Source organism: Sphingomonas sp. SP6 (assembly GCF_058313435.1).
In genome coordinates this window covers 1,000,932-1,057,453 of record NZ_JBZFLG010000001.1, presented here as the reverse complement: position 1 = coordinate 1,057,453, position 56,522 = coordinate 1,000,932, and the positions used below count along the sequence as shown (strand labels likewise).

Sequence of the window (56,522 nt, the reverse complement as noted above, 5' to 3'; positions counted from 1 at the left end):
CCGGCAAGCCGCCGCTGATCCGCGATGACCGACGACCGCCTCATCACCCCCGCGCGCCGCGTCGAGGACGTCGACGCGGCGTTGCGCCCCAAGCGGCTCGACGAGTTCGTCGGCCAGGCGGCCGCGCGCGAGAACCTGCGCGTGTTCATCGAGGCCGCGCGGGGCCGGGGCGAGGCGCTCGACCATGTCCTCTTCTTCGGCCCCCCCGGCCTCGGCAAGACCACGCTTGCGCAGATCGTCGCGCGCGAGATGGGGGTGGGGTTCCGCGCCACCTCCGGCCCGGTCATCGCCAAGTCGGGCGATCTCGCCGCGCTGCTGACCAACCTTGAGGACGGCGACGTGCTGTTCATCGACGAGATCCACCGTCTCCAGCCCGCGGTTGAGGAGGTGCTCTACCCGGCGATGGAGGACCGGGCGCTCGATCTGATGATCGGCGAGGGGCCGTCGGCGCGGAGTGTCCGGATCGACCTGCCGCGCTTCACCCTGATCGGTGCGACGACCCGGCAGGGGCTGCTGACGACGCCGCTGCGCGACCGGTTCGGCATCCCGATCCGCCTTCAATTCTACACGGTCGAGGAGCTGACCCGCGTCGTCACCCGCGCAGCCGGGCTGCTCGATCTCGCCGTTACGCCCGATGGAGCGGTCGAGATCGCCCGTCGCGCACGCGGGACTCCCCGGATCGCCGGCCGCCTGCTCCGCCGGGTACGCGATTTCGCCAGCGTCGCCGGAACGCCCGAGGTCGACCGCGCCGCCGCCGATCGCGCGCTGACCCGGCTGGAGGTCGACGCGCTCGGGCTCGACGCGATGGACCGGCGCTACCTGACGATGATCGCCGACATCTATCGCGGCGGTCCCGTCGGCGTGGAGACGCTCGCAGCCGGCCTCAGCGAGCCGCGCGACACGATCGAGGAGGTGATCGAGCCTTACCTGATCCAGCTCGGTCTGGTCGCGCGGACGGCGCGGGGCCGTTGCCTCAACGCCGGCGGCTGGAAGCACCTGGGGCTGAATCCGCCGCCCGGATCGCAGGACGGGCTGTTCGACACCTAACGGCAGAACCCCGCGCGGTCGTCCTCCAGGTGAAGGTGGTTGCGGTGCGCGGCGTTGTAGTCGGGCGACAGCACCGTCCCGAACCGCTTGCAGGCGGATGCGCGGATCGTCTGGAGGAACGCTCGCGTCTGCGCGTCTGGCGAGGTCCAGTCGCTCAGGATCGAGACCCGCCGCCCGTCCTTGAGCACGAACGCGGCCACGTCGATGGCGTTGGCGATCGCATGCCCCGATCGCCGCGCCGTGCCCGCCACGTTGCGGCACGAATAGCTGCCCATGCTCTCGATCTTCGCGAGCTCGCTGCCGAGCATCTGGTACGCCGCCGGAGCGACGGCATTGCGCGCCCACTGCGCATAGGTCCGCGCCTCGCCGCAGCGGACCGCACCGAGATTGGTGGTGGGGACGCCGACATCGAGCAGCTTCACCGTGCCGACGATGGCGCAGCCGGGGCCGAACTGGCGATCGGGCAGGGGTTCGAAATCGACCCCGAACGCGCGCAGGTCCGCCTCGCACATCGCGGTCTCGCGCCTGGACGGGCCCACGACCGGCATGGCGGACGATCGCGAATCGGAGCGCGCAGGTCGCTCCGCTCGCCCGCAGGCCGCGAGCGAGAGCGCCAGCGACACGATCAGGACGACCCTCACCTTACACCCCGTTTCGCGCCGAGGTTGCCGCAGCGCGGCTCGGCTTGTTGCCGTTGGAATCAAGGAAGAAAAGAGGCGCCTCGCGGTTCCCGGGCCGAACGGACACCGCTTTGCGCCTAACCGATCCCGTCCAAAGTCCTTGGTTGCTCCCTCCTGCAACGCCCGCTAGGGGCCGGGACGGGCCACGCGGTCCCAACGCCGCGCGTGCTCTCTGCGAGGAGAGACTGACATGACCGATACTCTGGCGCCCGCCACCGCGGCGGCCGCGAAGCCTGCCGTCAAGCCGGCTCGCCCCCACTTCTCCTCCGGTCCCTGCGCCAAGCCTCCGGGCTGGGACGCGGCGAAGATCGCGACCGCCTCGCTCGGCCGCTCGCATCGCTCGAAGCTCGGCAAGCAGCGGCTGCAATATTGCATCGATCTGATGCGCGAGCTGCTGAAGCTCCCCGACACCCACCGCATCGGCATCGTCCCCGGCTCCGACACCGGCGCGTTCGAGATGGCCATGTGGACGATGCTCGGCGCACGTCCCGTCACCGCGCTCGCCTGGGAGAGTTTCGGCGAGGGCTGGGTGACCGATGCGGTCAAGCAGCTCAAGATCGAGCCGACCGTGCTGCGCGCCGACTACGGACAGCTGCCCGACCTGACGCAGGTTGATTGGTCGAACGACGTGCTGTTCACCTGGAACGGCACCACCTCGGGCGTCCGCGTCCCGAACGGCGACTGGATCGCGGACGGCCGCGAGGGCCTGAGCTTCGCCGACGCGACCTCGGGCGTGTTCGCCTACGACCTGCCGTGGGACAAGATCGATGTCGCCACCTTCTCCTGGCAGAAGGTGCTGGGCGGCGAGGGCGCGCACGGGGTCCTCATCCTCGGCCCGCGCGCGGTCGAGCGGCTGGAGAGCTACACCCCCGCCTGGCCGCTGCCCAAGGTCTTCCGGCTCGTGTCCAAGGGCAAGCTCACCGAGGGCGTGTTCAAGGGCGAGACGATCAACACGCCGTCGATGCTCGCGGTCGAGGATGCGATCTGGTGCCTCGAATGGGCGAAATCGCTGGGCGAGGAGGGGCTGATCGCGCGCTCCGACGCCAACGCCGCTGCGCTCGACCGGATCGTCGCCGAGCGCGACTGGCTCGGCCACCTCGCGGCGGACGAGGCCAGCCGTTCGAAGACCAGCGTCTGCCTGACCGTCGACGCGGACGAAGCGACCATCAAGACGATGGTGTCGCTGCTCGAGAAGGAAGGCGCGGCCCTCGACATCGGCGGCTACCGCGACGCCCCGCCGGGTCTGCGCATCTGGTGCGGCGCGACCGTCGACACCGCGGACATCGAGGCGCTCGGTCCCTGGCTCGACTGGGCCTACGCGGCGGCGAAAGGCTGACGGACCTTCCCTCTCCCCTTCAGGGGAGAGGGTGGCCGAGCCGAAGGCGAGGTCGGGAGAGGGGCAGTCCGCTCCACCGATCCCGCTGCACTTCCCCTCTCCCCGACCCTCTCCCCCTGAAGGGGAGAGGGAGAAGAAGGTCAAACCATGCCCAAAGTCCTCATCTCCGACAAAATGGACCCGCTCGCCGCCCAGATCTTCCGCGAACGCGGGGTCGAGGTCGACGAGATCACCGGCAAGACGCCGGACGAGCTCAAGCGCATCATCGGCCAGTACGACGGCCTCGCCATCCGCAGCTCGACCAAGGTCACGAAGGACATCCTCGAGGCCGCCACCAAGCTGAAGGTCGTCGGCCGCGCCGGGATCGGCGTCGACAACGTCGACATCCCCGCGGCGTCCGCGAAGGGCGTGGTCGTGATGAACACGCCGTTCGGCAACAGCATCACCACCGCCGAACACGCCATCGCGCTGATGTTCGCGCTCGCCCGCCAGCTGCCCGAGGCGGACGCTTCGACCCAGGCGGGGAAGTGGGAGAAGAACCGCTTCATGGGGGTGGAGCTGACCGCAAAGACGCTCGGCCTGATCGGCGCCGGCAACATCGGCTCGATCGTCGCCGACCGTGCGCTCGGCCTCAAGATGAAGGTCGTCGCCTACGATCCGTTCCTGACCGAGGAGCGCGCCGTCGAACTCGGCGTGACCAAGGTGACGCTCGACGAGCTGCTCTCGCGCGCCGATTTCATCACCCTCCACACCCCGCTGACCGATCAGACCCGCAACATCCTCTCCGCCGAGAATCTGGCGAAGACCAAGAAGGGCGTGCGGATCATCAACTGCGCGCGCGGCGGACTGATCGACGAGGCGGCGCTCAAGGCCGGACTCGACAGCGGCCATATCGGCGGGGCGGCGCTCGACGTCTTCGTGAGCGAACCGGCGAAAGAAAGCCCGCTGTTCGGCACCCCGAACTTCGTCTCGACCCCGCACCTCGGCGCGTCGACGACCGAGGCGCAGGTCAACGTCGCGATCCAGGTCGCCGAGCAGATGGCCGATTACCTCATGACCGGCGGCGTCACCAACGCGCTCAACGTGCCGTCGCTCTCTGCGGAGGAAGCGCCCAAGCTCAAGCCGTACATGGCGCTCGCCGAGAAGCTCGGCAGTCTCGTCGGCCAGCTCGCGCACGGCGCGATCCCGCGCATCTCGATCCATGCCGAAGGCGCGGCCGCCGAGCTCAACCCGAAGCCGATCGTCTCGGCGGTGCTCGCGGGCTTCCTCCGCACCCAGACCGCGACGGTCAACATGGTCAACGCTCCCTTCCTGGCGAAGGAGCGCGGTATGGAGGTGCGCGAGATCCGCACCGAGCGGGAAGGGGATTACCACACGCTCGTCCGCGTCGCCGTCAAGACCGACGACGGCGAACGGTCGGTCGCCGGCACTTTGTTCGGCGATCAGGCGCCGCGCCTCGTCGAGCTGTTCGGGATCAAGGTCGAAGCGGACCTCGCCGGCGACATGCTCTACGTCGTCAACGAGGACCGGCCGGGCTTCATCGGCCGCATCGGCACGTTGCTGGGCGAAGCCGGGGTCAACATCGGCACCTTCCATCTCGGCCGCCGCGATGCGGGCGGCGAGGCGGTGCTGCTGCTTTCGGTCGACGAGCCGGTGACGGGCGAACTGCTCGCGAAGGTGCGGGCGCTGCCGGGCGTGAAGACCGCCATGGGGCTGGGGTTCTGAGGGAAGCGATACCATGATCTCCCTCTCCCCGCTTGCGGGGAGAGGGTCGGGGAGAGGGGCAGTGTCGAAGAAGGACCCAACACTCGTGGCGCGCGCCAGACAGATGCGCAGCGAGCCCACCCCCGCGGAGGCGCGTCTCTGGTACCACCTCCGAGCTAAGCGGCTGAACGGGATCAAGTTCGTCCGCCAATCGGTGCGCCGACCATTCATCGCCGACTTCGTGGCGCGAACGCACAAGCTGATCATCGAAACCGACGGCGATACTCATGCGTCCGCACTCGACTATGACGAGCGCCGGTCCGAGCTACTCCGTCGACAAGGCTTCACGATCCTCCGCTTTACAAGGGCCGACGTGATGACGAACGAAACTGCCGTCCTCGAAGCGATCCTCGCCGCGTTGCCCACTGCCCCTCTCCCCGACCCTCTCCCCGCAAGCGGGGAGAGGGAGATTGGTGACCCATGACCCCCCTCCTTCCCTCCGGCTTTGCCGACCGCCTGCCGCCGCATGCCGACATCGCCGCGGCGCTTGAGGCTCGCGTCCTCGCCGCCGCCGCCCTCCACGGCTACGAACGGGTCGATCCGCCGCTCGCCGAATATGCCGATGCGCTCGAGACCCGGCTGAAAGCCGGAGGCCTCCACAACGCCGTCCGCTTCGTCGATCCGGTCAGCCAGCGGACGCTGGCAATTCGGCCCGATCTGACGGCGCAGGTCGCGCGCATCGCGGCGACCCGCATGGCGCATCACCCGCGTCCGGTCCGGCTCAGCTACGCCGGCGCCGTCCTGAAGCTGCGCGCCTCCGAGCTCGCCCCCGCCCGCGAGACGCGGCAGATCGGGTGCGAGCTGATCGGGCTGGACTCGGTCGCAGCCGCGCGCGAGATCGTCACCGTCGCGATCGAGGCGCTGGCGGCGGCGGGGGCGAACGGGGTGTCGATCGACTTCACGCTTCCAGACCTCGTCGACACGCTCGCCGCGGGTGCGCTCCCGGTCGGCGACGTGGCGGGCTTGCGCGACCGGCTCGACGCCAAGGACGCGGGCGCGGTCGCCGCGCTCGCACCCGATTACCTGCCGCTGATCGAGGCGGCAGGGCCCTTCGATCAGTCGGTCGCCCGCTTGCGCGCGTTTGACACCGCTGGCGCGCTCGCGTCGCGGCTCGACGGGCTCGCGACGATCGCCGAGACCCTGGGCGACCGCGTCTCGCTGACCCTCGACCCGACCGAGCGCCACGGCTTCGAATACCAGAGCTGGCTCGGCTTCTCGCTCTTCGCCCGTGGCACGACGCGCGAGGTCGGGCGGGGCGGAACCTATACGATCCTGCACGAGGACGGGCGCGAGGAGCCGGCGACCGGCTTCTCGCTGTTCGCCGATGCATTCGGCGTCGATGCCGCGCGCGAACGCCGCCGCGTGTTCCTGCCCTATGGCGTGTCGCCGGCGCAGGGATCGTCGCTGCGCGGTGAGGGCTGGGTCACGGTCGCCGCGCTCGATCCCGGCGACACGCCGGAGGCCCAGCTCTGCACGGACGTGTGGCGGGACGGTCGAGTGACCGCCGCCTGAGCGGCGTCAGGTCGAGGTGCTCGATGCGCCATCGCGTCCGCTGAAACGCCGAGCAGGTTGACCGCGAACCGGCGCGCCGTAGAACCCGCGGTCTCCTCCTCGGCTCGAAGGACGCGCCGCGCCGTGACCGATCCCGAGCCGCCGCCGGCGACGACCTTCACCGCCTCCGAGGGTCTCGCCTCCTGGATGCGCGCGCGCGATCTCAGCATCGCCTTCACGTCCTATCAGTTCGGCGAGCTCGTGATGGCAGGCGTCGCGCCCGCGGGAGACGTGGTGTTCAGCCGCCAGCAATTCGGCCGTGCGGCGGGCCTGAGCTACCGGGCCGGGCGGCTCCACCTGGGCGGGATCTTCCAGCTTTGGCGGCTGGAGAATGCGTTGCGCCCCGGCGAGACCAAGGGCATCCACGACGCGGTGTTCGTGCCGCGCAATGCGTCGATCACCGGCGACATCGCCGTCCACGAGATCGGCGTCACCGCGGACGGCAAGCCGCTGATGGTCAACACCAACTACAATTGCCTCTGCACGCTCGATCCGGTTCACAGCTTCCGCCCGACCTGGACACCGCCGTTCATCTCCGCGGTCGTCGGTGAGGACCGCTGCCACCTGAACGGGCTGGCCATGGACAAGAGCCGCCCACGCTATGTCACGATGCTGAGCGACGACGACACGAAGGACGGCTGGCGCAAGCGGCCCCGCGGGGGCGTGCTGATGGACGTCGAGACGCAGAAGGTCGTCGTGGCCGAAAGGGCGATGCCGCACAGCCCGCGCGTCGCCGGCGGCGCGCTCTACCTCCTCGAGAGCGGGCGCGGGATGATCCTGCGGGTCGATCCGAGGAGCGGCGTGGCAACCGAGCTTGCCTTCTGCCCCGGCTTCCTGCGCGGCCTGACGATCGTCGGCGACCATGCGCTCGTGACGATCTCCCGGCCGTCGCGCGCGAGCTTCTGGCCTCATGCGATCGAAGACGCGCTGACCGCGCGCGGCGTCGCGCCATGGAGCGGCGTGCTGGTCGTGGATCTCAACGCCGGCGACATCCTCCACTGGATTCGGGTCGAGGGAGTCACGACCCAGCTGTTCGACGTCGTCGCGCTGCCCGGCATCGCCTGTCCGACGATGGTCGGCCCGCAGGACATGCGGACCGAGATCAGCTTCGACCCGACCGCCTTGTCCGCGAAGCGCCGGCGGCCGCTTCGTTGAAGATGAGCGACATCGGGCGAGCGGGCGGCCCTGACCGCCTTGCCCCGCGCGCGCCCAGCCGCCAAAGCGCGCGCGAACCAGGAGCATCTGAATGGCCAATGTCGCGGTGATCGGCGCCCAGTGGGGCGACGAGGGGAAGGGCAAGATCGTCGATTGGCTGGCCGAACGCGCCGACTTGGTCGTGCGCTTCCAGGGCGGCCATAACGCCGGTCATACGCTCGTCGTCGGCGACAAGACCTACAAATTGTCGCTGCTTCCCTCGGGGATCGTCCGAGGCACCTCCTCGGTGATCGGCAACGGCGTCGTCCTCGACCCTTGGGCGCTCCGCGACGAGATCGCCCGGCTGGGCGAACAGGGCGTCGTCGCGACCCCCGACGTGCTGCGCATCGCCGACACCTGCGCGCTGATCCTGCCCTTCCACCGCGACCTCGACGGGCTGCGCGAGGACGCGAGCGGCGCGGGCAAGATCGGCACGACGCGGCGCGGGATCGGCCCGGCCTACGAAGACAAGGTCGGCCGTCGCGCGATCCGCGTCTGCGACCTGGCTCATCTCGACGCGCTGGGGCCGCAGCTCGATCGGCTCACCGCGCATCACGACGCGCTGCGCGCCGGCTTCGGCGAGCCGCCGATCGACCGCGAGCGGCTCCTGGCCGATCTGCGCGAGATCGCCGATTTCGTCCTTCCCTTCGCCAAGCCCGTCTGGCGCGACCTCAACGAGGCGAAGGCGCGCGGACGGCGCATCCTGTTCGAGGGCGCGCAGGGCGTGCTGCTAGACATCGATCACGGCACCTATCCGTTCGTCACCTCGTCGAACACGATCGCGGGGACCGCGGCGGGCGGTTCGGGGCTCGGCCCGGCGGCGGTCGGCTTCGTGCTCGGGATCGCCAAGGCTTATACGACGCGGGTCGGCTCCGGGCCGTTCCCGACCGAACTCGACGACGAGATCGGCGAGCGGCTGGGTGTGCGCGGGCACGAATTCGGCACCGTCACCGGGCGCAAGCGGCGCTGTGGCTGGTTCGATGCGGTGCTGCTGCGGCAGTCGGTTGCGGTCGGTGGGGTCACCGGCATCGCGCTGACGAAGATCGACGTGCTCGACGGCTTCGACGAGGTGAAGGTCTGCATCGGTTACCGCCTGAACGGTGTCGACCTGGACTACTTCCCCGCGCACGCCGCCGATCAGGCGGCGGTGGAGCCGATCTACGAAACCATCCCCGGCTGGTCGCAATCGACCGCCGGGGCGCGGAGCTGGGCGGAGCTGCCGGCGGCCGCCATCAAATATATCCGCCGCGTCGAGGAGCTGATCCGCTGCCCCGTGACATTGGTCTCGACCAGCCCGGAACGCGACGACACCATCCTGGTGCGCGACCCGTTCGCGGACTGATCGAGGATCACATCAGCGCGGCGGCATCGTCGAGTTCGGCGTCATCGTCCCGTTCGGCATCGACATGTCGTTCATCATGCCTTCGTCCGAGGTGTTCATCGGCGTCGAGGGATCGTTGGACGGGGTCGTGTTCGTCGCCGCCATGTTGTTCATCGTCGTCGAGGACGAATGGGTCGTCTTCGCGATCGCGGCGGTGGAAATCGCCATCAGGGCGACGCAGCCGAGGGTCTTGAGCTTCATGAGTGTTCTCCCGAAGTGAGCCGGCGACGCCGGCGAGGTTGAGGCGCGGTTCAGGACCGCGGCGGGGCGGTCGCGGGCGTCACCGGAGATCCGGTCTCCTGCGTCGCGGTGAAACCGTCAGTGGTGTCGGTCATGGTCGAATTGGGGATCGGCCCCGTCTTCGACGCGGCGGTGCGCTCGGCCGCGGACGCCGCCCGGCGGTCCGCGTCCGCGGCGCGGCGCGCGTCGGCATTGCGCTGATCGGTCGACGTATTGGCGCGGTCGATGGGATTGGGGGGCAGCAGGACGCTGCGGCCCGCGGATTGCGCCTGCGCCAGAGAGGGCAGGGCGAGCAACACGGCGGCGGAAACGAGACGCATGGGACCCTCCTACAACGCGAAGGAGACTCCGGGCCGAAGGGAAAGGTTCCGGTTACCGTGCCCGATCAGCCGCACTGTGCCCGGTGCAGGAGGAACTGATCGGCCAGCACCAGCGCGACCATCGCCTCGACGACGGGGACGCCGCGGATGCCGACGCAGGGATCGTGGCGGCCCCTGGTGGCGATCTCGGTGGCCTCGCCGTCGCGGGTGATCGTCTCGACCGGAGTCAGGATCGAGCTGGTCGGCTTGAACGCGACCCGCACCCGGATCGGCTGTCCGGTCGCGATCCCGCCCGCGATCCCGCCGGCGTGGTTGGCCAGGAACTGCGGCCCGGCCGCGCCGGGGCGCATCGGATCCGCATTCGCTTCGCCCGACAGCGCCGCCGCCGCGAAGCCATCGCCGATCTCGATGCCTTTCACCGCATTGATCCCCATGCAGGCGGCCGCAAGCTCGGCGTCGAGCTTGGCGTAGAGTGGGGCGCCCCAGCCGGCGGGAACCCCGGTCGCCTCGCACGCGACCAGCGCGCCGAGCGACGACCCGGCCTTGCGCGCGGCGTCGACCTTCGCCTCCCACCGTTCTGCGGCAACCGGATCGGGGCAGAAGAAGGGGTTGGCGTCGATCACGGCATCGTCGAACCTGTCAGGGTCGATCGCATCGCCCCCGATCGCCTCGACCCAGGCGCGGATGCGGACCTGCGGGATCACGAGCCGCGCCACCGCCCCGGCGGCGACCCGCGCCGCGGTCTCGCGGGCGGACGAGCGTCCGCCGCCGCGATAGTCGCGGACGCCGTATTTGGCGTCATAGGCGTAGTCGGCGTGCCCCGGGCGATAGGCGGAGGCGACGTCGGAATAATCTTTCGACCGCTGGTCGACATTCTCGATCATCAGGCTGATCGGGGTGCCGGTCGTCCGCCCCTCGAACACGCCGGAGAGGATGCGGACCTGGTCGGGCTCGCGCCGCTGCGTGGTGAAGCGCGAGGTGCCGGGCCGTCGCCGATCGAGCCACGGCTGGATGTCCGCGTCCGAGAGGGCGATCCCCGGCGGGCAGCCGTCCACCACCGCGCCGAGCGCAGGTCCGTGCGATTCGCCCCAAGTGGTGAAGCGGAAGGCGTGTCCGAAGGTGTTCCAGGACATCAGGCCAGCGCGATGTCCGGCGCGTCCTCCGCCTTCATGCCGATGACGTTGTAGCCGGCGTCGACGTGGTGGACCTCGCCGGTCACCCCGCTCGCCAGGTCGCTCAGCAGGTAGAGGCCGGCACCACCGACGTCCTCGATCGTGACGTTGCGCTTGAGCGGCGAGTTCAGTTCGTTCCACTTCAGAATTAGCCGGAAATCGCCGATCCCGCTCGCCGCGAGCGTCTTGATCGGCCCGGCCGAGATCGCGTTGACGCGGATATTGTCGCGGCCCAGATCGACCGCGAGATACTGGACGCTCGTCTCGAGCGCCGCCTTCGCCACGCCCATGACGTTGTAGTGCGGGATCACCTTCTCGGCGCCGTAATAGCTGAGCGTCAGCAGCGAACCGCCCTCGGGCATCATCCTGGCGGCGCGCTGGCACACCGCGACGAACGAATAGACGCTGATGTTCATGGTCATCAGGAAATTGTCGAGGCTGGTGTCGACATACTTCCCGCGAAGCTCGTTCTTGTCGGAGAAGCCGATCGCGTGGACGACGAAATCGATCGTCGGCCACTCCGCCGTCAGGGCCGCAAACGTCGCGTCGAGCGCCGCCATGTCCGACACGTCGCACTCGAACAGCCGCGCGACGCCCAGCTGCTCGGCGAGCGGGCGGACCCGCTTCTCCATCATCTCGCCCTGGTAGCTGAACGCGAGCTCGGCCCCGGCCTCCGACAGATGCTTGGCGATGCCCCAGGCCAGCGACTTGTCGTTGGCGAGCCCCATGATCAGCCCGCGCTTGCCTGCCATTAGAGCCTTCACGCCGCCGTCGCCTCCTTCTTCGTCCCGGGCGCATGCTCTTGCCCCAGCTCGGGCGGTTCCGCCAGCGCCGCGTTCAGATGCGCGCCGAAGACCATCCCCAGACCGATCAGATAGAAGAACAGCAGCATCACAACCACACCCGCCAGGCTGCCATAGGTCAGATCATATCCACCCAATTGCGACAGGACCAGCGGGAGCCCCGCCGTCATCCCGACCCACCAGAGCGCGGTGAACAGCGCGCCCGGCCATTTGCGCGCGGTCGAATAGCGGTATTTCGACGGCGTGACGAAGTAGAACAAGGCGTAGAGCGCGGCGAACATGATCGCACCCGGGATCAGGCGCGAAAGGCCGATCCAGCCGGCGAGCCCTTGGGCCCAGGGCAGCAGGCGATAGACGAACTGCTCCGCGGCCACGAGCACGCCCTGGATCAGGAACGAGATCAGCGCGAGGATCACGGACGTGACGATCGCCAGGCTGAGGCCGAGGCGGGCCCGCCACATCGGCGTCTTGCTCTTGGTGCCATAGGCGCGGCGGAAGATGTCGCGGATCGTCTCAACGAAGCTGCCGACCGTCCACAGCCCGACCAGCGCGCCCAGCCACAGCAGCGACCCGGTGCGGGCATGGAGCACATCGGCGAGCGGTTTGCGCAGCAGGTCGGCGACGTTGGGCGGCAGGACATGGAGGAAGGCGACCACCGCGCGCTGGGTCTCGGTGGTCTGCCCAAGGATCGACAGCGTCGCCGCGGCGACGATGAAGAACGGAAACACCGTCATCAGCGCCAGATAGGCGAGGTTGCCGGCGTGGATGAAACCGTCGTTGTAGACGCCCAGACCGGCACGCTTGAACACCTCGAACAGGAAGCTGCCTGGCCTGACCTTGGCGAGCTGGCGGTCGAGCCGAATGCGGCCGCGTGCCAGATGGTGCGCGCGGTCTTCCGGTGTCAGCGCCAGCTCGGCGTCGGTCATGCTCGTTCCCCTGCGGGACGTCAGACGCCCATCGCCGCGCGGGGGTTCCCGTCAACCGGTTGCCACCCCTCGACAAAATCGCGCAGCGCCGCATCTTCGGGCGGAATGGCGATCATCAGCGTCACGAGCTGATCGCCCCGACCGCCACCCTTGGCGTGAAAGCCCTTGCCCTTCAGACGGAGGACCTTGCCGGAGGAGGAGCCGGGCGGGACGGTCAGCATCACCGGCTTCTCGACGGTCGGGACCTTGACCGCGCCGCCCTTCACGGCCTCCGTGAGCGAGATCGGCAGATCGACACGGACGTCATCGCCGTCGCGCGTGAAGAAGCGGTGGCCGTCCACCTCGATCGTCACGATCGCGTCGCCGGCGCCGCCCGGCCCGGGCTCGCCCTTGCCGGCGAGCTTCATCTGGGTGCCGCTGTCCACTCCGGCGGGCAGCTTGAGGTCGATCGTCTTGCCGTCGGCCAACGTCACCCGCTGCGGCGCGAGGGTCGCGGCGTCGACGAACGGGACGCGCAGGCTGTAGGCGACGTTCGCGCCCTTCGCCGGCGGGCCGCGGCGGCCGAACCCGCCCGAGAAGCCGCCGCCGCCGCGCCGCGCGGCGCCGCCGAGCAGATCCTCGAAGATGTCGGAGATGTCGGCGCCTTCACCACCGAACCCGAACTCCTGCGCGCGGAAGCCGCCGCCGCCGTTGCGCGGGCGAGCACCGCCGCCGCCGAACCCCGCCCCGAACGGCGCGGCCGGGTTGCCGTCGCCGTCGATCTCGCCGCGGTCGAAGCGCGCGCGCTTGTCGGCGTCGGAAAGCAGGTCGTAGGCGTTCGTCACCTGGCTGAACCGCTCGGACGCCTTCGGATTGTCCTTGTTGCGATCGGGATGCAGCTCCTTGGCGAGCTTGCGATACGCCTTCTTGATGTCCGCCTCGGTCGCGGTGCGCGCGACGCCGAGCGTGGAGTAAGGATCAGCGGCCATCGAATCCCCAAGTCGAGTGTGTTAGTCGGATAGATGGGGCGGGAGCAGGGCGAACGCAATCGCCTCGACCCTCAGCCCGGCTCCACGGGCGCGACGTCGACGCTGACGCTCATCTCCTGCGCGCCGGCGCCGAGCACGACGCCGTCGACCGGCGCGATCTCCCCGTAATCGCGGCCGACCGCGATGACGATGTGGTCGCCCGCCATCCAGATGCCGTTGGTCGGATCGACGCCGACCCAGCCGCGCTCGACGCCGCACCACAGAAGCACCCAGGCATGGGTCGCGTCCGCGCCGACCAGCCGCTCCTGGCCGGGCGGCGGAATGGTGCGGATATAGCCGGAGGCGTAGGCGGCGGGCAGCCCGGCGGCGCGCAGCCCCGTCAGCATGATCTGCGCGAAATCCTGGCAGACGCCGCGGCGCTTGGCGAACGCCTCGTGCGGGGGGGTGTCGACCAGGGTCGCCGTCCCGTCGAATTCGAACTCGTGCTGGATCCGCCAGGCCAGGGCGATCGCGGCTTCGAGCGCGCCGCGATCCGGATCGAGATCGGGCGCGCACCAATCGGCGATGTCGCGGTCGAGCGGGATCAGCGGCGAGGGGTAGAGGTAGGCCGCGGGACACGCGGGCGACAGCTCGCGGCTCGCCCGCGCCTGCTCGGCGATGCTGGCGAGCGTCGGGTCGCTCGGGTCGGGGACGGGGACGAGCCGGTCGACGACGACGCGGCTGCGGCTGTCGATCGTCAGCGAGCGTACCGGCTCGTCCACCACCAGCCGGGTGACGTGCGCCAGTCCCGCCTCGGCATGGGCGGGCTGGCACCGGCCGGCGGGTGATACGGCGAGCGAATAGTCCTCGACCCGCTGCCCCGGCCAGTCGATCGGCTGGAGCCGCAGGTTGCAGCGCGCGAAGCGGACCTGGGTGCCATAATCGAAGCGGGTGACGTGCCGGATGTCGTAGATCATGCCCCCACCCTCACGCGAGCGTCAGCCCGCCGGCGCGCAGCGGCTCCGCGCCCTGGAGGAAATACCGCCGCGCGATCGCGTTCGAGAGCGTGCCGAGCCCCGCCTCGATCTCCCACAGGCGCGCGGCGTCGAGGGTCGTCGCTGTCGCGGTCGCGAGCATCGCCGCCAGCGCCGCGCCGAGCGCCTGCTGGTCCTCCGCCATGCCATCGTCGGCGAGCACGGGCAGCGCCGCGAGATGCGCGTTGATCGTCTCCACCGCGCTTGCGACCGAGCGCGGGTTGCCGGGATCCAGCGCGATCAGGTCGACAACGGGCACGCGCGCCAGCCCCGTCAGATAGCGCTGGCGATAGCTGATCTGGCTGTCGGCCAGATCGAGCAGGGTGGACAGGTCGTCGAGCGTCGCGTCGGCCATTCCGAATTGCGCCGCCGCGCGGACGATCGCCAGCGCGCGTTCGACCCGCCGGCCGAGGTCGAGGAAGCGCCACGAAGCGGTGCGCGTCATATGCTCCGCCGACAGCCCCGCGAGCGCGGCGTACCGGCGCTGGAGCGAGCCGGCGCGGTCGAGCATCCCGCGCGTGGTGGGGAAGGGCGCGTCGAGCAGCCGGATCATGTCCGCCGACAGCCGGTCGCGCGAACCCTCGCCGATCCGCCGCGCATGGCGGTTGATCGCGGCGACCGACTGCCACTCGGGCGATTCCATCGCGGTCCGCGCGAGCTGGAGGAGGTCGACGCGCCGGGCGGAGGGCGGGGCGGGCGCCGCGCCCTGCGCGACGACCAGGCCGACGAGGCGAGCGACGGTGGTCGCCGACAGCGCCGCGCCGCCGTCGGCGTCGATCGAATTGCCGAGCATGACCCGCAGGATCGCCAGCAGCGCCTCGCCGCGCTCCAGATAGCGGCCGAGCCAGAAGAAATTGTCGGCGACGCGGCTGGGCAGGGTTCCCGGATTGCGGCGGACCTGGACGCTGTCGACCCGCGGCAGCAGCGAGACCGGCGCGACCGCCTGCGCGCCGTGGATGCAGACGTCCGCGGACCACGCGCCCTCGCCCATCACCGCGGCCCGCGGATCGGGGTCCTCGCCGATTCGCGCGAAACCGCCGGGGAGGACCGTCCACGTACCGTCGGGTGAACGTGCCGCGAACACGCGCAGGGTGAAGGGGCGCGGCTCCAGCCGGTCGCCGATCACCACCGGCATCGTCGACAGGCGGACGATCTCCTGCCCGACATAGTCCTGCGGGCGGCGCGCGAGATCGGCGAGGAGCGCCGCGCGGCGATCGGGCGTGAGGTCGAGGCCCGCGACAGGCCTGCCCTCGGGCAATCCGAGCGGCGTCTCGCCGAAGGCCGGACCGACGAGCAGCGAATCCAGTTCCGCGATCACCTGGTCGCGCGGACCCGGCTGCGCGCACCACCAGGTCGCGATGTTGGGCAGGATCAGCCCCTCGCCGGTGAGGCGGACGCAGAGCCGCGGCAGGAACGCGGACCAGGCGGTCGCCTCGAGCACGCCGGCCCCGGGCGAATTCGAGAGGACGACGTTGCCCGCGGCATAAGCGTCGATCAGCCCCGGCACCCCGATCTGCGAGTGCGAATCGAACGCCAGCGGGTCGAGCAGCCGCGGATCGACCCGCCGCCACAAGGCATCGATCCGCTTCAGCCCGGCGATGGTGCGGACGTATAATTTGTCGTCGAGCGCGGCGAGATCCGCCCCCTCGACCAGCAGGAACCCGAGATAGCGCGCGAGATGCGCCTGTTCGGCGTAGCTGGGGTTCCAGCGCCCCGGCGTCAGCAGCCCGATCCGCGGCTCCGCGCGCTTGCACACCGCGGCGAGGCCGTCGCGGAAGGCGGCGAAGAACGGCGCGTGGCGATGGACGTTGAGCCGGTCCTGCAACCCGCCGAGCGCGCGCGCGAGCGCCAGCCGGTTCTCCAGCGCATAGCCCGCGCCGGTCGGGGCGCGGAGGTGGTCCGCGAGCACGCGCCATTCGCCGTCCGGACCGCGGCCCAGGTCGAACGCGACGAAGTGGAGGTGACACCCTCCCGGCGGCTGGATCCGCGTCATCGGCCGCAGGAACAGCGGGCTGCCGGTCACCAGCGCCGCGGGGACCAGGCCGCGCTCGACGAGGTGGCCAGGGCCGTAGAGATCGTCCAGGATCAGTTCGAGCAGCCGCGCGCGCTGGACCGCGCCGCGCGCGATCCGCTCCCACTCGCGCTCCGCCAGCAGCAGCGGGACGGGGGAGAGCGGCCATGGCCGCTCCTCCGCCTCGCCGATGACGCGAAAGCCCGTGCCGATGTCGATCGCCTGCCGTCCGACCCGCTCGCGCGCATGGGCGAGATCGTCGCCGGTCGCCAGCGCGAGCTCCTCGAACATCGCCTCCCAAGCGGGATCCTGCGCCTCGGCAAGCACGTCGCCGCGGACGCCGCGTGCGCGGTAATCGGCGATCCAGCGCCGTGCGTGGCTGAGCGGATCGAGAAGGGGCGCGGTCGCCATCGCTGTGCTCGTGTCCCCCGCCCCCACCGCGCGTAGCTTCACGCTTCGTCGCCGCGATGCAACACAATTCAGAGGTCGGGCAACACCTGATCGGCCACGCCCCAGCCGGCGAGCGCGCGGCTCGACGCGCGCGCGAGCAACTCCTCCGCGTCGGTCACATGCCAGCGCGCGGCGGTGTCGATCTCGCGCAGCTCGGTCCACGAGACCGGGGCGGCGACCGGCGCGCCGGCGCGGGCGCGAGCGGAATAGGGAAGGACCGCGGTCGCGCCGCGCTGATTGCGGAGATAGTCGATGAAGATCCGGCCCTTGCGCTTCACCTTGGCCATGTTGGCGACGAAGCGCTCGGGCTCGGCGACGCTGAGCGCCTCGGCGAAGCGGTGGGCGAAATCCTTGACCGCCGGCCATTCCGCCTGCGGCGTCAGCGGCACGACGACATGGACGCCCTTGCCCCCCGAGAGCATCGGGACGCTCGCCAGGCCGAGGTCGGCGAGCCGGTCCCGGAGGAACTCGGCGGCGCGCTTGGTGTCGGCGAAATCGAGCCCCTCGTCGGGGTCGAGATCGAACACCATCCGATCGGGCTTCTCCAGCGTCGCGATCGACGAGCCCCAGCCGTGGAACTCGATCGTCCCCATCTGGACGCACGCGACGATGCCGTCGGCGTCCTCTACGTAGAGGTAATCCTCGGTCGACCCGTCCTTTTCCCGGATCGGCACCTTGTGGACGTATTCGCCGAAGCTGCCCGCATCGTGCTTCTGGAAGAAGCATTTCTTGCCGCGGCCCTGCGGGCATCGCACCAGGCTGATCGGCCGGTTGGCGGTCCAGGGCAGCATCGCGGGCGCGATCTGCGCGCAATAATCGGCGAGGTCGCCCTTCGTCACGTCGCTGTCGGGGAAGATCAGCCGGTCGCGGCTGGACACCTTGACGTGGACCGCCGGCGCGGCGGGCGCGGGCTGGGGCGTCTCGACCACGACGTCCTTGGCCGCCTTGTCGCCGCGCAGGCCGACAAAACTCGAATGACGCAGCACCCCGTCGGGCGTCACCTCGGCGAAGGCGATCTCGGCGACGAGCTTGGGGGTGACCCACTGCGCGCCGCGCACGGCGGCCCTGGGAGCCTCCACCGTCGGGGTCTTGCGCGCGAGCGCGCCGAGCTTCTCGAGCAGCTCGTTCATGACCGCCTGGGTGAACCCGGTGCCGACCTTGCCGGCGTAGCGCAGCTTGCCATCCTCATGGACGCCGAGGAGGAGCGAGCGGAAGCCGCGCGTCTTCTCGCTCTTCGTCCAGCCGACGATCACGAACTCCTGGCGCTGGATGCACTTGGTCTTGAGCCACGCCTGCGTTCGTGCGCCGCGGTACGGCGCGTCCGCCTTCTTCGAGACCACCCCTTCATAGCCTTCGCGGCACATCGTCGCGAACAGCTGCTCGCCGCTGCCCAGGATATGATCGGCGAAGCGGATGCGGTCCGATTCGGTCAGGATCGCGCGCAGCCGCTCCTTGCGCGCGACGTTGGGGAGGGCGGTCAGGTCCTCGCCGTCGAGGGCCAGCAGGTCGAACGCGAACAGCGTCATGTCGCCGGCGTTCGAGATCGCATCCTTGAGCGTCGAGAAGTCGGGCCGCCCGTCCTTGAACGCGACGATCTCGCCGTCGATCAGCGCCGAGCCGACGTCGAACTTGGCGGCGGCGTCCGCGATGGCCTGGAACTTGTCCGTCCAGTCGAGTCCGCTGCGGGTGTAGACCTTGGCCTTGCCCCCACCGACCGCGACCAGCGCGCGGTAGCCGTCGTACTTGACCTCGTGGAGCCAGGCCGAGCCGGTCGGCACTGAGTCGACCAGGGTGCAGAGCTGGGGTTCGGCGAAGGGGGGCATCTTCGCTACTCCCCGCTTGCGGGGAGGTGCCGAGCGAAGCGAGGCGGAGGGGGCTCTCCGCGAGCGACTCGCATGCGGCCCGCCCCCTCCACCGGCTGCGCCGGTCCCCCTCCCCGCGAGCGGGGAGGATTTGCCCTCGCTGATCTCCTCCATCGTCCGCCCGGTCGCAACGCTCGTCAGCCCGGTCTCGACCAGCACGTCGGTCCCGCCCGCGTCGGCGTCGTCGATCTTGCGCAGGAGCCAGTTCTCGCCCTTTTCCTTGCCGCGCGGCTTCAGCCGGATCATCAGCCATTCGCCCTTCATCCGCTCGCCGTCGAGCACGAAGTGGAGGTGGCCTTCGGCGAGCGTCTTGACCGGATCCTTGCCCTTGATCGACGCCCAGGTGCCCCGGTCCCACAGCATCACCGTGCCGCCGCCATACTCGCCCTTGGGGATGGTGCCTTCGAAGGTCGCGTAGGACAAAGGGTGGTCTTCGGTACGGACCGCGAGCCGCTTCTCGTCGGGGTCGAGGCTGGGGCCGCGGGTGACCGCCCAGCTCTTCAGCACCCCGTCCAGCTCGAGCCGGAAATCCCAGTGGAGCCGGGTCGCGTCGTGCTTCTGGACGATGAAGCTGTTGCCCTGGCCGGGGGCGAGGGCCCCTGCGGGCTCGGCGGTCTTCGCGAAGTCGCGCTTGGCGTTGTAGCGGGCAAGGGGATCGTCGGCCATCGCGGGGTCAGGCGCGTTTCTTGTCGGGAGCCGCGGGCTTCGCCTCGCCGGCGGTCTTCGCTGGTTTCTTCGCGGGCGCCTTCTTGGAGACCGTCGCGGTCTTCGCCGCCTTGGTCGCGGGCGCCGGCTTGGCGTCGGGGGCGCCCATCGACTTCTTGAGCGCCGCCATCAGGTCGACGACGTTCGACGCGCCGCGGCCGCCGCCGTCGTCCTTGTCCTCGATGATCTTCTTGCCGCCCGCCTTGCGCTTGCGCTCGATCAGGTCCTTGAGCGCATCGACGTAGCGATCGTGGAACTCCTTCATGTCGAACGCGCCCGACTTCTTCTCGATCAGCGCCTCGGCGAGGTCGAGCAGGTCGTCGTCGGGCTTGGTGTCGGGAATCTCGCGGAAATAGCCCTGCGCGCGGTTGACCTCGTCGGCGTAGCGCAGCGTTTCCAGCACCATCCCGCGCCCGCACGGCTTCAAGCTGACGACATATTCGCGGCCGCGCATCGCCAATTGGCCGAGCCCGACCTTCTTGGTCCGCCGGAGCGCCTCGCGCAGGACCACGAAGGCCTCTTCGGCGAGATCGTCGGCGGGGACGACGAAATACGGCTTCTCGTAGTAGAGCACGTCGATCTCGTGCGCGTCGACGAACTGGGTCAGCTCCAGCGTCTTCTTCGACTCGAGCTTGACGGCGTCGATCTCGTCCTGCTCGAGCAGGACATATTCGCCCTTCTCGACCTCATAGCCCTTGACGATCTCGTCGACGTCGACCGGGCCCACCCCTGGGACGACCTTCTCGTACTTGATACGCTGGCCGCTCGGCTCGTGGATCTGGTGAAAACTGATCTGCGCGCCCGATTTCGTGGCGGAGTAGATCTCGACCGGGATCGAGACGAGCGCGAGGCGGATCTGCCCCTGCCAATAGGCGCGTGCCGCCATGAAAACCGCCCCTTCGTTGCGAAGCCGATTCAATGTGCGGCGAGGGGAGTCGTTCCGTCGCCGAGTTATGCTAGGGGCGACGCCATGACCGACCCTCTCGCCCTGTTCGACGCTTGGTTCGCCGAGGCGCAGGCGTCCGAGCCCAACGACCCCAACGCCGTCGCGCTCGCGACCGCCGACGCGCGGGGCCGCCCCGCGGTGCGGATGGTGCTGCTCAAGGGCCATGACGCGCGCGGCTTCGTGATCTACACCAATCGCGAGAGCCGCAAGGCGGGCGAGCTCGACGCGAACCCGCACGCCGCCTTGCTCTTCCACTGGAAGTCGCTGCGTCGCCAGATCCGCATCGAGGGCGCCGTCGAACGCGCATCCGATGCCGAGAGCGACGCCTATTTCGCCAGCCGCAGCCGCGATTCGCAGCTCGGCGCCTGGGCCTCGGAACAGTCGCGCCCGCTCGATTCGCGCGAGACGTTCGAGCGGCGGTTCGAGGACATGCGCGAGCGCTTCGCCGACGGCGAGCCGCCACGGCCGCCGTTCTGGGGTGGGTACCGGGTGGTTCCAGAGTCGTTCGAGTTCTGGCAGGATCGCGCGCATCGGTTGCACGAGCGCCGCGTCTTCGCGCGCTCGGGCGACGTTTGGACCGAAGGCCTGCTCTACCCGTGACCCAGGACGAACGCCGCCGGATCATCCCCGTCGCGATGCGCGCCGCGCTGGCGAGCGTGGCGATGGCGCTGTCGCTCCTCGTCATCAAGGCCTATGCCGCGTGGCACACCGGGTCGGTCGCGATGCTCGGCTCGCTCGCCGACACCGGGCTCGATCTGCTGGCGAGCCTCGTCACCCTCTACGGGGTCAAGCTCGCCGCCGAGCCGGCGGACTCCGATCACCGGTTCGGACACGGCAAGGCGGAGGCGCTGGCGGCGCTGTTCCAGGTCGTGCTGATCACCGTGTCGGCCATCGGCATCGCGTGGCGCGCCGTGCAGCGCTTCTCCTCGCCGCAGGTCAACGAGGACGCCTCGCTCGGGATCGGCGTGTCGGTGCTGGCGATCGCCGCGACCGCGGTGCTGCTCGCCTATCAGCGCAGCGTCATCCGCAAGACCGGGTCGGTCGCGATCCTGGCCGACAACGTCCACTACCAGTCCGACGTGCTGCTGAACGTGGCGGTGATCGCAGCCCTGGTGCTCGACCAATATCTGGGGGTCGCGGGCGCGGACCCGGTGTTCGGCATCGCCATCGCCGCCTGGCTGGTCTGGGGCGCGTTCAAGGCGTCGAGCCAGGCGATCGACATGCTGATGGACAAGGAATGGTCCGAAGATCAGCGGGCCGCCTTCGTCGAGGTCGCGGCGCGCCAGCCGGGCATCCGCGGCATCCACGATTTCCGCACCCGGCGTTCCGGCAGCCACGATTTCGCGCAGTTCCACATGGAGGTCGACCCGAAGCTGACCGTCGCCGCCGCGCACGAGATCGTCGAGCGGGTCGAGCGTGCGCTCCACGACGTCTTCCCGCGGGTCGAGACGCTGATCCATCTCGATCCGGAGGGGCATGTCGACACCGACAACGAGCTGGTCGAAGCGGACGTGACCCCGCATTGGTTCTCGAAGCGGGTGTGATGCGGCTGCCGTTCACCCAGGTCGACGCCTTCGCCGACGCGCCGTTCACCGGCAATCCGGCGGCGGTGATGCCGCTCGACGCATGGCTCGACGATGCGACGCTCCAGGCGATCGCGGCCGAGCACAACCTCGCCGAGACCGCCTTCCTCGTGCCCGAGGCGGGCGGCGACGCCGACTATGAGCTGCGCTGGTTCACCCCGACGGTCGAAGTCGTGCTGTGCGGCCATGCGACCCTGGCGAGCGGGCACGTCGCGTTGAGCGCCGCCGCCGACATGGACCGCGTCCGCTTCCGCACGCGCCGCGCCGGGATGCTGGAGGTGTCGCGCGCCGCCGCCGGCTATGCGCTGTCGCTTCCGGCGTGGGGCGCAGATCCGCGTCCACTCCCCGAGGTGGTGGCGGCGCTCGAGATCGACACGCCGGTCGAGACCTTCTGGCACCCCAACGGCTATGCGCTGCTGATCCTGGAACGTGCCGACCAGGTCCTGGCGACGCGGCCGGACTTCCGCCGCCTCGCCGAACTGGGCGACGTGCTGACGATCGTCTCCGCCGCGGGCGCGCGAACGGACGTGATCAGCCGCTGCTTCGCGCCGGGGGCGGGGATCGACGAGGACCCGGTCACGGGCTCCGCACATGCCGTGCTCGCGCCTTACTGGGCGAGGCGGCTCGGTCGCGCCGCCTTCACCGCCTATCAGGCGAGCGCACGCGGCGGCCATGTGGGCTGCGAGTTCGCGGGCGAGCGGGTGATCCTGACCGGCGGCTGCGTGACGGTCATCGAAGGGACGTTCCTGCTTCCCTAGCGACGGCGGGACCGGCCCGTGGTCATCGGATCGGGCTTGCGCGGCTTGACCCAGTCGGCGGGAGTGGCGGGCCGGGGCCTGCTGCTGCCGAGCCCCATCGCGCCGGGCTGTTGCCGGGCGAGGGCGGCGGCGTCCTCGCCCGGATCGCGGCCGGTCTGGCGCGCGAGGGCGAGCCGATCCCGCAGTCTCGACGCCGCTTCGAAATCGAGCGCGGCGGCGGCGGCGTCCATCGCCTCCTGCAACTCCCCGGTCGTCATGCCGCGGCGAGCGCCGGCTCGGTCGCGGCGATCCACCCGCCGCCCAGCACCCGCTCGCCGTCGTAGAGCACCGCGGCCTGGCCCGGTGACACGCCGTATTCGGGCGAGTCGAAGGCGAGCCGATCGCCCGCGAGCCGCCCCGGCGCCGGGCGTGCCATCGACCGGACCTTGACCGTCAGCGCGCGGTCCTCCGCGGCGCCGAGCAGGTTCGCTCCCTCGAGCCGCACCGCCGCCACGGCCAGCGCCGCGCGCGGGCCGACGACGACGCGCCGGGCCGCCGCATCGAGTCGGACGACGTAGAGCGGCTCGGCCTGGCCGCCGATCTCCAGCCCCCGGCGCTGACCGACGGTGAAGTTCACGATCCCGCGGTGTTCGCCCAATGTCCTGCCCGCGAGATCGACGATCTCGCCCCGGGCGTCCGCCTCGGGGCGCAGCTTGCGGACGAGCCCGGCGTAGTCGCCGTCGGGGACGAAGCAGATGTCCTGGCTGTCGGGCTTGGCCGCGACCGCCAGCCCCAGCTCCGCGGCGATCTCGCGCACCCGCGCCTTGGGCAATCCGCCCAGCGGGAAGCGGAGGAAGTCGAGCTGCGGGCGTGTCGTCGCGAACAGGAAATAGCTCTGATCGCGCGCCGGATCGGCCCCGCGGTGGAGCTCGGGCCCGTCCGGACCTTCGACTCGGCGCACGTAATGCCCGGTCGCGAGGCAATCCGCGCCGAGATCGCGCGCGAGGGTCAGCAGGTCGGTGAACTTGGGTCCCGTGTTGCACTGGACGCACGGAATGGGGGTGCGACCGGCGAGATATTCGTCGGCGAACCGGTCGACCACCTGCTCGCGGAAGCGCGACTCGTGGTCGAACACGTAATGCGCGATCCCCAGCCGGTCGCAGACCGCGCGTGCGTCGCGGATGTCGCGCCCCGCGCAGCACGCGCCCGCGCGCTGCGTCGCCTCGCCGTGATCGTAGAGCTGGAGGGTGACCCCGATCGTCTCCGCGCCGCTGGCGTGCGCCAGCGCCGCGACGACCGAGCTGTCGACCCCGCCCGACATCGCCACCACGATCCGGCGCGCCGCGATCGGGGAGGGCAGCTGGAAATCCGCGTTATCCATAGCCGTTTAGATAATCGATCGAGGCGGTTCGGTAACCTCCCTCAACGAAGCGTTTCGCCCCGCTTTACCGGCCCTTCAGATCGGGCGGGTACCAGCGTGGCATGGGAAGCGGGGAGGCTCACCGGATTGGACCAGTATTTTCCCCGCTTCGACAAGGCGGTGGAGCTCACCGAGCTGCCGGAGGAGCTGGCGGTGCTGATGGTCGGCATCGCCGCCCGTCAGGCGGCAAGCCCGACGGCGGCGAAGTGGGTCAGGCTCGGGCGCGGCGCGCCCGCGCAGACGCTGCTCGCCCCCGCCGACGGCGCCTTCAACGGCGGCGTGGCCGACGCGCTGGCGACCTGGAGGCAGGAGTGAAGAGAACGTTAACCGTCAGGCTTCAAGGGATGTTCAAAGCGCCCGCTTACCATCCGGCGGGCTGGAGAGGGGGCCCCCCGCCCCGAACCGAGGTTCAGGAATGATCGAGAATCAACGAGTCCGTCCTGCCAAGGTCATCGGTCCGCTGGGCGAGCCGCTGACGCTGGACACGCTGCCGCCGCCCTCGACGACGCGCTGGGTCGTGCGGCGCAAGGCGGAGGTGGTCGCCGCGGTGAACGGCGGACTGCTGACCGTGGACGAGGTCTGCGAACGCTACGGGCTGACGGTCGAGGAGTTCGCCGGCTGGCAGCGCGCGATCGACCGTTCGGGGATGCCGGGGCTGCGCGTCACCCGTATCCAACACTACAAGTCGCTTTACGAGCGCCAGCAGCGCTACTGATCGGGGTTACGCCCCCGGAACAATCGCCGGAGACAAGAGTATTTTCCCCGCAGCCCGGACACGGTCGGGCGATTTCGCAGGGGAGTTAAGTTCATGGGTATCATTCTCTGGCTCATCGTCGGCGGTGTCATCGGTTGGCTCGCCAGCATCATCATGCGGACGGACGCTCAGCAGGGCATCTTCCTCAACATCATCGTCGGCATCGTCGGCGCCTTCATCGGCGGCCTGGTCCTGTCGGGCGGGTCGATCAACAACCAGCCGCTGACCGTCACTTCGTTCCTGGTGTCGCTGCTCGGCGCGGTGATCCTGCTCGCGATCGTCAACCTGGTCCGTCGCGGCAGCGTGCGCTGAACGCACTTCCAGCTTGAACGACAGACGGCCGCCGGGGAGCCCCGGCGGCCGTTCTCGTTCGTAGCCGTCCCGCCGACGGAGAGCGCCGGCCTACTTCAGCAGGAAACGGACCGACACCGTTGCAGTCACGTCCGTCTCGCCTGGCGAGAGTTCGGTCGCCGGCGCATCCGCCTTCGCCCGCGTCATGTACATGACCGGCATCGGCGGACGGCCGCCCGCCTCCTCCCCGTTCTCCGCGATCGCCACGATCCGCTCGACTCGCAGCCCAGCCGCCTGCGCGTAGAGCGCCGCGCGCGCCCGCGCGCGGGCCACCGCATCGGCGCGCGCCGCGTCCAGCGCCTCGTCGGGCCTGTCGATCGAGAGCGAGGGTACGTCGATCTGGTTCGCGCCCGCCCGCACCAGTGCGTCGAGCCCCGCGCCGCTTTTCGCGATGTCGCGGAAGCGGACCGACACCGTGTTGCTCGCTTGATAACCCGTGATCGCGGGCGGCTGGCCGTCGGTGTACTTGTACTGCGGCTGGAGCGAGACCGTGCTGGTCGCGATGTCGCGCGCCGCGATTCCCGCTGCGCGCAGCGTCGCCAGCACGCGGGCCATCCGCTCGGCATTGCTCGCGAGCGCCGATGCCGCCGTCGCCTGCTGGGTGACGACGCCGGCGCGGATCGTCGCCACGTCGGGAACGCGCGTGACGCGGCCGGTGGCGCTGACGTCGAGCACGGTCGCGTCGGGCAGGATCGGCGTCTCGGCTGCGACGGCGATCGGGGCGGTGAGGGCGGCGAAGGTCAGAAGAAGGCGCATGCAGGAAACTCCCGGTCAGTGTTCCCCGGGGAGTGACTCGGCGCGCCCAAACGCAGGCTGAACGCGGCGGAGCGCTTGTGTCTCGCCCTGCGCGCAGGCAAAGACGCGCAGTCTGCCGGGCCTTGAGCCGGGTGATTTATTCGTCTAATACAGCCTTGGAGGGGCGATCCGCCGGATCGCGACGGGACGAAGAGCCGCATGGACTATCGAACGGGCGATCTCGAGCAGGACACGCTGGCGCTTCCGGGGCCGGAGGTGAACCGCCGCCGTCGTCGCTGGATCATCGTCGCGGGTGTGCTGCTGATCGCGCTCGTCGTCGGGGGTTACCTCTACAAGCGCTCGCGCTCCGCCGCGGCCGCGGACAAGGGGGCTCCGGCGCAGCAGGTGCCGAGCGTCACCGTGGTCGTCCCCGGCCGGCATCCCGTCGACCGCACCATTTCCGCCACCGGGACGCTCGCCGCCCGGCGCGAGATGCCGGTGGGCGTCGCCGGCGAGGGTGGGATGGTCACTCGCGTGCTGGTCGAGCCCGGTCAGTGGGTCGGCAAGGGGCAGGTCCTGGCGACCGTCGACCGGTCGGTCCAGGTCCAGACCGCCGAGAGCCTGGCCGCGCAGATCAACGTCGCGCGCGCGGATCTCGTCCTGGCCGAGGCCGAGCTCAAGCGCGCGCAGCAGCTCGTCGGGCGCGGCTTCATCAGCCAGGCCGACGTCCAGCGCCGCATCGCCACCCGCGATGGCGCCGCGGCGAAGCTCAAGGTGGCGCAGGCGACGCTGAGCGAACAGCGCGCGCGCAACGGCCGGCTGGACATCCGGGCGCCCGAAGCCGGGCTGGTGCTGACGCGCCAGATCGAGGCTGGGCAGATCGTCAGCTCGGGCTCGGGCGTCCTCTTCCGGATGGCGGAGAAGGGCCAGATGGAGATGCGCGCGCAACTCGCCGAGAGCGATCTCCAGCAGATCCACGTCGGCTCGCCCGCCAAGGTGACCCCGGTCGGCGACGTGCGACAGTTCGCCGGCACCGTCTGGCAGGTGTCGCCGGTCATCGACCAGCAGACCCGCCAGGGGACCGCGCGGATCCAGCTCGCCTTCGATCGGTCGCTGCGGCCGGGCGGGTTCGCCTCGGCGCAGATCGTCGGCGGAGTGGGCGATCAGCCGCAGCTGCCGCAGTCGGCGATCCTGTCCGACGATCAGGGCAATTACGTGTACATCGTCGACGCCGGCAACATCGTCCGGCGCCGGAACGTCCGGCTCGGCACGGTGACGGAGGACGATGTGGCGATCGCCGACGGGCTCGCCGGCGACGAGCGGGTGGTCTATTCCGCCGGCGCCTTCCTCAATCCCGGGCAGAAGATCGCGCCGACCCTTCGCAGGGCCGCGGCGGGGAGCGCAACGCCATGAACTTCCGCAACATCTCCGCCTGGTCGATCCGGAATCCGGTGCCGTCGATCGTCCTGTTCCTGATGCTGACGGTCGCGGGGATCGTCAGCTTCATCCGCATGGACATCAACAACGATCCCGACATCGACTTCCCGGCGGTCGCGATTGAGATCACCCAGCCCGGTGCCGCGCCCAGCGAGCTGGAGACCCAGGTCACCCAGCGGGTGGAGGCGGCGGTCCGCTCGCTCGAGGGGATCGACCAGATCCAGTCCTTCGTAAGCGAGGGCGATTCGACGACGATCGTCCAGCTGACGATCGGCACGCCGATCGACCGGGCCGTCAACGAGGTCCGTGATTCGATCGTCCAAATCCGCTCGAACCTGCCTGAGGGAATTCTCGAGCCGCAGGTCAGCCGGGTCAAGATCAACGACAACGATCTCGGCAGCTACACCGCGTCGGCGCGCGACATGACGATCGAGCAGCTGAGCTGGTATATCGACAATACGGTGGCAAAGGAGCTGCTGAGCGTCCCCGGCATGGGCTCGGTCGAGCGCAACGGCGGCGTCGACCGCGAGATCCGCGTCATCCTCGATCCCGCGAAGCTGGCGAGCTACGGGCTGACCGCGACCCAGATCAACCAGCAGTTGCGCCAGGTGAACCTCAACGCGCCGGGCGGTCGCGCCGAGATCGCCGGCTCCGAACAGTCGCTCCGCGTGCTGGGCAACGCGCGCAACGCTTACGAGCTGGGGCAGACCCAGATCACGGTCGGCGACGGGCGCACGATCAAGCTCGGCGACATCGCGACCGTGCGCGATCTCTATGCCGAGCAGCGCTCCGCGGCCGAGGTCGACGGGCTGCCGGTGCTGTCGTTCGACTTCAAGCGCGCGAAGGGCTTCTCCGACGTCACCGTCTTCAAGGAGGCGGTGAAGAAACTCGCCGACCTCGAGAAACGCAATCCGCGCGTCCATTTCAAGCTGCGCATCGACGGTTCGAAATACGCCCTCGAACAATATAAGAGCGCGATCCACGCGATGATCGAGGGCGCCGTGCTGGCGGTGTTCATCGTGTTCCTGTTCCTGCGCGACGTCCGCGCGACCATGATCTCGGCGCTCGCGATCCCGCTCTCGGCAATCCCCGCCTTCTGGTTCATGGACCTGATGGGGTTCACGCTGAACAGCATGACGCTGCTGGCGCTGAGCCTCGTGGCGGGCGTGCTGGTGGACGACGCGATCGTCGAGATCGAGAACATCGTCCGGCACATGCGGATGGGCAAGACCGCCTACCAGGCCTCGATCGACGCCGCCGACGAGATCGGGCTGGCGGTGCTCGGCACCACCTTCGCGATCGTCGCGGTGTTCCTGCCGGTCGGGCTGATGCCCGGCGTCTCGGGGCAGTTCTTCAAGAACTTCGGCCTGACCGTCGTCGTCGCGGTGCTGATGAGCCTTGCGGTGGCGCGCCTGATCACGCCGATGATCGCCGCTTATTTCCTGCGCGCCTTCGGTCATGCCGAGCACGGCGGCGGGCGGGCGATGGACGCCTATCTCAAGGTCCTCCACTGGACGCTCGATCCGGGCCGCTCGCTCGCGATCCGCGCCCGCGGCGGCTATCACCGCATTACCGGCTATCTGCGCGATCACCGCATCTGGGTGATGGGGATCGGGGCCGTCGCCTTCGCGGCGACCGTCGTCGGCTTCTCGATGCTGCCGATGCAGTTCCAGCCCTCGACCGATCAGGAGCGTTCCACCGTCACCATCACGATGGCGCCGGGCACCACGCTCCAGCAGACCCAGGCGACGGTGCGCCGCGTCTACGACCTGCTCAAGACCCAGCCGGAGGTCGAATCGCTCTACACCCGGTCGTTCGTCGGCAACGGCCGCGTCACCGCCGAGCTCAAGAAGCACCGCGACAAGACTTCGACCGAGTTCGAGCGTTCGCTCGCGCCGGCGCTGGCGAAGATCCCGGACGCGCGAGTGAACTTCCAGTCGCAGTTCGGCTGGGGCGACAACAACCGCGACGTCTCGATCACCTTCGGGGGCGACGACCCCGCGGTGCTGCGCCAGACCGCCGACCGGCTGGTACGCGAGATGGCGACGGTCCCCGGTCTGATCGCGCCGCGGATCGCGGGCGACCTCAACCGACCCGAGCTCATCATCCGGCCCCGGCTCGACCTCGCCGCGAGCCTGGGGGTGACGACGAGCGCGCTTTCCAACGCGATCCGGATCGCGACCCTGGGCGACATCGACCAGAACAGCGCCAAGTTCTCGCTTTCGGATCGCCAGATCCCGATTCGCGTCGCGCTCGAGCAATCCTCCCGGTCGAAGCTGGCGACGATCGAGACGCTGCCCGTCCAGACGCAGACCGGCGGTTCGGTGCCGCTGTCGGTGGTGGCGGAGATCGGCTTCGGCTCCGGCCCGACCAAGATCAATCGGCTGAACCAGCAGCGCCAGCTGACGATCGGCGCCGATCTGGGCGTCAATCCGAAGACCGGGCGGTCCTACGTCCTCACCGACGCCATGGCGAAGGTCAACGTGCTGCCGACGATGAAGAGCCTTCCGGTCGGCGTCGAGCGGCTGAGCGTCGGCCAGGCAAAGTGGCAGATGGAGATGCTCATCAACTTCGTGATCGCGGTGATCGCAGGCGTGTTCCTCGTCTTCTCGGTGCTCGTCCTGCTCTATCGCCGGCTGCTGCCGCCCATGGTCAACATGGGCTCGCTGGTGCTCGCGCCGCTCGGGGGCGTGCTCGCGCTGCTGATCACGGGGACGCCGCTTTCCATGCCGGTGTTCATCGGACTGCTGATGCTGCTCGGGATCGTCGCCAAGAACTCGATCCTGCTGATCGATTTCGCGCTGGAGGAGATGGGCAAGGGCGTCCCGATCTACGAGGCGATCGTCGATTCGGGGCACAAGCGCGCACAGCCGATCGTTATGACGACGGTGGCCATGGTCGCGGGCATGGTGCCGACCGCGCTGTCGCTCTCCGGCGACGGCGCGTGGCGAGCGCCGATGGGGATCGTCGTGATCGGCGGGCTGATCGTGTCGACGCTCCTGACGCTCTTGATCGTCCCCGCCTCGTTCAGCCTTGCGATCGGGATCGAGCGGCGGATCGGCCCGTGGCTCGGCAAGCGGTTGCTCACCTACAAGCCCGGCGACGACGGGATGCCGGCGATCGAGCACGTCGGCGTCGGCGGCGCGATCGCCGCCCCGCGCGGGCGGATCGGCTATGAGGGCGAGCAGCCGGCGGAGTGAGCGGCCGCGGCTCTTGAACAATCCGGCGACTGGCGGCTTGTTGCGCCCATGACCTCTTCGTTCCGCCGGCCCGTGCGCGAGGCGCCCGCTCCGGCGGGCCTGGTCCGCATGAAGCGGGTGGCGACGGGGCTGCTCGTCGCGATGGCCGCAGTGTTCCTCGCCGCGCGCGCATTCCAGCCGCAGCATCCGTGGCTCGGCTTCGTCCGCGCCTTCGCGGAGGCCGCGATGGTCGGCGGGCTCGCCGACTGGTTCGCGGTGACGGCGCTGTTCCGCCACCCGCTCGCGCTGCCGATTCCGCATACGGCGATCATCCCGCGCAACAAGGATCGGATCGGCGAGCAGCTCGCCGCCTTCCTGCGCGCAAACTTCCTCATCCCCCATGTCGTCGCGCGGCGGATGCAGCGGATCGACGTCGCCGGTGTCGCGGGCCGCTGGCTGACCCAGCCGACCGGGGCGTCGCGCCGCTTGACCCGCGGCATCTCGCGCATGGCGACCGAGGTGCTCCAGGCGCTCGATCAGGAGCGCCTGGGCGGCATGGTCCGCGCGGCGATGGTTGCGCGGGTCCGCGACATCGACCTGGCGCCGCTGCTCGGCCGCGCACTGGCGGCCGCGATCGCCGAGGACCGTCACCTGCCGGTGCTGGACGCGATCGTCCGCTGGGCGGGCAAGGTGCTGAGCGCCAACGAGCATCTGATCCGCCAGATGATCCACGAGCGCGCGGGGACGATCCTGCGCTGGACCGGTCTCGACGAGACGCTCGCGAACAAGATCATCGACGGACTCAACCGCATGTTCGTCGAAATGGCGGAAAACAGGGAGCATCCCATGCGCGCGCGCGCCGAGGAGGCGTTGGCGAAACTCGCGGTCGACCTCGAGGAGAGCGAGGTCATGCGCGCGCGCGTCGACGCGCTCAAGATCGCACTGCTCCAGAACCCCGCGATGCAGGACTGGATCAACGGGCTGTGGGAGCAGGCGAGGGGCGCGATGCTGCGCGCCGCGCGCGATCCCGAGAAGCTGCTCGCTGGCCCGATGGGCGATGCGCTGCGGCAATTGGGGGAGACGCTGCAGAAGGACCCCAGGCTCGGGCGCCTGATCAATCGATTCGTCCGACGCGCGGCGGTGGGCGCGGCGGCCGATTATGGCGACACGATCGTCCGCCTCGTCTCGGAGACGGTCCGCGGCTGGGACGCGCGGACGATCAGCACCCGGCTGGAACATGCGGTCGGCAAGGATCTGCAATATATCCGGATCAACGGCACCCTGGTCGGCGGGCTCGTCGGCCTGGGCCTTCACGCCGTCGACCTGCTGCTGTGACCACCAGCGGCCTTGCCGCCGCCACCATTTGTCGACAAGGGCGGCGGTGATGAGCGAGCGCGCCGACTTTGCCGACGACTCCGGAACCCTTCGCTTCAGCGGCCCGCTGACGCTCTCACGGCTGGGCGACCTTCCCCAGCGGCTCCAGGCGGTGTCGGGCGGTGTCTCCAGCGTCGACCTGTCCGGGGTCGAGCGCATCGATACCGTCGGGGCCTGGGTCGTCCATCGGTTCGCGCGCGAGAAGGGCGCGAGCGTCGCGGGCCTGAGCGGCGACAGCGCGCACCTGTTCGCACAGGTCGAGGAGGCGGACATCGCCGCGTCGACCCGCCCCGCCGCGGTCGGATCCTATGCCCGGGTGTCGGGAGAGATCGGCGACGCGGTCGTGACCGCGTTCAAGACGCTTTATGGGCTGCTTGGCTTCTTGGGCGCGACCGCGCTCGCCTTCCTGACCGTCATCCGCCACCCGAGCCGCTTCCGGTTCAACGCGACCGTCCACCATTTCGAGGTCGTCGGCGTGTCGGCGCTCGGCATCGTCGGGCTGATGAGCTTCCTGATCGGCATCGTCATCGCGCAGCAGGGCGCGGTCCAGCTGCGCCAGTTCGGCGCCGAGGTTTTCACGATCAACCTCATCGGGCGGATCACGCTGCGCGAACTCGGCGTGCTGATGACCGCGATCATGGTCGCGGGGCGGTCCGGCTCGGCGTTCGCCGCTCAGATCGGGACGATGAAGCTGACCGAGGAGATAGACGCGATGCGGACGATCGGCGTGTCGCCGATGGAGTCGCTCGTGCTGCCGCGGACGCTCGCGGCGATCGTGCTGATGCCGCTCCTCGGCTTCTACGCCTCGATGATCGCGATCCTCGGCGGCGGCCTGCTGTGCTGGGCCAGCCTCGACATCCCGTTCGTGACCTACGTCCAGCGCATCCGCGAAGTCGTGCCGATCACCGATCTGTACGTGGGTCTGGTCAAGGCGCCGGTGTTCGGCGCCATCATCGCGATCGCCGGCTGTTTCCAGGGCATGCTGGTCGAAGGCGACGCCGAACAGGTCGGCACCCGGACGACCTCCGCGGTCGTGCAGGGCATCTTCCTGGTGATCGTGCTCGACGCCTTCTTCGCGATGTTCTTCACCTGGATCGGTTGGATCTGATGGCGTCCGATCGATCCAGCAACGATGCGCCGGTGATCCGGGTGCGGGGGCTGTGCAACAGCTTCGGCGATCAGCGTGTCCATGACGGGCTCGACCTGGATGTCCGCCGGGGGGAGATCCTGGGCGTGGTCGGTGGATCGGGCACCGGCAAATCGGTGCTGATGCGATCGATCATCGGCCTCCAGACGCCCGACGCGGGCGAGATCACCGTCTTCGGCCAGCCCACGATCGGCGTCGAGGAGACCGACGGCGTCGACGTCCGCAAGCGCTGGGGCGTGCTGTTCCAGGGCGGAGCGCTGTTTTCGACACTGACCGTCGCCGAGAACGTCCAGGTCCCCTTGCGCGAGTTCTATCCCGAGCTGCCGCTGCCCCTGCTGGACGAGATCGCCTCGTACAAGGTGGTGATGTCGGGATTGCCGGCCGACGCCGGACCGAAATATCCCGCCGAGCTGTCGGGGGGCATGAAGAAGCGCGCCGGCCTCGCCCGGGCGCTTGCGCTCGATCCCGAGCTGCTGTTCCTCGACGAGCCCACCGCCGGGCTCGACCCGATCGGCGCCGCCGCGTTCGACGAGCTGACCCGCTCGCTCCAGCGGACGTTGGGGCTGACGGTGTTCCTGATCACCCACGATCTCGACACGCTCTACGCGATCTGCGACCGCGTCGCGGTGCTCGCGGACAAGAAGGTGGAGGCGGTGGGCACGATCGACGAGCTGCTCGCGACCGACCACCCCTGGATCCAGGACTATTTCCGCGGCCCCCGCGGGCGCGCCGCGCTGGCGTCGCGCGAGACGCTCTCGGCCGAACTCGGCGGCGATGCGGCTCCGGTCGGGTCCGACGCGATCGGTCAGCGGTCGCAGGGCGGGATCGCCGACAACACCGCACGGCGCGCGGGACAGGACGCGCCAGCCGCGAGTAGGGCAAGCTGAATGGAAACCCGGTCGAATCACGTCCTCGTCGGCACGGTGGTGCTGATCCTGCTCGCGGTGCTGGCGCTCTTCACCGTGTGGATCGCCCGCCTCGGCAGCACGCACGAGAAGGAATACGACATCTTCTTCAAGCAGGCCGTCGACGGTCTGGCGAAGGGGTCGGCGGTCACCTATTCGGGCGTCCCGGTCGGGCAGGTCAAGCAGATCACGATCTGGAAGCCCGACCCCCAGTTCGTCCGCGTGCGCGTGACCGTCAACGACGATACGCCCATTCTCGAGGGAACGTCGGCCACCGTGCAGGGCAGCTTCACCGGCACGTCGACCGTCGGTCTCGACGGCGGCAAGAAGGGCGCGGCCGAACTGGCCTGTCCGGAGAACGACACCGCCAACGAATGCCCGTTCGGCGTGCCCGTCATCCCGACGCGGACCGGCGGCTTCGGCGCGATCCTGAACTCCGCGCCGCAGCTGCTCGAACGGCTGTCGACGTTGACCGAACGGCTGACCGGGCTGCTCACCGACAAGAACCAGGCGTCGATCGCCGGCATCCTCGACAACACCAACAAGCTGAGCGCCGCCCTCGCGGATCGCGGGCCGGAGATCGCCGCCACGCTGGCGCAGACCCGGATCGCCATCCAGCAGGCGGGCGACGCGGCGCAATCAGTCGGCAAGCTCGCCGACACGACCAACGGCGTGCTCGCCCAGGATGTGAAGCCCGCGATGGCGAACCTCAACCTCGCGATCCAGTCGGCGCGGCAGTCCGCCGATACGCTCAACGGCGCGATCGCGGATGCGCGCCCGGGTTTGCAGACCTTCTCCAGGCAGACCATTCCGGAGGTGGGCCAGCTGGTCCACGATCTCCGTCAGACCGCGCAGGCGTTATCGTCGGTCGCCGAGAAGGTCGATCAGCAGGGCGCGGCGTCGATCCTGTCGCAACCCAAGCTGCCGGATTACAAGGGAGGGCGCCGCAAGTGAGGCACGCGATCATCAGGACCGTCCCGGCGCTCGCGGCGCTCGGGCTCGTCGCCGGCTGCGTCAGCTTCGGCGCCAAGCCGCCGCCCGCGCTCCTGACCCTCACCCCGGCCGCGCAGCCGCCGGTCGGCGAGATCCAGCGGGTGGCGATCAGCTCGCCCGGCGCGGCGGTGGCGCTGAGCGCGGGAGGACGGACCACCACAGTGTCGGCGGCGGTCGCGCCCACGGCGGGCGCGGCCTCGCTGACGATCGACTCGTTCAGCGTTCCCCAGCAGATCGCGACGACCCGCGTTCCCGTCGAGAGCGGCGGCGAGGTCACCTACATCAAGGGCGCATTGTGGGTGGAGCCGCCCGCGCGGCTGTTCGCTCGGCTGGTCGGGGACATGGTGACGGCGCGAACCGGGCGCGTCGTCCTGTCGACCGCGCAATCCTATGCCACGGGCAGCGCTCAGCTGACCGGCGAACTCCGCCGCTTCGGGATCGACGAGGCCGGGAGTGCCGCGGTCGTCACCTTCGACGCTACCCTCATCCGGTCGCGGGAGGGCGGAACCGTCGAGAAGCAGCGGTTCGAAGCGCGGGTTCCCGTGTCCGTGATCGACCCGGCCGGCGCGGGCGCGGGTCTGAATACCGCCGCCAATCAGGTGGCGGCGCAGGTCGCGGACTGGGTGGGACGATAGCCCAGAGAAAAGGGCGCCCGGACCTCATCGGCCCGGACGCCCCGCGACGCCTGAAAAGGGAGCAACAGGCGTCGATCGTATCGGCCGTCACGCGGCCTTGGCTTCATCCTCGGGCTTCGCTTCGACGGCGGCGAGCGGCGCGCCGGTCTTGATCGCGATGCTCTTCGGCTTCACCGCCTCGGGCACCTCGCGGACCAGATCGACCACGAGCAGGCCGTCGTTGAGCCGCGCGTCCTCGACGAAGACGTAATCGGCCAGCTCGAACCGGCGCTCGAAGCTGCGGGTCGCGATGCCCATGTGCAGGAACTGGGCGTTGTCCTGGGTCTCCGCCTTCTTGCCCGCGACGAGCAGGAGGTTCTGCTGCGCGGTGATCTCGATCTCGTCGCGGCTGAACCCGGCCACCGCCAGCGTGATGCGGTAGCGGTCGTCGGCGACGCGCTCGAGGTTGAAGGGCGGATAATTGTCGGCAGTCGAGCGCGCGCTGGTCTCGAGCAGGTCGAACAGCCGGTCGAAGCCGATGGTGGAACGGCGATAGGGAGTCAGATCGAGTCGCATGGGAATCCTCCTGTGAGCGATTGTTGCGAAGCGGGCCCGGCATGCCGCGGCGCCGCCTGCACGACCCGAAACGGCATCGTGCAGCGCGAACATGGGAGAGCCTGCGGCCGGTTCAAGAGCCGGACATGGCCGGATCGGCCAAAAAAAATGCTTCAAGCCGCGACGAACCGGTTGTCCGATCCGGTAAGTAGAGTATTGATTCGCCTAGCGCATTGATGGACATGGGGCCCAATCACTAGGGGGTTTCACATGTCGATCACGCTCGCCCTGCTTCTGGCCCAGGTCGCTACTTCGCCGACGCCGCCGGATCAGACCAATGGACCGCAGAACCTGCCCTCGGCGCCGAGCCAGGTCGAGCCGACCCCGGTCCAGACCAGCCCGCTTGCCAACCCGGATGCGGCCGAGAACGTGGAGCCGCTCGGCCTGCAGCAGGGCGGCGACGTCGTCGTCACCGCGCGGCGCCGCGCCGAGTCGGTGCAGGACGTGCCGATCGCGATGTCGGTGATCGGCGGCACGACGCTGGCGGAAACCGGCGTCTACAACGTCGGCCGGCTGACCCAGATCCAGCCGTCGCTCCAGTTCTATTCGACTAATCCGCGCAACTCGGCGGCGAACATCCGCGGCCTCGGCGCGCCGTTCGGCCTAACCAACGACGGCATCGAGCAGGGCGTCGGCATCTACGTCGACCAGGTCTATTACAGCCGCATCGCCTCGGCGACGTTCGACTTCACCGATACCGAGCGGATCGAGGTGCTGCGCGGGCCGCAGGGCACGCTCTACGGCAAGAACACCACCGCCGGCGCGATCAACATCACGACCAAGAAGCCGAGCTTCGAGCCCGAGGCACGGGTCGAACTGACCGGCGGCAATTACGATTTCTTCCAGGGCAAGGCCTCGGTCTCCGGTCCCCTGGTGGCGGACAAGCTCGCGATCCGGCTGTCGGCCTCGGTCACCACGCGCCGCGGCACGATCTACAACACGGCCACCGACAAGTACGTCAACAGCCAGGACAACAAGGGTTTCCGCGGCGCGATCCTGTGGAAGCCGACCGACAATCTCGACCTCACCCTGTCGGGCGACTGGGCGCATCAGGATCCGAATTGCTGCGCCCAGATCTTCGCGCGCGTCGGCACCACCCAGCGCCCGCTCAGCCGCCAATATGAGGCGCTCGCCGCGGCGTTCGGCTACGAGCCGCCGTCGCGCAATGCTTTCGACCGGCTGACCGACCAGGATACGGATCTGCGCGCCAAGCAGTCGCTCGGCGGCGTGTCGCTGCTCGGCAATCTCGATCTCGGCGCGGCTACCGTCACTTCGGTCACCGCCTGGCGTTTCTGGGACTGGAACCCGTCGAACGACCGCGACTTCCTCGGCCTGCCGATCACCACCGTCTCGGCCAATCCGTCGCAGCAGAAGCAGTTCACCCAGGAACTGCGGCTTGCCTCGAACGGCAAGCGAACGATCGACTACGTCGTGGGGGCCTTCTACTTCCACCAGACGATCGACACTCAGGGGCTTCAGGTGCAGGGGCCGGCGGCCAGCCGGTATCTGCTCAATCCGGGGACGCCTCCGGCCGGCAATCCCGCGGGTTGCGATGCGACTCACCCCAACGCCTGCAATCCTGCGGTTCTCGACGGGCTGACCGCGCGCAACACGATCGGCTTCTCCAACGACAGCGTCGCCGCTTTCGGCAAACTGACCTGGCACGTCACCGACAAGCTCGAGATCGCGCCCGGCATCCGCGTCAACTACGACAAGAAGAGCGGTGACTATGTGTCGGTGGTCACCACCGGCTCGGGCAGCACCGTGCTGAACGGCGACCAGCGCGGTGTCCTGGCGCCGCAGAGCTATTCGCCGAAGTTCGACAACTGGAACGTCTCCGGTGACATCACCGCGTCTTACGATTTCGCCCCCTTCATCCACGGTTATGCGACCTATGCGCGCAGCAACAAGTCGGGCGGCATCAACCTGTCCGGTCTGCCGCTCGACGCCAACAACCTGCCGATCCTCTCGGCGGCGACCGTGAAACCCGAAAAGGTCAACAATTACGAGATCGGGCTGAAGACCCAGTTCCTCGATCGTCGCGTGACCTTCAATCTCGCCGGCTTCTGGACCGACATCTTCGATTATCAGGCGACCGTCACCAACGGTCAGCTTGGCGTGCTGCGAGGCTATCTCGCCAATGCAGGCCAGGTGCGCACCCGTGGTTTCGAGGCTGATCTGTCCGTGCGTCCGACCGAACAGCTCAATGCCTATTTCAACACCGCCTACACCGACGCGAAATATGTGCGCTTCCGCGATGCGCCGTGTCCGCCCGAACTTTCTGGCGGCACCACCGTGGCGGCGGGGCAGACACCCGGCGCACCCGGCGTTCCGGGTGGGCTCAGCCCGCAATCGTGCGACATCTCGGGCCAGCGCATCCCCGGCGTGTCCAAATGGGCGCTCTCGTTCGGTGTGGAATACGACATCCCGTCGCAGGTCGCCGGCTACGACGGCAACTTCTACATCGGCTACGACGGCAGCTACCGTTCCAACTTCTCGTCCAACCCGTCGGAGTCGATCTACACGACCGTTCACGGTTATTCGCTCCACAGCTTCCGCCTCGGCTACAAGGCGCAGGACAAGTGGAACGTCTGGGGCTGGGTCCGCAATGCGTTCAACCAGAACTATTACGATCTGCTCGCGACCCAATCGGGCAACACCGGGCTGATCGTCGGCCAGCCCGGCGATCCGCGGACCTATGGCGGGACGGTATCGCTGAGCTTCTGACCGGGTGAGGGGAGGGGCGGCCGCTCCTCCCCTCCACGAACGCGCCGCCGGCGCACGGGCGCGCTCACGCACAACGGCAAACGCCCGGGCCTTTCGACCCGGGCGCCTGCGTGACGATCGCTCGTCAGCCCCCTTTGATGCCTCGATCTCGTCGCCCTGCGGCGGGACCGGAAGCGTCTTCCCCGAACCACGGCCATTGCCTGTGTGCCAGTCCCCGGGTGCTAGGCAGCGCCCGGCCGCGCGTCCACCGGAATGAACGGCAGCGAAACGGATTGCGGCAGCGCTGTGGCAATCCCGCCACAGATCGTGCGCGCGCCGCCTTGTTGCCTCGGCCGGCCGCCCCGCCTAGAGCGCGCGCGTGATTTCCCGCTACGAACGCATGATCGCGCGGCGCTACCTGCTGCCGGGCAAGGGCGAGCGCTTCATCGTGCTCGTCGCCGGGTTCAGCCTGGGTGCGGTGATGCTCGGCGTCGCCGCGCTCGTCATCGTCATGAGCGTGATGAACGGCTTCCGCGCCGAACTGTTCGACAAGATCGTCGGCCTGAACGGCCACGCGGTGGTTCAGGGCGTCGACGGCCGGCTGCCCAATTGGCAGGCGGTCGCGCGCCAGGCGAAGGCGACGCCGGGCGTCACCAGCGCCTTGCCGCTGATCGAGCAGCCGCTGTTCGCGACCTACAACGGCCGCGCCGAGTTCATCCTGCTCCGCGGGATGCGGGTCGAGGACATCCGCCGCAACGCGACCATCCAGAACAAGGTCGTCGCCGGGTCGATGGCGACGATCGTGCCGGGTTCGAACGAGGTCGCGATCGGGGCGCGGCTGGCGGAATCGCTTGGCGCGACGATCGGGTCGGACATCACCCTCATCAACCCGCAGGGGCAGACGACGCCGTTCGGCACCATGCCGCGCTATGTCAGCTACACCGTCGGCGCGATCTTCGAGGTGGGGGTGTACGATTACGACAAGGCCTATGTCGTCATGCCCATCCAGGATGCGCAGACCTTGCTTTTGATGGGCGACCAGGTCGGCATGATCGAGGTCGAGACCGTGAACGCGGACCGCGTCGGCGAGATCCTGAAGCCGCTCGCGCTCAAGGTGCGCGGCTACGCGCAGGTGACCGACTGGCGGCAGATGAACTCGCAGATCTTCGAGGCGCTGGCGGTCGAGCGTGTGGCGATGTTCGTGGTGCTCTGCATCATCATCCTGGTCGCCGCCTTCAACATCGCCTCGTCGCTGATCATGCTGGTCCGCGCGAAAACCCGCGACATCGCGATCCTGCGGACGATGGGCGCGTCGCGCGGGGCGATGATGCGGATCTTCATCACCGTCGGCACCACGATCGGGGTGCTCGGGATCGTCGCCGGGCTGATCGTCGGCGCGGTGTTCCTGTTCTATCGACAGGCCGTCGTGAACTTCGTCCAGCTCGTCACCGGGCAGAACCTGTGGGATCCCTCGATCCGCTATCTGACCGAGCTTCCGTCGAAGCCAGACCCGGTCGAGATCGTCGCCATCGTGGTCGTCGCCGCGCTGATGACGATGCTGGCGACGATCTATCCGGCGTGGAAGGCGGCGAGCACCGACCCCGTCCAGGTGCTGCGCTATGAGTGACGCGGTCCTCGAGATCGCCGGCCTCTCGCGCGCGTTCACGCAGGGCGGACACACGATCCACGTGCTGCGCGGCGTCGACCTGAAGGTCGCGCCGGGCGAGATCGTCGCGCTGCTCGGCCCATCGGGCTCGGGCAAGTCGACCCTGCTCCAGGCGGTCGGGTTGCTCGAAGGTGGCTTCGGCGGCTCGATCCGGATCGCCGGCGAGGAAGCGGCCAAGCTCGACGCGGCGGGCCGGACGCGGGTGCGGCGCGATCGGCTCGGCTTCGTCTATCAGTTCCACCATCTGCTCCCCGATTTCGATGCGGCCGAGAACGTGATCCTGCCCGCGCTCATCCACGGCGCGGAGCCGGCCGAGGCGAGAGCGCGCGCGCAGACGCTGCTCTCCGCCCTCGGCCTCTCGCACCGCCTCACCCACCGCCCCAGCCAGCTCTCCGGCGGCGAGCAGCAGCGCGTCGCGGTGGCGCGCGCGCTCGCCAACCGGCCCGCCTTGGTGCTCGCCGACGAGCCGACCGGCAATCTGGACGAGCGCACCGCCGACATCGTCCTCGCCGAGTTCCTGCGCCTGGTCCGCGGCGAAGGGTCCGCCGCGCTGGTCGCCACGCACAACGAGCGGATCGCCGCGAAGATGGACCGGGTGGTGCGGCTGCACGAGGGTGTGCTGGGGGGCGTGCTCGCGTGACATCCTGGCATGACGCCCCGACGCTGGTCGGCCGTCATGTCACGCTGCGCCCGCTCGTCGCCGACGATCGCGACGCGCTCGCGGCCGCCGCGGCGGACGGGGACCTGACCGAACTGTTCTTCGCCAACGTCTCCGCCCTGACCGATCCGGACGGCTTCATGGCCGCGGCGTTCAGGGAGCGTGACCATGGCCGGGCGATGCCGTTCGCCGTGGCGAAGCCGGACGGCGTCGTCGTCGGCATGACCCGTTACATGCGGATGCACGAGGCGCATCGCCGGCTGGAGATCGGCGGCACCTTCTACGCGCGTTCGGTCCAGCGGACCGGGGTCAATACCGAGGCGAAGCTGCTCCTCCTCGGGCACGCCTTCGAACGGCTGGGGTGCAACGTGGTGCAGATCCGCACCGACTGGCTCAACCGCGCGTCGCAGGCGGCGATCGAGCGGCTCGGCGCCAAACGCGACGGGGTGCTCCGCTCGCACCAGGTCATGGGCGGGCGCGTGCGCGACCTGATCGTCTATTCGATCATCGCTTGCGAATGGCCGGGGGTGCGTGCGAACCTCGTCCATCTGCTGGCACGGAGGCGATGATGGACGCGGTCACCGACTATCTGGTCAAGACGGCCGACGGCACGCCGGTCTCGCTGGAGGCATGGCGCGGCAAGGTGCTGCTGATCGTCAACACCGCCTCGAAATGCGGCTTCACCCCGCAATATGAGGGCCTGGAGGCGCTGCACCGCAAATACGGCGCCCGCGGCTTCGAGGTGCTGGGCTTCCCGTGCAACCAGTTCGGCGCGCAGGAGCCCGGCGACGCCGCCGAGATCGCGAACTTCTGCTCGCTGACGTACGACGTCACCTTTCCCGTCTTCGCCAAGATCGACGTCAACGGCGACGACGCTGAACCTTTGTTTCAGCGGCTGAAGGCGGACGCGCCGGGGCTGATGGGGTCGAAGGGGATCAAGTGGAACTTCACCAAGTTCCTGGTGGACCGCGCGGGCCGCACCGTGCGCCGCTATGCCCCGACCACCAAGCCGGCCGAGCTGGAGAAGGATATCGAGGCGCTGCTGTAGCGCTGGTCGAATCGGCCACGGGGGCGTAGCGTCCCGCGAATGCATTCCGGGTTCGTGCCGCTCCGCGTCTTCTCCTGCTACACCATGCTCGACGGAGCGATCGAGCCCAAGGCGATCGCCAAGCAGGCGCGCGCGCTCGGCTTTCCCGCGGCGGCGCTGACCGACCGCAACGGGCTCTATGCGGCGATGGCGTTCTCCGATGCGGCAAAGGGCGCGGGCGTCCAGCCGATCGTCGGCGCGATGCTCGGCGTCTCGCGACCCGACATTCCCGATGGCGTCAGCGCGCCGCTCGACTGGCTGGCGCTCTATGCGCAGGACGAACGCGGCTACCAGAACCTGTGCGCGCTCGTCAGCCGCGCCCACCTCGATCGGCCGATCGAACAGGCTCCCCACGTCGGCTTCGCCGCGCTCGAAGGCCGCACCGACGGTCTCGTCGCGCTCACCGCGGGCGGGGAGGGCGCGCTCGCCCGCCTGTTCGCGGAGGATCAGCCGGGCGCGGCGGCCACCTACGCCGATCGACTGACGGCGCTGTTCCCGGGGCGCCTCTATGTCGAGCTCTGCCGCCGGGGCGACGCGACGGAAGAGGCCGCCGAGCCCCATCTGCTCGACCTCGCCTACGAGCGCGGGCTGCCGCTCGTCGCCACCAATCCCTGCTGCTTCACCGAGGCCGCCTTCGGCGACGCGCATGACGCGATGCTCTGCATCGCCAGTTCGAGCTACGTCGACAGCGACGACCGCCCGCGGTCCTCGCCGGACGCCTGGATGAAGCCCGCCGGCGAGATGCGTGCATTGTTCGACGACCTGCCCGAGGCGATCGCGAACACCCTGGTCGTCGCGCAGCGCTGCGCCGTCGCTGCGCCCAAGCGCAAGCCCATCCTTCCCAGCCTCGCCGGCGACCGCGAGGGCGAGGCGACCTTGCTCCGCGAGCAGGCACGCACGGGGCTGGCGGCGCGGCTCGACCGTATCGAGGCACTGGGCCACGCCGGCGTCGGCGATTGGCGCGCCCCCTATCTCGCCCGGCTCGAGTTCGAGCTCGACGTCATCATCCAGATGGGCTTCCCCGGCTATTTCCTGATCGTCGCCGATTTCATCCAGTGGGCGAAGCAGCAGGACATCCCGGTCGGGCCGGGCCGCGGCTCAGGGGCGGGTTCGGTGGTCGCCTGGGCGCTGACGATCACCGACCTCGACCCGATGAAACTGGGGCTGCTCTTCGAACGCTTCCTCAACCCCGAGCGCGTGTCGATGCCCGACTTCGACATCGACTTCTGCGAAACCCGCCGGGGCGAGGTGATCCGATACGTCCAGCAGAAATACGGCCGCGACCAGGTTGCGCAGATCATCACCTTCGGGAAGCTGAAGGCGCGCGCGGTGCTTAAGGACACCGGGCGCGTCCTCCAGATGAGCTACGGCCAGGTCGATCGGCTGGCGAAATTGGTCCCCAATCATCCGACCGATCCTTGGACGCTCGACCGCGCGCTCAACGGAGTCGCGGACCTGGCGCGGGAATATGCCAACGACAACGGCGTGCGGCGGCTGCTCGACCTGGCGATGAAGCTCGAGGGGCTGCCGCGCCATTCCTCGACCCACGCCGCCGGTGTGGTGATCGGCGATCGGCCGCTCGCCGAGCTCGTTCCGCTCTACCGCGACCCGCGCTCGGACATGCCGGTCACCCAATTCGACATGAAATATGTCGAGGGGGCAGGGCTCGTGAAGTTCGACTTCCTCGGGCTGAAGACCCTTTCCGTCCTCAAGAAGGCGGTGACGATGCTCGCCGCGCGCGGGATCGCAGTCGATCTCGACGCGCTTCCCTGGGACGACGAGGAGACCTACAAGCTCCTCCAGCGCGGCGACACCGTCGGCGTGTTCCAGGTCGAGTCCGAAGGAATGCGCCGCACGCTTTCGGCGGTGCGGCCGACCGTGTTCGAAGACATCATCGCTCTCGGTGCGCTCTACCGGCCCGGGCCGATGGATAACATTCCGATGTTCGGTCGCCGCAAGAACGGCAGCGAAGCGATCGAATATCCACACCCGCTCCTCGAGGCGATCCTCAGCGAGACCTATGGGATCTTCGTCTATCAGGAGCAGGTCATGCAGGCCGCGCAGGTCCTCGCCGGCTATACGCTGGGCGGCGCGGACATGCTGCGCCGGGCCATGGGCAAGAAGATCCAATCCGAGATGGACGCCCAGCGCGCCACCTTCGTGGAGGGCTGCGCCGTCCACAACGGCATACCCGCGGCAAAGGCGAACGAGCTGTTCGACCTGATCGACAAGTTCGCCGGCTATGGTTTCAACAAGAGCCACGCCGCTGCCTATGCACTGCTGACCTACCAGACCGCCTGGCTCAAGGCGCACCACCCTCACGAGTTCTTCGCCGCGTCGATGAGCTACGACATCCATCTGACGGAAAAGCTGGCGGTCTTCGTCGACGACGCGCGGCGGCTCGGGATCACGATCCTGCCGCCCGAGATCAACGCCAGCGCGGCCGACTTCGATGTCGAGGTCGCCGGCGAGCCCGCCGTCCGCTATGCGCTCGCCGCGCTGAAGTCCGTCGGCGAGGGGGCGATGGACAAGCTCGTCGAGGAGCGTCGGGTGAACGGCCGGTTCCGTTCGCTTGACGATCTCGCCCACCGGATCGACCCCCGGCTCGTCAACAAGCGCCAGCTGGAGACGCTCGCCGCTGCGGGCGCGTTCGACTCGCTGGAGCCGAATCGCGCCGGTGCGTTCGCGGTCGCCGAGACGGTGCTCGCCGTAGCCGCGAGCGCGCACCATCAGCGGACCAGCGGCCAGGGCGGTCTGTTCGGCGAGGAGACCGGGGCCGGCGAGGCCGTCAAGCCGCCCAAGACGGCGTCGTGGTCCATGGCGGAGCGGATGGAGCAGGAGAAGGAGGCGTTCGGGTTCTACTTCTCCGCGCACCCCGTCGATCGCCACCGCCACCTGGCGCGGATGCACGGCGCACGCGCCTATACCGCGCTTGCCGAGCTCCCGATTCCAGAGGACGGCCGGGTCGGCGCGACGATGGCGGTGCTGGTCGAGGAGGCGCGGTGGCGCACGTCCGCCCGCGGCAAGCGCTACATGATGGCGACGCTCAGCGATCAGACGGGGCAGTTCGTCTCCACCTGCTTCGACGACGCGATCGCGGCCGATCTCGAGGAGGCGGCGCGGGCCGGCGGCTGCGGCCTTGCGACGGTCGAACTCGATCGCCGTCCGGGCGAGGAGATGCCGCGGGTCACCGTGAAACGCATCCAGCCGTTCGAGGCGCTCGCGCAGAACGCCCGCTTTAGCCTCGAGGTGGCGATCGCCGAGGCGGCGGCGATCCCTGCGCTCGCCGATCTGCTCGCGGATCGGCGCGGCGGCCGCGGCGAAGTCCGGCTCTCGCTCCCGCTCGCAGACAGCACGGCGCGCCTGCTGCTCGGCCGCGATTTCCTGCTCGACGGCGAGCTCGTCGCACGGATCGAGACGCTGCCGGGCGTCACCGCCGTCGATCTCGCGCAATCGGAGGCGCGGCTGGCGCTGGTCGGCTAGACGTCGAGACGGGACAGAGGCGCGCTTAGTGCGCCCCGTCCTGCCGTCGGACCGCGTTGACGGTCTTGAGCACCAGGCCGAGGTCGCGTTTCGCGGACATCGACCGGATATAGGCGATGTCCATGGCGGTCCGCTCGTCGAAACCGACGCTCGCCCGCCCCGACACCTGCCACAGCCCCGTCAGTCCGGGCCGCACCGCGAGCCGGGGCAGATGCCCCATCGCGTAGGTCGAGGCGTCGAACGAGGTCGGACGCGGGCCGACGAACGACATCTGGCCGAGCACGATGTTCCACAGGTTCGGCAGCTCGTCGAGGCTGGTGCGGCGCAGGACCCGACCGACGCGGGTGATCCGCGGATCGTCGATCAACTTGAAATCCGGCGACTCCGGGCCGTGCAGGTTCTGGTGGCGCAACTGCTCCTTCAGCGCCTCGGCATTCACCACCATCGTCCGGAACTTGTAGAGGCGGAAGCGCCGACCGAGATAGCCGGTGCGCGGCTGGATGAAGAGCACGGGACCGCGGTCGTCGAGCTTGATCGCGACCGCGACCGCCACGAACACCGGCGCCAGGACGATCGTCGCGGCCAGCGCGAGAAGCGCGTCGAGCACGGGCTTCAGCCTGGTGGCGTAGCTGGCGCGCCGGACCTCGAAGGGCAGGGGCACGCCCTTCATGTCGCATTCGAACCGGACCCGCCTTGCCAGGTCGCGGCGACGCTCGACCGTGGGGACGCCGATGGGCTCGGCGGTGGCGGCGAAGGCGGAGGGATCGTGGACCGTCATGCGCAACCCATCGCTCTGCGTGCCCTGGTCACCACGGCACGGATCACGTTCATCGGTCCCACCACAGCGTACCAATAGAGATTGCCTTGCACCAGCCGCGTCGCCGCGCGGAAATGCAGGCCCTCGGCCCACAGCCAGCGGACGCCGAGCGCCCGGTCGCCCATGTGGATGCGCGAGATCACCGCAGCCGGCTCGTCGGCGGTGTTCCGGCGGCGTCCCCCCGTCGTCGCGCGGTACCCGAGCTCGGCGGCGATGCGCCGTCCTGCGGGAAGCGCCGCATTCTCGGGCCAGCAGAAGATTTCGGGCGCGCGGCCGAGATGTGACGCAAAGGCGCCGCGGCACAGCTGGAGATGCCGCGTGATCCGCGCCTTGAGGTCGGCTTCGGTTTCGCGATACCCGATCGCGGCGAGCGCCAAGCCCGACTCGGGGATGCGGCTGCCCAGCGGGACCGCGGCGGGGACGACCATGCGGTGCCAGTCGTACTTCGGCCCCTCGGTCGCCGCCCACTGCATCCAGGCATGCGCGCGCCAGTTGCCGATCGTCAGCTCGCCCAGGGTGCGGTCGGAGGTCGGGACGCGCCCGTGATCGACGCCGTGAGGCTCGACCTCGAACAGCGGGTCCGCCTCGATCGCGCGCAGCTCGGCCCAGTTCATGTAGCCGGCCGGCTGGGCGTCCTCGCGTCGGAGCGACTCCCCCGGCTCCACGAAATCGAGCGAGGCGAAGAACGTCGCCGGCGCACGGTGCGCGCGCAGGAGCGGCAGCGCGGCGAGCCAATTGTCGAGATAGCCGTCGTCGAAATGGAGCAGCACGGTGTCCGGCGGTAGCGGCGTGCCGGCGGCGCGCCGCGTGAGATAGTCCCGCGTCGAGAGGATCGTGCAGCCCATCCTTGCGGCGGTCTCAAGGTGACGCGCCAGCGTCTCCGGCGCGACCGCGATCTCATAAGCCCAAGGTAGCCACGCCGGATCGCGCGCCACCGAATGGTAGGTCAGCACCGCGACCCCGCGCGGCAGGATCATCCGCCGGTGCCCGAGCCACAGCGCCGCGGTGAGCGCCGCTGCACCCGCGACGCCGTGCAGCCATGCCGCGGCCCCGACGCCGCACGCCACGATCGCCGCCCACTCGAGGATGCGGCGTTTGCGCTCCTGCTTGCGAGTCATCGACGTAGCCACGTCTTCGTCCGCGCCCGCGCCTCGTCCTGCATCCGCACGAGCTGGCCGAGGCCGTGGCCGTAGAGCGTCACCCGCCAGCGCCGATGCGTCTCGTCGGCGAACCGGAGCTTGTAGGGGGCGGGCGTCATGCCATTGCCGAGCTGATCGTACCAGGCGATCGCGGGATCGTCGCAGCAGTCGCGGATGTGGCGCGCCGCCAGCACATGCCCGATCGAGGCGTCTTCGTACGCCTCGTCATAGGCGACCTTGAGGACATAGGCCCGGTCGCCCCCGACCACTGCATATTCGAACGCGACGAGCCGCTCGCGCTCGTGAAGCAGCGCCACTCGCAGCGCACCCGCCGCCATCGCGCGCGTCGCAAGCCCGGTATAGAACAGCGTGTCGGCGGGGCTGTCGGCGATGGCGCTGCCCTCTCGTCCCTTCCAGCCGCTCCGCTCCAGCGCGAACATCTCGGCAAGGAGCCCTGGCAGATCGTCGACCTGCGACACGCGCCGATAGCGCAGGCCCAGCGTCTCGAACGCATGCCGCTCCATCTTCGGCCAGCGCTGTCGGACGCGCTTGCTCCGTCGTCGCAGCCAGTCGGCATAAGACGTCCGGCAATCCGCCACCGGCGCGAGCGCATGGGGTGCGATCCGCGCCCCTCGCCAGCCCCGCGCCGCCGCCAGCAGCGGCGAATGTTCGGGCAGATACTCGATCCGGACCACGTCGGTCCCGTCGAGGAGGCTGTCGCGCGTCACCCCCGCGGGGTCGCCGTCGAACACCGCGCTCTGCGGATTGGTGCGCGAGCGTCGCAGACGATAGCCGAGCGGTCCGAGCGCTCCGCGTCCATCCATGAGGGGCAGGGCGCCGACCGCCCGAGCCTTCGCCGAGCCGAGATAGGCCGCGTCCCACGCATCGAACCACGCCCCGCAGGTCGCGAAATCCGGCGCGACGGAGGCCGCCGGCTGCGTCCCGCTTAATCTCTCGGCAACCCCTGTCACGTAGGGGCGACTAGGGCGCGAACGGCAAAGAATGCGTGAACGAAAGGGCGGCGAAGGGCGGAGATCGGTGAGCCTGACCCATCATCTCCTGGATCTTTCCGACGCGCGCGCGCCCGCGATCGACCGCTTCCTCGCGACCAGCCCCTATGCGTCCTATCAGCAGTCGCGCGCCTGGGCGGAGGTGGCTCCACGCGCCGGCCGTCACGACTTCCTCCTCTATGCCGCCGATCGCGGCGAGCGCCCGCTCGTCGCCGCCATCGTCCGGCGAACGATGCTGTCGCCGGGGCGCTGGCTCGCCACCGTGCAGCGCGGCCCGATCGTTCACCGCGCCCATGACCTCGGGCTGGCACTTCCGGGCATGATCGAGACGCTCGGCGAGGCGGGCTGCTGTTCGCTCCAGCTCGCGCCGCGGATCCGCGGTCGCGATCTGCCCGTCGTCGCCGAGGCGCTGCGAAGCCAGGCGTTCACTCCGCTCGACGAGGCGCGGCAACCGCTCCACCGCGCCACCGGCATCGTTTGGCTCGACAAGCCGGAGGAGGCGATCCTCGCCGGCTTTCGCCAGAGCGCGCGACGGCAGATCCGCGCCGCCGAGAAGGCGGGCGTGACGCTGCGCCTTGTCGAGACCGACGCCGACGTCGCCGCCTGTCAGCGCCTCCTCGATGCCTTCCGTGCCGCGCGACCGGATTACGACATGGCCGGCTTGCCCGACGCTGCCGGTCAGGTGCGGCTGATCGCCGCGCTCGGAGGGGCGATACTGCTCGCCGAAAAGGAGGGTCGCGCGGTCGGGACGCACGCCTTCGTGCGCCAGGCCGACGAGGCGATCTGGCTGTCGATGGCGACGCTCGACGACGAGCCGTCGGTGCCGCGCTCGGCGCCGCTGCTATGGGCGGCGATGCGGCAAGCTCGCGCGCTCGGCTGCACCGGCTACGACCTGGCCGGCGTTCCGCTCGCCGATCCCCGGGACGAAGGCGAGGCGAACCGCGCGCGCTTCAAGGCGAGCTTCGCGCCGCACAAGCGCGTGTTGCTGCCGATGCAGGTCGTCGCGGTGAAGCCGGTCAGTCACGCCGTGCTGTTCTCGGCGCGGGAGGCCTACCGCGGCTGGAAGCGGCGGCGGAGCGCGGCGGCGTGACGGCGGCGGTGCTCGGCCGATGGGTCCACCGCGCCCGTGAACGCGGGCTCGCCGCCACCGCGAAGAAGGTGTTCGAGGATCACATCTATCGGCGGTCGAGCAGCGTGATCATGGAGTATCGCCACGAATGGGGCGGCGGCACCGGCCGCGAGTTCGTCCCCAGCGATGGGCTGTCATATCAGATCGTCGAGCCGGGCCAGCCGGTCCCGCCGCTCGGTCCCTGGCTCGCCCGCCGCCGCGCCGATTTCGAGCGGATGCTGGCCGCCGGCAAGGTCGGCAGCTTCGTCTCCGACGGCGAGGGCGCGTTCGGCTGTCTCTGGGTCTCGTTCACCGATCACCACGACCGCGAAAGCCGCGAATTCTACCGCGTCGCACCGGGTGAAGTGTACCATTATTGCTGGCTTCTCGACCCCGACCGCCGCAAGTCCAACGCCGCGCTCAACATGTTCCGTTTCACGCTCGCCTACGCTCGGCGACGCGGCGTCGTGCGCCAGTTCGGGGTGATCGACCGGGTGAACCGCCCGTCGTACCAGATCCACAAGCGCTTCCATTACCGCGAGGCGGGAACCGAGGTGATCCACCTTTACCTGTTCCGGACCCGCTGGACCTTCATGCGCCCCTATGAAGGCACGCTCGGCCTCTTCGCCGACGCGGGTCGGACCTGATGGCGACGGCCGCGCCGGCGGGGACGGCGCGTGCGAGCCGGGGGTTGTTCCGATCGACGCTGATGGTCGCGGCGATCCGCGGGATCGACTTTCTCCTGAGCTTCCTCGTCTCGGTCCTGCTCGCCGGCCGCTTCGGCGCCGGCGCGCAGCTCGACGCCTTCTTCCTCGCGCGCCGGACGACGGTCGGCTTTGCCGACATGATCCGCAAGCTCGTGGTCCAGGTGCTGATGCCGAGCGTCGTCGCGCGGACCGATCGTGGCGGCGCGCTCTCGATCCACGGACTGCCGCGCCGGATGTACGTCTTCGTCGGCGGCTTCGTGGCGCTGACCGCGGTCGGGATGCTGATCCCGTCGTTGTTAGTGACGCTGTTCGCGCCGGGCTTTCACGGCCTGCGCCACGATCTCACCGCGACGATGATGGCGATCATGATGCCGCTGCTGCCACTGTCGGTGGTCGGCTCGATGCTGGTCGCGGTGCTCCAGGCGAACCGTCGCTATTGGGTGAGCGAAGGCAACAACCTGATCCAGCGCGGCATGCTCATCGCGGTGCTGGCGGTCGCGGTTCCGCCGCTCGGCATCGTGGCGGGCGCGTGGACAATGCTCGTCGCCGGCGTCGTCGGCTTCGCGATCCTGGTCGCGGGCTCCTGGTCGATCATCCGCCGCCATCCCGGCGAGCTGCTCCGCCGGGGCCACCCCTCCGAGCCGCGCGACGCCGAGAGCGACGTCCCCAGCGTCGGCGGCGGCGTGGCGGCGGCGGTGGTGCTCAACATCTATCTCCAGCTGACCAGCCTGCTCGATTTCGCCGCCGCGTCGATGGTGCCGGAAGGCGGGGTCGCCGCGCTCGAGTACGGCTCGCGGCTCGTCACGCTGATCCCCGGCCTGCTGATGTCGAGCCTGTCGACGGTGATGCTACCCGAGCTGATCCGCGAGATGCAGGCGCGGGTGCGAGACCCCCACGTCCTCGCGCGTTACCAGCGCATGGTCATCTTCGCGCAGGTTCCGGTCTCGATCGGGATGATGATGGGCGCGGACGTGATCGTCCACATCCTGTTCGGCCGTGGCGCGTTCGGCGAGGAGAGCATCGCGCTCGCCGCGGGCGCGTGCCAGGGCTATGCGCTGGCGCAGGTCGCGCTGGCCCCTATGACCGCGATCACCAGCGCGATCTACGCCGACCCGCGCAAATCCTGCCTCAAGGATCTGACGATCATCGCCGTCGGCGGCCTGACGATGCGCGCGCTGGCGATCTGGGCGGGCGCGTCGATCGCGGGCGCGCCGGGGATCGCCTGGGGTGCGGCGGCGTCGACCTTCGCCACCGCGGTGCTGACCCATATCGTCGCGCGTCGCCGGTTCGACGACATCGGCTTTCCCGGATTCGGGCGCGACGTCGCACGCATCGCCTTTTGCGGCGGGCTGGCCGCCGGCTCCGCGTGGCTGTTCATGGCGAACGTCGGCCCGTTCGCACAGGTCCCGCTCAAGCTGGCGCGGCTGTTCACGCTCGGCGCGATCGTCGTCCTGGTCTATATCGGCGCTGCGTTGGCGATGCGGGTTCCCGAGGTGCTCAAGCTCCGCGCGACGCTGGCGCGAGCGGTGGCGAAGCGGCTCGGCCGCGCGTGATCAGGATCGCCTTCGTCCTCCCGCACCTGCGGCCGGGCGGGGCGGAGCGCTGCGTCGTCAACTGGCTCGGCGCACTCGACCGCACGCGCTTCACGCCACTGCTGTTCCTCAAGCAGGTCGACGGCGCCTTCCTCGATCTGCTGCCCGCCGACGTCGCGCCGGTGGCGCTCGGCGGCGCGCGTGCGGCGCTGCTGCCGGCGGCGATCGGGCGCGCGCTCGCCGAGCACCGGGTCGACGTCGCCTATAGCGCCACCAATGCGGTCAACCTCGCGCTGATGCGGTCGCGCACGTCCACCCGACGGATCGTGTCCGAGCACACTTCTCCGGAAGCCTATCTCGCCGAAGCGAAGCTCCGCACCCTCCGCTGTCTCGCGATGCGCCGTTACTACTCCCGCGCCGACGCCGTCGCGGCGCCGACCCAGGCGATCGCGCGCGAGCTCGAGCGAGTGCTCGCAACGCAGATCGCAACCGTGATCGTCCCCAATCCCGTCGTGGATCTCGATCAGCCACCAGCCGCCTTCCGGGCGAACGCCGGAGCCCAGTCTCGAGATGCGCCGTTCCCAGGCCCCGGCCTTGGCCAGAGAGGGGCTCAGGTCCGCATCCTTGCCGCAGGCCGCCTCGTTCCCGCCAAGGGCTTCGACACGCTGATCGACGCGCTCGCGCTCGTCCCAGACATCGCGTTCGAAGCGCACATCCACGGCGACGGTCCTCTCGAATCCGACCTCCGCGCCCGCATTGCCGCTGCCGGCCTCACCGAGCGAGTGCGCCTCCACGGCTACGGCGACCTCCGTCCCGCGATGGCGGAGGCCGACCTGTTCGTCCTCTCCTCCCGCCGCGAGGGTTTCGGCAACGTGGTCGTCGAGGCGATGGCGGCGGGACTTCCGGTCCTCGCCACGCGCACGCCCGGGCCCGAAGCGCTGATCGACGACGACGTGACCGGCTGGCTCGTTCCACCCGAGGACCCGCGCGCGCTCGCCGATGCCATCGCCCGCATCGCCCGCGACCCCTCCCGCGACCGGGTCACTACGCCCGCCTTCGCCACCGCGGCCCGCTACACCGTCGCCGCCTCCACCGCCGCGTTCGAAGCGCTCGTCACCCGCGTCGCGCGGGGGGCGCGGTCAACGGCGGCTTAAGACTAAAGTTACAGCGCCGCTGTAGGCGTTTGGATCATGGCCTTCCCCCAGCCGGTCCGAATCATGCGCACCCTGAAGCCCGCCGTCTCCGCAATCGCGCTCGCCGCCGCCGCCTGCGCCGGGCCGGTGAAGTATGCGCCGTCGCCTTCGATCCCGCTGGAGACCGCGGGCAACGACTTCGCGCGCGAGGTCAACGCCAAGCTCGAGGCGCACCTCGCGCTCGAAGGGGATTTCCACCCCAACGACGTCATCCGGCTGAGCTTTCCTTATTATCCGCTGCTCGGCGGCGACCAGCGCATCCAGCTCAACGGCCAGATCAGCCCGCCGATGCTGCCGCCGATCCAGGCGGTCGGTGTCAGCGCCGTCGATCTCCAGGCTCGCCTCAACCAGCTCTACCGCGCCAAGCTCGACAAGCCCGACGTGTCCGTCCAGGTCGTCGCCTACAATCGCCCGCCGCCGCTGCCCGAGGTCTTCATCATGGGCGAGGTGGCGAAGCCGGGCAACTTCCCGTGGCGTGAGGGCACGACCGTGTTCGAGGGCCTCGCCCGCGCCGGCGGCGGCACGCGCGACGCCGACATGCGCCGTGTCGTCCTGCTTCAGCCCGACGGCGATCACATGGTCGCGCGGATGATCGACCTGGAGGATACGCTGCGCGGCGGCCGCACCCCGATCGGCTTCCTGTCGCCCTTCTCGATCCTGATCGTGCCGCCGACCGCGATCGCGCGCGATGCCGACAAGTCGCGCCAGATCCGCCAGATCATCGGCTTCAATGGCGTCACGCTCGGCACGGCGATCTCGCTCAGCCAATGACGTGGCCCAACACCTTGGGCGCGGAGTACGCCCGCATCGTCCTGTCGCGCTGGCGGCTGGTGGTGGCGCTGATCGTGCTGGGCCTCGTCGGCGCATCGGCGGTCACCGCCTATATGGCGACCAAGCCGACCTTCGAGGCCTCGTCGCGGCTCAACATCGTCCCCACTAGCGAGGAGTTGGGCTACGCCAGCCGCTTCGTGCGCGGCACCACCTTCGACGGTGGCTCGACGCTGCTCGGCACCTATGCCGAGTTCGCGCACACCCGGCCCGTTGTCGCGCCGATCGTCGATCGGTGGATCGCCGAGCAGGCGAAGGCCGCCGGCCAATCGGTCGAGCAGTGGACCAAGGCGAATACGCCCGCGCCGGGCTTCTCGCCGCGTGCGCTCTATTCGGAGCTCAATTACGGCGCCGCCCCCGTGCAGCCGCTGCGCGACAATCTGGTCGACGGCGTCATCAAATACACAACGATCGAAACCGTCGAGGGCACGTATCTGATGAAGCTGACGGTGTCGTGGGATGACCCCAAGGCCGCCGCCTGGTTCGCGAACGCGCTCGCCGACGCGATCGTCAGCCGTGCCGAACAGATGAGCAGCAAGAGCAACACCGCACTTGCCGGTAGCCTCGAAGCGCGTCTCGCCGACAAGCAGGCCGAGCTCGACGCGACGCTGCGCCGCTCGCGCGACATGAAGCAGTCGGCCGGCGTCGTCGACGTCGACCAGCAGAAGCAGGCGCTGCTCGCCGCCCAGGTCACCGAGCAGTCGCAGCTCACCAGCGACCGCGCCCAACTCCAGGCGAGCCAGAGCCAGGTCGCGGGGCTTCGGCGCCAGGCGAGCGGGAAGATGTCGACCGCGCAGGTCGCGATCGACCAGACGCTGGCGGTCGAAGGGCCGAAAGCCGCGGGGCTCGCCCGCGGGATCGCGATCCGCGAGGGGCGGGTCGCGCAGCTCACCGCGCAGATCGCCGGCCTCGGCCGCCACGAGGACACGATCAAGTCGCTCGACGACCGCGCGAACCAGCTCCGCGCCGAAGTCGCCGCGCTGACCGAGCGCGTCGGCTTCACCCAGACCGAGAACCTCGCCAACGCTCCGCGCATCCAGCTGATCGAGCGCGCGATCCCGCCGCTGACCCGTTCCAGCCCGAAGACGCTCCTCAACCTCGCGCTCGGCTTCGTCGCCGGCTGCGCGCTGGCCGCGTGCGCGCTGCTGATCCTCGGCCCGGCGCCCGCGAGGGAGCTCGACGAGGAGGAGTTGGTCGAGGAGGCCGTCGGCGAGCCGCAGCCGCAGCCCGCGCCCGTACCGGACCCCGCGGCCGCGCCGGTCCGCCCGCCCGCCGACGCGCCCCATCCCCGCCGCCGCTGGAGCGACTTCCTACCCGCCGACTTGGCCAACGTGGTCGAGATGCCGCGCCCGGTCGTCACCCCGGCCTACGCTACCACCGGGTCCCTCGCTCTAGCCCGCGAGATGGCCCCGGGCTCGGTGCCCGAGCCCACCAGCGCTCCCCCGACGCCCGAGGAGAGCGCATCCCCCCCGACGGCCGGAGCCCAGTCTCGGGCTGAACCGCTACCCGGCCCCGGCCTTCGCCGGGGAAGCGCCGATGATCAGGCTGCGAACGCGCTTCTGGTGACCGCACCGGAGGCAATCGAGTCGCACGTCGAGATCCTCGAACTCGGCGCGACCGAACTCGCGCCCGAACCAGCTCCTGCCACCCACACCGATCCCGTCTTCGGCTACCTCCTCCCGTCGCCCCGGTCGGGCCGCCGCTACGACGCGCGCGAGGTCCGCGGGATCGGCGCGCAGGTCGCCGACTGGCTCGGCCCCGCGCTCTATACCGACGCCCCGCTGACCGTCGGCGCGACCGGCGACGCCGCGGGCGCGCAGCGGCTGTATCAATTGCTCCACGACTATCTCTCCGCGCACGACCGCGCCGTCGTCACGATCGACTGGTCGGGCGGCGTCCGCGCGCTCCCACGCGCCGAGGGCAAGCCGCTGATCTACGCGGGCGGCGCGTTCGGCGAAGGCGCGATCCTGGCCCATCGTGACGGCGCGGTGGTCGTCGCCATCGCTGACGACGAGGCGGACGGGCTCGACGCCGAGGCGCGTCGCCTCGCCGTCTTCGCAGGTCGAGCGGTCCATGTCGTCCCTCTCGGCGCATAGCGCGCACCCGCGAACCCGCATCGCCGACGGGGCCGCGGCGCGGCTGCTCGGCGTCGCTGCGCTCTGCGGCTTCGCCTTCTTCGCACAGGCCGACGCGCTGTCGAATCGGCTCTCGGGTCCGTCGCCCGTCACGCTCCTCTCGCTCCTGATCGCCGCCATCCCGGCAGCGACGCTGCTCGTCCTGCTTGCCCCCGCCGCCGAACGCCCCCACGCGGTCGGCGGCGACGGCGCGCGGCTGATCCTGCTGCTCGCCGCCTGGGCGGTGTTCTGCTGGACGCT

52 protein-coding genes (2 of these 52 cut by a window edge) are annotated in these 56,522 nt (G+C 69.7%); 34 read left to right on the top strand and 18 right to left on the bottom strand.

Going from position 1 to position 56,522, the window contains the following annotated elements; genetic code table 11:
* Both AC4GYY_RS05210 and ruvB read left to right on the top strand, forming a co-directional pair.
* Positions 1–18, top strand: the end of a protein-coding gene (locus AC4GYY_RS05210; RefSeq protein ID WP_491119153.1) for a hypothetical protein. It extends 621 nt beyond the left edge of the window; the window shows 18 of its 639 coding nt (coding positions 622–639); its start codon lies beyond the left edge, outside the window; its stop codon occupies positions 16–18.
* Between the two features lie 6 nt (positions 19–24).
* Positions 25–1,047, top strand: coding sequence for a Holliday junction branch migration DNA helicase RuvB (ruvB, locus tag AC4GYY_RS05205; RefSeq protein WP_491119152.1), 1,023 nt, complete (start codon positions 25–27; stop codon positions 1,045–1,047).
* On the opposite strand, the gene AC4GYY_RS05200 is transcribed toward ruvB, so the two are convergent.
* Positions 1,044–1,688, bottom strand: coding sequence for an extensin family protein (locus tag AC4GYY_RS05200; RefSeq protein ID WP_491119151.1), 645 nt, complete (start codon positions 1,686–1,688; stop codon positions 1,044–1,046). The genes ruvB and AC4GYY_RS05200 overlap by 4 nt on opposite strands.
* A gap of 229 nt (positions 1,689–1,917) precedes the next feature.
* Between AC4GYY_RS05200 and AC4GYY_RS05195 the strand changes: the two genes are divergently transcribed.
* The 6 genes from AC4GYY_RS05195 to AC4GYY_RS05170 all read left to right on the top strand — a co-directional run bounded on the left by AC4GYY_RS05195 (position 1,918) and on the right by AC4GYY_RS05170 (position 8,914).
* On the top strand, positions 1,918–3,063 hold the full coding sequence (locus tag AC4GYY_RS05195; protein ID WP_491119150.1) for a phosphoserine transaminase: 1,146 nt from the start codon (positions 1,918–1,920) through the stop codon (positions 3,061–3,063).
* A 147-nt stretch (positions 3,064–3,210) separates the two neighbouring features.
* Positions 3,211–4,788, top strand: coding sequence for a phosphoglycerate dehydrogenase (gene serA / locus AC4GYY_RS05190; RefSeq protein WP_491119149.1), 1,578 nt, complete (start codon positions 3,211–3,213; stop codon positions 4,786–4,788).
* Between the two features lie 13 nt (positions 4,789–4,801).
* On the top strand, positions 4,802–5,251 hold the full coding sequence (locus AC4GYY_RS05185; RefSeq protein WP_491119148.1) for an endonuclease domain-containing protein: 450 nt from the start codon (positions 4,802–4,804) through the stop codon (positions 5,249–5,251).
* Positions 5,248–6,339, top strand: coding sequence for an ATP phosphoribosyltransferase regulatory subunit (locus tag AC4GYY_RS05180; protein ID WP_491119147.1), 1,092 nt, complete (start codon positions 5,248–5,250; stop codon positions 6,337–6,339). Before AC4GYY_RS05185 ends, AC4GYY_RS05180 begins: the two co-directional genes overlap by 4 nt.
* Before the next feature lie 123 nt (positions 6,340–6,462).
* On the top strand, positions 6,463–7,533 hold the full coding sequence (locus AC4GYY_RS05175) for a TIGR03032 family protein (protein ID WP_491119146.1): 1,071 nt from the start codon (positions 6,463–6,465) through the stop codon (positions 7,531–7,533).
* Between the two features lie 91 nt (positions 7,534–7,624).
* Positions 7,625–8,914 (top strand): adenylosuccinate synthase, encoded by a 1,290-nt coding sequence (locus AC4GYY_RS05170; protein WP_491119145.1) that lies wholly within the window; start codon positions 7,625–7,627, stop codon positions 8,912–8,914.
* 12 nt (positions 8,915–8,926) lie between these two features.
* Here the strand turns inward: AC4GYY_RS05170 and AC4GYY_RS05165 are convergent, their stop codons facing one another.
* The 10 genes from AC4GYY_RS05165 to ku all read right to left on the bottom strand — a co-directional run bounded on the left by AC4GYY_RS05165 (position 8,927) and on the right by ku (position 20,309).
* Positions 8,927–9,154, bottom strand: coding sequence for a hypothetical protein (locus AC4GYY_RS05165; protein ID WP_491119144.1), 228 nt, complete (start codon positions 9,152–9,154; stop codon positions 8,927–8,929).
* 50 nt (positions 9,155–9,204) lie between these two features.
* Positions 9,205–9,513, bottom strand: a complete 309-nt coding sequence (locus AC4GYY_RS05160; RefSeq protein WP_491119143.1) for a hypothetical protein — start codon at positions 9,511–9,513, stop codon at positions 9,205–9,207.
* Between the two features lie 65 nt (positions 9,514–9,578).
* Positions 9,579–10,646, bottom strand: coding sequence for a chorismate synthase (aroC, locus tag AC4GYY_RS05155; RefSeq protein ID WP_491119142.1), 1,068 nt, complete (start codon positions 10,644–10,646; stop codon positions 9,579–9,581).
* Entirely contained in the window at positions 10,646–11,449 is an 804-nt protein-coding gene (fabI, locus tag AC4GYY_RS05150; RefSeq protein WP_491119141.1) for an enoyl-ACP reductase FabI, read from the bottom strand. The genes aroC and fabI overlap by 1 nt, the downstream gene beginning before the upstream one ends.
* Entirely contained in the window at positions 11,446–12,414 is a 969-nt protein-coding gene (locus tag AC4GYY_RS05145) for a YihY/virulence factor BrkB family protein (protein ID WP_491119140.1), read from the bottom strand. Before AC4GYY_RS05145 ends, fabI begins: the two co-directional genes overlap by 4 nt.
* Positions 12,415–12,434: 20 nt before the next feature.
* Entirely contained in the window at positions 12,435–13,382 is a 948-nt protein-coding gene (locus tag AC4GYY_RS05140) for a DnaJ C-terminal domain-containing protein (protein WP_491119139.1), read from the bottom strand.
* A gap of 71 nt (positions 13,383–13,453) precedes the next feature.
* Complete coding sequence (locus tag AC4GYY_RS05135; protein ID WP_491119138.1) at positions 13,454–14,338, bottom strand: transglutaminase family protein; 885 nt, start codon at positions 14,336–14,338, stop codon at positions 13,454–13,456.
* Between the two features lie 10 nt (positions 14,339–14,348).
* On the bottom strand, positions 14,349–16,817 hold the full coding sequence (locus AC4GYY_RS05130; protein ID WP_491119137.1) for a circularly permuted type 2 ATP-grasp protein: 2,469 nt from the start codon (positions 16,815–16,817) through the stop codon (positions 14,349–14,351).
* Positions 16,818–16,885: 68 nt separating this feature from the next.
* A complete protein-coding gene (gene ligD / locus AC4GYY_RS05125) occupies positions 16,886–19,384 on the bottom strand; it encodes a DNA ligase D (protein WP_491119136.1) in 2,499 nt (832 codons plus the stop codon).
* Between the two features lie 7 nt (positions 19,385–19,391).
* Positions 19,392–20,309: a non-homologous end joining protein Ku gene (gene ku, locus AC4GYY_RS05120; RefSeq protein WP_491119135.1), complete on the bottom strand. Its 918-nt coding sequence runs from the start codon at positions 20,307–20,309 to the stop codon at positions 19,392–19,394.
* An 84-nt stretch (positions 20,310–20,393) separates the two neighbouring features.
* Between ku and pdxH the strand changes: the two genes are divergently transcribed.
* From pdxH to AC4GYY_RS05105, 3 genes are read left to right on the top strand one after another with little or no spacing between them, the layout of a single operon-like run.
* Positions 20,394–20,969, top strand: a complete 576-nt coding sequence (pdxH, locus tag AC4GYY_RS05115; RefSeq protein WP_491119134.1) for a pyridoxamine 5'-phosphate oxidase — start codon at positions 20,394–20,396, stop codon at positions 20,967–20,969.
* A gap of 35 nt (positions 20,970–21,004) precedes the next feature.
* Positions 21,005–21,913, top strand: coding sequence for a cation diffusion facilitator family transporter (locus tag AC4GYY_RS05110; RefSeq protein WP_491119305.1), 909 nt, complete (start codon positions 21,005–21,007; stop codon positions 21,911–21,913).
* Positions 21,913–22,710, top strand: a complete 798-nt coding sequence (locus AC4GYY_RS05105; RefSeq protein WP_491119133.1) for a PhzF family phenazine biosynthesis protein — start codon at positions 21,913–21,915, stop codon at positions 22,708–22,710. The genes AC4GYY_RS05110 and AC4GYY_RS05105 overlap by 1 nt, the downstream gene beginning before the upstream one ends.
* Here the strand turns inward: AC4GYY_RS05105 and AC4GYY_RS05100 are convergent.
* Together AC4GYY_RS05100 and mnmA are read right to left on the bottom strand one after the other, a co-directional pair.
* Positions 22,707–22,967: a UvrB/UvrC motif-containing protein gene (locus AC4GYY_RS05100; RefSeq protein ID WP_491119132.1), complete on the bottom strand. Its 261-nt coding sequence runs from the start codon at positions 22,965–22,967 to the stop codon at positions 22,707–22,709. The two genes, AC4GYY_RS05105 and AC4GYY_RS05100, sit on opposite strands and share 4 nt — an antisense overlap.
* Positions 22,964–24,070 (bottom strand): tRNA 2-thiouridine(34) synthase MnmA, encoded by a 1,107-nt coding sequence (gene mnmA / locus AC4GYY_RS05095; protein ID WP_491119131.1) that lies wholly within the window; start codon positions 24,068–24,070, stop codon positions 22,964–22,966. The genes AC4GYY_RS05100 and mnmA overlap by 4 nt, the downstream gene beginning before the upstream one ends.
* Before the next feature lie 126 nt (positions 24,071–24,196).
* Between mnmA and AC4GYY_RS05090 the strand changes: the two genes are divergently transcribed.
* The 3 genes from AC4GYY_RS05090 (at position 24,197) to AC4GYY_RS05080 (ending at position 25,175) form a co-directional block, all read left to right on the top strand.
* Positions 24,197–24,424, top strand: coding sequence for a hypothetical protein (locus AC4GYY_RS05090; protein ID WP_491119130.1), 228 nt, complete (start codon positions 24,197–24,199; stop codon positions 24,422–24,424).
* Positions 24,425–24,524: 100 nt separating this feature from the next.
* Complete coding sequence (sciP, locus tag AC4GYY_RS05085; RefSeq protein WP_491119129.1) at positions 24,525–24,824, top strand: CtrA inhibitor SciP; 300 nt, start codon at positions 24,525–24,527, stop codon at positions 24,822–24,824.
* 93 nt (positions 24,825–24,917) lie between these two features.
* Positions 24,918–25,175 carry a GlsB/YeaQ/YmgE family stress response membrane protein gene (locus tag AC4GYY_RS05080; RefSeq protein ID WP_491119128.1) on the top strand — a complete coding sequence of 86 codons (258 nt, stop codon included), beginning with the start codon at positions 24,918–24,920 and terminating at the stop codon, positions 25,173–25,175.
* Between the two features lie 90 nt (positions 25,176–25,265).
* Here AC4GYY_RS05080 and AC4GYY_RS05075 read toward each other — a convergent pair whose 3' ends face one another.
* The gene (locus AC4GYY_RS05075; protein WP_491119127.1) at positions 25,266–25,970 is read right to left on the bottom strand and encodes an SIMPL domain-containing protein; all 705 of its coding nucleotides are present in this window, start codon (positions 25,968–25,970) and stop codon (positions 25,266–25,268) included.
* A gap of 198 nt (positions 25,971–26,168) precedes the next feature.
* On the opposite strand from AC4GYY_RS05075, the gene AC4GYY_RS05070 reads away from it, so the two are divergent.
* From AC4GYY_RS05070 to AC4GYY_RS05040, 7 genes are all read left to right on the top strand, one after another.
* Complete coding sequence (locus AC4GYY_RS05070) at positions 26,169–27,362, top strand: efflux RND transporter periplasmic adaptor subunit (RefSeq protein ID WP_491119126.1); 1,194 nt, start codon at positions 26,169–26,171, stop codon at positions 27,360–27,362.
* Positions 27,359–30,586, top strand: coding sequence for an efflux RND transporter permease subunit (locus AC4GYY_RS05065; protein ID WP_491119125.1), 3,228 nt, complete (start codon positions 27,359–27,361; stop codon positions 30,584–30,586). Before AC4GYY_RS05070 ends, AC4GYY_RS05065 begins: the two co-directional genes overlap by 4 nt.
* Before the next feature lie 108 nt (positions 30,587–30,694).
* Complete coding sequence (locus AC4GYY_RS05060) at positions 30,695–31,900, top strand: DUF445 domain-containing protein (protein WP_491119304.1); 1,206 nt, start codon at positions 30,695–30,697, stop codon at positions 31,898–31,900.
* A 49-nt stretch (positions 31,901–31,949) separates the two neighbouring features.
* A complete protein-coding gene (locus AC4GYY_RS05055; protein ID WP_491119124.1) occupies positions 31,950–33,047 on the top strand; it encodes an ABC transporter permease in 1,098 nt (365 codons plus the stop codon).
* Positions 33,047–33,973 (top strand): ABC transporter ATP-binding protein, encoded by a 927-nt coding sequence (locus tag AC4GYY_RS05050; protein ID WP_491119123.1) that lies wholly within the window; start codon positions 33,047–33,049, stop codon positions 33,971–33,973. Before AC4GYY_RS05055 ends, AC4GYY_RS05050 begins: the two co-directional genes overlap by 1 nt.
* Positions 33,974–34,945: an MlaD family protein gene (locus tag AC4GYY_RS05045; protein WP_491119122.1), complete on the top strand. Its 972-nt coding sequence runs from the start codon at positions 33,974–33,976 to the stop codon at positions 34,943–34,945.
* Positions 34,942–35,619, top strand: a complete 678-nt coding sequence (locus tag AC4GYY_RS05040) for an ABC-type transport auxiliary lipoprotein family protein (protein WP_491119121.1) — start codon at positions 34,942–34,944, stop codon at positions 35,617–35,619. Before AC4GYY_RS05045 ends, AC4GYY_RS05040 begins: the two co-directional genes overlap by 4 nt.
* Positions 35,620–35,706: 87 nt before the next feature.
* Here the strand turns inward: AC4GYY_RS05040 and AC4GYY_RS05035 are convergent, their stop codons facing one another.
* Positions 35,707–36,174, bottom strand: coding sequence for an Hsp20 family protein (locus AC4GYY_RS05035; protein WP_491119120.1), 468 nt, complete (start codon positions 36,172–36,174; stop codon positions 35,707–35,709).
* A gap of 249 nt (positions 36,175–36,423) precedes the next feature.
* Between AC4GYY_RS05035 and AC4GYY_RS05030 the strand changes: the two genes are divergently transcribed.
* The 6 genes from AC4GYY_RS05030 (at position 36,424) to dnaE (ending at position 45,813) form a co-directional block, all read left to right on the top strand.
* Positions 36,424–38,940: a TonB-dependent receptor gene (locus AC4GYY_RS05030; protein WP_491119119.1), complete on the top strand. Its 2,517-nt coding sequence runs from the start codon at positions 36,424–36,426 to the stop codon at positions 38,938–38,940.
* A 379-nt stretch (positions 38,941–39,319) separates the two neighbouring features.
* Positions 39,320–40,546: a lipoprotein-releasing ABC transporter permease subunit gene (locus AC4GYY_RS05025; protein ID WP_491119303.1), complete on the top strand. Its 1,227-nt coding sequence runs from the start codon at positions 39,320–39,322 to the stop codon at positions 40,544–40,546.
* Complete coding sequence (locus AC4GYY_RS05020; RefSeq protein ID WP_491119118.1) at positions 40,539–41,225, top strand: ABC transporter ATP-binding protein; 687 nt, start codon at positions 40,539–40,541, stop codon at positions 41,223–41,225. Before AC4GYY_RS05025 ends, AC4GYY_RS05020 begins: the two co-directional genes overlap by 8 nt.
* On the top strand, positions 41,222–41,812 hold the full coding sequence (locus tag AC4GYY_RS05015) for a GNAT family N-acetyltransferase (RefSeq protein WP_491119117.1): 591 nt from the start codon (positions 41,222–41,224) through the stop codon (positions 41,810–41,812). The genes AC4GYY_RS05020 and AC4GYY_RS05015 overlap by 4 nt, the downstream gene beginning before the upstream one ends.
* On the top strand, positions 41,812–42,291 hold the full coding sequence (locus tag AC4GYY_RS05010; RefSeq protein WP_491119116.1) for a glutathione peroxidase: 480 nt from the start codon (positions 41,812–41,814) through the stop codon (positions 42,289–42,291). The genes AC4GYY_RS05015 and AC4GYY_RS05010 overlap by 1 nt, the downstream gene beginning before the upstream one ends.
* 39 nt (positions 42,292–42,330) lie before the next feature.
* The gene (gene dnaE, locus AC4GYY_RS05005; RefSeq protein WP_491119115.1) at positions 42,331–45,813 is read left to right on the top strand and encodes a DNA polymerase III subunit alpha; all 3,483 of its coding nucleotides are present in this window, start codon (positions 42,331–42,333) and stop codon (positions 45,811–45,813) included.
* 25 nt (positions 45,814–45,838) lie between these two features.
* Here the strand turns inward: dnaE and AC4GYY_RS05000 are convergent, their stop codons facing one another.
* Genes AC4GYY_RS05000 through AC4GYY_RS04990 form a run of 3 tightly spaced genes read right to left on the bottom strand, consistent with a single transcriptional unit; the run spans position 45,839 to position 48,740 of the window.
* Complete coding sequence (locus tag AC4GYY_RS05000) at positions 45,839–46,591, bottom strand: sugar transferase (protein WP_491119114.1); 753 nt, start codon at positions 46,589–46,591, stop codon at positions 45,839–45,841.
* Positions 46,588–47,748 carry a polysaccharide deacetylase family protein gene (locus tag AC4GYY_RS04995; RefSeq protein ID WP_491119113.1) on the bottom strand — a complete coding sequence of 387 codons (1,161 nt, stop codon included), beginning with the start codon at positions 47,746–47,748 and terminating at the stop codon, positions 46,588–46,590. The genes AC4GYY_RS05000 and AC4GYY_RS04995 overlap by 4 nt, the downstream gene beginning before the upstream one ends.
* Positions 47,745–48,740 (bottom strand): GNAT family N-acetyltransferase, encoded by a 996-nt coding sequence (locus AC4GYY_RS04990; RefSeq protein ID WP_491119112.1) that lies wholly within the window; start codon positions 48,738–48,740, stop codon positions 47,745–47,747. Before AC4GYY_RS04990 ends, AC4GYY_RS04995 begins: the two co-directional genes overlap by 4 nt.
* A 31-nt stretch (positions 48,741–48,771) precedes the next feature.
* Here AC4GYY_RS04990 and AC4GYY_RS04985 point away from each other — a divergent pair, with 31 nt between their 5' ends.
* From AC4GYY_RS04985 to AC4GYY_RS04955, 7 genes are all read left to right on the top strand, one after another.
* On the top strand, positions 48,772–49,869 hold the full coding sequence (locus tag AC4GYY_RS04985) for a lipid II:glycine glycyltransferase FemX (RefSeq protein WP_491119111.1): 1,098 nt from the start codon (positions 48,772–48,774) through the stop codon (positions 49,867–49,869).
* Complete coding sequence (locus tag AC4GYY_RS04980; protein ID WP_491119110.1) at positions 49,866–50,534, top strand: hypothetical protein; 669 nt, start codon at positions 49,866–49,868, stop codon at positions 50,532–50,534. Before AC4GYY_RS04985 ends, AC4GYY_RS04980 begins: the two co-directional genes overlap by 4 nt.
* Positions 50,534–52,147: a murein biosynthesis integral membrane protein MurJ gene (gene murJ, locus AC4GYY_RS04975; protein WP_491119109.1), complete on the top strand. Its 1,614-nt coding sequence runs from the start codon at positions 50,534–50,536 to the stop codon at positions 52,145–52,147. Before AC4GYY_RS04980 ends, murJ begins: the two co-directional genes overlap by 1 nt.
* Positions 52,144–53,280, top strand: a complete 1,137-nt coding sequence (locus AC4GYY_RS04970; RefSeq protein WP_491119108.1) for a glycosyltransferase — start codon at positions 52,144–52,146, stop codon at positions 53,278–53,280. The genes murJ and AC4GYY_RS04970 overlap by 4 nt, the downstream gene beginning before the upstream one ends.
* A gap of 63 nt (positions 53,281–53,343) precedes the next feature.
* The gene (locus tag AC4GYY_RS04965; RefSeq protein WP_491119107.1) at positions 53,344–54,090 is read left to right on the top strand and encodes a polysaccharide biosynthesis/export family protein; all 747 of its coding nucleotides are present in this window, start codon (positions 53,344–53,346) and stop codon (positions 54,088–54,090) included.
* On the top strand, positions 54,087–56,243 hold the full coding sequence (locus AC4GYY_RS04960) for a GumC domain-containing protein (protein WP_491119106.1): 2,157 nt from the start codon (positions 54,087–54,089) through the stop codon (positions 56,241–56,243). The genes AC4GYY_RS04965 and AC4GYY_RS04960 overlap by 4 nt, the downstream gene beginning before the upstream one ends.
* Positions 56,221–56,522: the beginning of an O-antigen ligase family protein gene (locus AC4GYY_RS04955; RefSeq protein ID WP_491119105.1), read on the top strand. It continues 1,078 nt past the right edge of the window; only the first 302 of its 1,380 coding nucleotides appear in the window; it begins with the start codon at positions 56,221–56,223; its stop codon lies beyond the right edge, outside the window. The genes AC4GYY_RS04960 and AC4GYY_RS04955 overlap by 23 nt, the downstream gene beginning before the upstream one ends.

Bases quoted from the DNA above. Each gene is read 5' to 3' on its own strand.
- AC4GYY_RS05185 (WP_491119148.1), top strand. From the start codon at position 4,802: ATGATCTCCCTCTCCCCGCTTGCGGGGAGAGGGTCGGGGAGAGGGGCA.
- ligD (WP_491119136.1), bottom strand. From the start codon at position 19,384: ATGGCCGACGATCCCCTTGCCCGCTACAACGCCAAGCGCGACTTCGCG.
- AC4GYY_RS05100 (WP_491119132.1), bottom strand. From the start codon at position 22,967: ATGACGACCGGGGAGTTGCAGGAGGCGATGGACGCCGCCGCCGCCGCG.
- ku (WP_491119135.1), bottom strand. From the start codon at position 20,309: ATGGCGGCACGCGCCTATTGGCAGGGGCAGATCCGCCTCGCGCTCGTC.
- AC4GYY_RS05145 (WP_491119140.1), bottom strand. From the start codon at position 12,414: ATGACCGACGCCGAGCTGGCGCTGACACCGGAAGACCGCGCGCACCAT.
- mnmA (WP_491119131.1), bottom strand. From the start codon at position 24,070: ATGGATAACGCGGATTTCCAGCTGCCCTCCCCGATCGCGGCGCGCCGG.
- AC4GYY_RS05030 (WP_491119119.1), top strand. From the start codon at position 36,424: ATGTCGATCACGCTCGCCCTGCTTCTGGCCCAGGTCGCTACTTCGCCG.
- aroC (WP_491119142.1), bottom strand. From the start codon at position 10,646: ATGTCCTGGAACACCTTCGGACACGCCTTCCGCTTCACCACTTGGGGC.
- AC4GYY_RS05080 (WP_491119128.1), top strand. From the start codon at position 24,918: ATGGGTATCATTCTCTGGCTCATCGTCGGCGGTGTCATCGGTTGGCTC.
- AC4GYY_RS05135 (WP_491119138.1), bottom strand. From the start codon at position 14,338: ATGATCTACGACATCCGGCACGTCACCCGCTTCGATTATGGCACCCAG.
- serA (WP_491119149.1), top strand. From the start codon at position 3,211: ATGCCCAAAGTCCTCATCTCCGACAAAATGGACCCGCTCGCCGCCCAG.
- AC4GYY_RS04965 (WP_491119107.1), top strand. From the start codon at position 53,344: ATGCGCACCCTGAAGCCCGCCGTCTCCGCAATCGCGCTCGCCGCCGCC.
- ruvB (WP_491119152.1), top strand. From the start codon at position 25: ATGACCGACGACCGCCTCATCACCCCCGCGCGCCGCGTCGAGGACGTC.
- AC4GYY_RS04960 (WP_491119106.1), top strand. From the start codon at position 54,087: ATGACGTGGCCCAACACCTTGGGCGCGGAGTACGCCCGCATCGTCCTG.
- AC4GYY_RS05065 (WP_491119125.1), top strand. From the start codon at position 27,359: ATGAACTTCCGCAACATCTCCGCCTGGTCGATCCGGAATCCGGTGCCG.
- AC4GYY_RS05045 (WP_491119122.1), top strand. From the start codon at position 33,974: ATGGAAACCCGGTCGAATCACGTCCTCGTCGGCACGGTGGTGCTGATC.
- AC4GYY_RS04985 (WP_491119111.1), top strand. From the start codon at position 48,772: ATGCGTGAACGAAAGGGCGGCGAAGGGCGGAGATCGGTGAGCCTGACC.
- AC4GYY_RS05020 (WP_491119118.1), top strand. From the start codon at position 40,539: ATGAGTGACGCGGTCCTCGAGATCGCCGGCCTCTCGCGCGCGTTCACG.
- AC4GYY_RS05165 (WP_491119144.1), bottom strand. From the start codon at position 9,154: ATGAAGCTCAAGACCCTCGGCTGCGTCGCCCTGATGGCGATTTCCACC.
- murJ (WP_491119109.1), top strand. From the start codon at position 50,534: ATGGCGACGGCCGCGCCGGCGGGGACGGCGCGTGCGAGCCGGGGGTTG.
- AC4GYY_RS05050 (WP_491119123.1), top strand. From the start codon at position 33,047: ATGGCGTCCGATCGATCCAGCAACGATGCGCCGGTGATCCGGGTGCGG.
- dnaE (WP_491119115.1), top strand. From the start codon at position 42,331: ATGCATTCCGGGTTCGTGCCGCTCCGCGTCTTCTCCTGCTACACCATG.
- AC4GYY_RS05000 (WP_491119114.1), bottom strand. From the start codon at position 46,591: ATGACGGTCCACGATCCCTCCGCCTTCGCCGCCACCGCCGAGCCCATC.
- AC4GYY_RS05070 (WP_491119126.1), top strand. From the start codon at position 26,169: ATGGACTATCGAACGGGCGATCTCGAGCAGGACACGCTGGCGCTTCCG.
- AC4GYY_RS05160 (WP_491119143.1), bottom strand. From the start codon at position 9,513: ATGCGTCTCGTTTCCGCCGCCGTGTTGCTCGCCCTGCCCTCTCTGGCG.
- AC4GYY_RS05130 (WP_491119137.1), bottom strand. From the start codon at position 16,817: ATGGCGACCGCGCCCCTTCTCGATCCGCTCAGCCACGCACGGCGCTGG.
- pdxH (WP_491119134.1), top strand. From the start codon at position 20,394: ATGACCGACCCTCTCGCCCTGTTCGACGCTTGGTTCGCCGAGGCGCAG.
- sciP (WP_491119129.1), top strand. From the start codon at position 24,525: ATGATCGAGAATCAACGAGTCCGTCCTGCCAAGGTCATCGGTCCGCTG.
- AC4GYY_RS05195 (WP_491119150.1), top strand. From the start codon at position 1,918: ATGACCGATACTCTGGCGCCCGCCACCGCGGCGGCCGCGAAGCCTGCC.
- AC4GYY_RS05035 (WP_491119120.1), bottom strand. From the start codon at position 36,174: ATGCGACTCGATCTGACTCCCTATCGCCGTTCCACCATCGGCTTCGAC.
- AC4GYY_RS05025 (WP_491119303.1), top strand. From the start codon at position 39,320: ATGATCGCGCGGCGCTACCTGCTGCCGGGCAAGGGCGAGCGCTTCATC.
- AC4GYY_RS05110 (WP_491119305.1), top strand. From the start codon at position 21,005: ATGCGCGCCGCGCTGGCGAGCGTGGCGATGGCGCTGTCGCTCCTCGTC.
- AC4GYY_RS05010 (WP_491119116.1), top strand. From the start codon at position 41,812: ATGGACGCGGTCACCGACTATCTGGTCAAGACGGCCGACGGCACGCCG.
- AC4GYY_RS05055 (WP_491119124.1), top strand. From the start codon at position 31,950: ATGAGCGAGCGCGCCGACTTTGCCGACGACTCCGGAACCCTTCGCTTC.
- AC4GYY_RS05140 (WP_491119139.1), bottom strand. From the start codon at position 13,382: ATGGCCGCTGATCCTTACTCCACGCTCGGCGTCGCGCGCACCGCGACC.
- AC4GYY_RS04995 (WP_491119113.1), bottom strand. From the start codon at position 47,748: ATGACTCGCAAGCAGGAGCGCAAACGCCGCATCCTCGAGTGGGCGGCG.
- AC4GYY_RS05075 (WP_491119127.1), bottom strand. From the start codon at position 25,970: ATGCGCCTTCTTCTGACCTTCGCCGCCCTCACCGCCCCGATCGCCGTC.
- AC4GYY_RS05060 (WP_491119304.1), top strand. From the start codon at position 30,695: ATGAAGCGGGTGGCGACGGGGCTGCTCGTCGCGATGGCCGCAGTGTTC.
- AC4GYY_RS05105 (WP_491119133.1), top strand. From the start codon at position 21,913: ATGCGGCTGCCGTTCACCCAGGTCGACGCCTTCGCCGACGCGCCGTTC.
- AC4GYY_RS05180 (WP_491119147.1), top strand. From the start codon at position 5,248: ATGACCCCCCTCCTTCCCTCCGGCTTTGCCGACCGCCTGCCGCCGCAT.
- AC4GYY_RS05170 (WP_491119145.1), top strand. From the start codon at position 7,625: ATGGCCAATGTCGCGGTGATCGGCGCCCAGTGGGGCGACGAGGGGAAG.